The organism is Mesorhizobium sp. B2-6-2, assembly GCF_006440615.1.
Lineage (GTDB): Bacteria > Pseudomonadota > Alphaproteobacteria > Rhizobiales > Rhizobiaceae > Mesorhizobium.
Genome location: NZ_VFUG01000024.1, coordinates 1 through 55684, shown reverse-complemented (window position 1 = coordinate 55684; position 55684 = coordinate 1). Strand labels below are relative to the sequence as shown.

At 60.4% G+C, this 55684-nt stretch carries 59 protein-coding genes; 29 read left to right on the top strand and 30 right to left on the bottom strand.

Going from position 1 to position 55684, the window contains the following annotated elements; translation table 11 throughout:
• Nucleotides 1-180: 180 nt before the first annotated feature.
• Complete coding sequence (locus FJ419_RS28090; protein ID WP_140700516.1) at nt 181-372, top strand: hypothetical protein; 192 nt, start codon at nt 181-183, stop codon at nt 370-372.
• A gap of 204 nt (nt 373-576) precedes the next feature.
• Nucleotides 577-840 (top strand): hypothetical protein, encoded by a 264-nt coding sequence (locus FJ419_RS28080; protein ID WP_140700515.1) that lies wholly within the window; start codon nt 577-579, stop codon nt 838-840.
• An 89-nt stretch (nt 841-929) separates the two neighbouring features.
• On the opposite strand, the gene FJ419_RS28075 is transcribed toward FJ419_RS28080, so the two are convergent.
• The 5 genes from FJ419_RS28075 to FJ419_RS28055 all read right to left on the bottom strand — a co-directional run bounded on the left by FJ419_RS28075 (nt 930) and on the right by FJ419_RS28055 (nt 9029).
• On the bottom strand, nt 930-1490 hold the full coding sequence (locus tag FJ419_RS28075) for a hypothetical protein (protein WP_140700514.1): 561 nt from the start codon (nt 1488-1490) through the stop codon (nt 930-932).
• Between the two features lie 555 nt (nt 1491-2045).
• Entirely contained in the window at nt 2046-5267 is a 3222-nt protein-coding gene (locus FJ419_RS28070) for a type I restriction endonuclease subunit R (protein WP_140700513.1), read from the bottom strand.
• Entirely contained in the window at nt 5264-6259 is a 996-nt protein-coding gene (locus tag FJ419_RS28065; RefSeq protein ID WP_140700512.1) for a DUF4268 domain-containing protein, read from the bottom strand. Before FJ419_RS28065 ends, FJ419_RS28070 begins: the two co-directional genes overlap by 4 nt.
• Nucleotides 6256-7449, bottom strand: a complete 1194-nt coding sequence (locus tag FJ419_RS28060) for a restriction endonuclease subunit S (protein WP_140700511.1) — start codon at nt 7447-7449, stop codon at nt 6256-6258. Before FJ419_RS28060 ends, FJ419_RS28065 begins: the two co-directional genes overlap by 4 nt.
• Nucleotides 7446-9029, bottom strand: a complete 1584-nt coding sequence (locus FJ419_RS28055) for a class I SAM-dependent DNA methyltransferase (RefSeq protein ID WP_140700510.1) — start codon at nt 9027-9029, stop codon at nt 7446-7448. Before FJ419_RS28055 ends, FJ419_RS28060 begins: the two co-directional genes overlap by 4 nt.
• A 613-nt stretch (nt 9030-9642) precedes the next feature.
• On the opposite strand from FJ419_RS28055, the gene FJ419_RS28045 reads away from it, so the two are divergent.
• The 8 genes from FJ419_RS28045 to FJ419_RS28010 all read left to right on the top strand — a co-directional run bounded on the left by FJ419_RS28045 (nt 9643) and on the right by FJ419_RS28010 (nt 15184).
• Nucleotides 9643-10296 carry a recombinase family protein gene (locus FJ419_RS28045; RefSeq protein ID WP_348642833.1) on the top strand — a complete coding sequence of 218 codons (654 nt, stop codon included), beginning with the start codon at nt 9643-9645 and terminating at the stop codon, nt 10294-10296.
• Nucleotides 10297-10414: 118 nt separating this feature from the next.
• Nucleotides 10415-10969: a hypothetical protein gene (locus FJ419_RS28040; protein WP_140700508.1), complete on the top strand. Its 555-nt coding sequence runs from the start codon at nt 10415-10417 to the stop codon at nt 10967-10969.
• 624 nt (nt 10970-11593) lie between these two features.
• Nucleotides 11594-12109, top strand: coding sequence for a hypothetical protein (locus FJ419_RS28035; RefSeq protein WP_140700507.1), 516 nt, complete (start codon nt 11594-11596; stop codon nt 12107-12109).
• A 38-nt stretch (nt 12110-12147) separates the two neighbouring features.
• Nucleotides 12148-12612, top strand: coding sequence for a hypothetical protein (locus FJ419_RS28030; RefSeq protein WP_140700506.1), 465 nt, complete (start codon nt 12148-12150; stop codon nt 12610-12612).
• 127 nt (nt 12613-12739) lie between these two features.
• The gene (locus FJ419_RS28025; RefSeq protein ID WP_140700505.1) at nt 12740-13426 is read left to right on the top strand and encodes a hypothetical protein; all 687 of its coding nucleotides are present in this window, start codon (nt 12740-12742) and stop codon (nt 13424-13426) included.
• A 10-nt stretch (nt 13427-13436) separates the two neighbouring features.
• A complete protein-coding gene (locus tag FJ419_RS28020) occupies nt 13437-14081 on the top strand; it encodes a hypothetical protein (RefSeq protein WP_140700504.1) in 645 nt (214 codons plus the stop codon).
• A 223-nt stretch (nt 14082-14304) separates the two neighbouring features.
• The gene (gene rnhA, locus FJ419_RS28015; RefSeq protein WP_140700503.1) at nt 14305-14781 is read left to right on the top strand and encodes a ribonuclease HI; all 477 of its coding nucleotides are present in this window, start codon (nt 14305-14307) and stop codon (nt 14779-14781) included.
• A 106-nt stretch (nt 14782-14887) separates the two neighbouring features.
• Entirely contained in the window at nt 14888-15184 is a 297-nt protein-coding gene (locus FJ419_RS28010; RefSeq protein WP_140700502.1) for a hypothetical protein, read from the top strand.
• Nucleotides 15185-15673: 489 nt separating this feature from the next.
• Here FJ419_RS28010 and FJ419_RS28000 read toward each other — a convergent pair whose 3' ends face one another.
• On the bottom strand, nt 15674-16855 hold the full coding sequence (locus tag FJ419_RS28000; protein ID WP_140700500.1) for a hypothetical protein: 1182 nt from the start codon (nt 16853-16855) through the stop codon (nt 15674-15676).
• A 279-nt stretch (nt 16856-17134) separates the two neighbouring features.
• On the opposite strand from FJ419_RS28000, the gene FJ419_RS27995 reads away from it, so the two are divergent.
• The gene (locus tag FJ419_RS27995) at nt 17135-17671 is read left to right on the top strand and encodes a hypothetical protein (RefSeq protein WP_140700499.1); all 537 of its coding nucleotides are present in this window, start codon (nt 17135-17137) and stop codon (nt 17669-17671) included.
• Between the two features lie 174 nt (nt 17672-17845).
• On the opposite strand, the gene FJ419_RS27990 is transcribed toward FJ419_RS27995, so the two are convergent.
• The 5 genes from FJ419_RS27990 to FJ419_RS27970 form a co-directional block, all read right to left on the bottom strand.
• A complete protein-coding gene (locus FJ419_RS27990; protein ID WP_246679415.1) occupies nt 17846-18292 on the bottom strand; it encodes a DoxX family protein in 447 nt (148 codons plus the stop codon).
• Between the two features lie 26 nt (nt 18293-18318).
• Complete coding sequence (locus FJ419_RS27985) at nt 18319-19119, bottom strand: DNA-binding domain-containing protein (protein WP_140700497.1); 801 nt, start codon at nt 19117-19119, stop codon at nt 18319-18321.
• Nucleotides 19106-20140, bottom strand: a complete 1035-nt coding sequence (locus FJ419_RS27980; protein ID WP_140700496.1) for a DUF692 domain-containing protein — start codon at nt 20138-20140, stop codon at nt 19106-19108. The genes FJ419_RS27985 and FJ419_RS27980 overlap by 14 nt, the downstream gene beginning before the upstream one ends.
• Nucleotides 20141-20183: 43 nt before the next feature.
• Complete coding sequence (locus tag FJ419_RS27975) at nt 20184-20453, bottom strand: DUF2282 domain-containing protein (protein WP_140700495.1); 270 nt, start codon at nt 20451-20453, stop codon at nt 20184-20186.
• Nucleotides 20454-20685: 232 nt separating this feature from the next.
• Entirely contained in the window at nt 20686-21567 is an 882-nt protein-coding gene (locus tag FJ419_RS27970) for a hypothetical protein (RefSeq protein ID WP_140700494.1), read from the bottom strand.
• Between the two features lie 196 nt (nt 21568-21763).
• Here FJ419_RS27970 and FJ419_RS27965 point away from each other — a divergent pair, with 196 nt between their 5' ends.
• From FJ419_RS27965 to FJ419_RS27940, 6 genes are all read left to right on the top strand, one after another.
• On the top strand, nt 21764-22039 hold the full coding sequence (locus FJ419_RS27965; protein WP_140700493.1) for a hypothetical protein: 276 nt from the start codon (nt 21764-21766) through the stop codon (nt 22037-22039).
• 181 nt (nt 22040-22220) lie between these two features.
• Complete coding sequence (locus FJ419_RS27960) at nt 22221-22496, top strand: hypothetical protein (protein WP_140700492.1); 276 nt, start codon at nt 22221-22223, stop codon at nt 22494-22496.
• Between the two features lie 205 nt (nt 22497-22701).
• Nucleotides 22702-23616, top strand: coding sequence for a LysR family transcriptional regulator (locus FJ419_RS27955; RefSeq protein ID WP_140700491.1), 915 nt, complete (start codon nt 22702-22704; stop codon nt 23614-23616).
• Between the two features lie 191 nt (nt 23617-23807).
• A complete protein-coding gene (locus FJ419_RS27950) occupies nt 23808-24290 on the top strand; it encodes a cupin (RefSeq protein ID WP_140700490.1) in 483 nt (160 codons plus the stop codon).
• A gap of 89 nt (nt 24291-24379) precedes the next feature.
• Complete coding sequence (locus tag FJ419_RS27945) at nt 24380-25582, top strand: MFS transporter (protein WP_140700489.1); 1203 nt, start codon at nt 24380-24382, stop codon at nt 25580-25582.
• A gap of 42 nt (nt 25583-25624) precedes the next feature.
• The gene (locus tag FJ419_RS27940) at nt 25625-26089 is read left to right on the top strand and encodes a DUF302 domain-containing protein (RefSeq protein ID WP_140700488.1); all 465 of its coding nucleotides are present in this window, start codon (nt 25625-25627) and stop codon (nt 26087-26089) included.
• Nucleotides 26090-26142: 53 nt separating this feature from the next.
• Here FJ419_RS27940 and FJ419_RS27935 read toward each other — a convergent pair whose 3' ends face one another.
• Nucleotides 26143-27198, bottom strand: coding sequence for a LysR family transcriptional regulator (locus FJ419_RS27935; RefSeq protein WP_246679413.1), 1056 nt, complete (start codon nt 27196-27198; stop codon nt 26143-26145).
• A 105-nt stretch (nt 27199-27303) separates the two neighbouring features.
• Here FJ419_RS27935 and FJ419_RS27930 point away from each other — a divergent pair, with 105 nt between their 5' ends.
• The 5 genes from FJ419_RS27930 (at nt 27304) to FJ419_RS27910 (ending at nt 32899) form a co-directional block, all read left to right on the top strand.
• On the top strand, nt 27304-28086 hold the full coding sequence (locus FJ419_RS27930; protein ID WP_140700487.1) for a 3-hydroxybutyrate dehydrogenase: 783 nt from the start codon (nt 27304-27306) through the stop codon (nt 28084-28086).
• Nucleotides 28087-28108: 22 nt separating this feature from the next.
• Nucleotides 28109-29260, top strand: coding sequence for a patatin-like phospholipase family protein (locus tag FJ419_RS27925; protein WP_140700486.1), 1152 nt, complete (start codon nt 28109-28111; stop codon nt 29258-29260).
• Between the two features lie 33 nt (nt 29261-29293).
• Nucleotides 29294-30688 carry an NAD(P)/FAD-dependent oxidoreductase gene (locus FJ419_RS27920; RefSeq protein WP_140700485.1) on the top strand — a complete coding sequence of 465 codons (1395 nt, stop codon included), beginning with the start codon at nt 29294-29296 and terminating at the stop codon, nt 30686-30688.
• Between the two features lie 18 nt (nt 30689-30706).
• Nucleotides 30707-32053, top strand: a complete 1347-nt coding sequence (locus tag FJ419_RS27915) for an NAD(P)/FAD-dependent oxidoreductase (protein WP_140700484.1) — start codon at nt 30707-30709, stop codon at nt 32051-32053.
• Nucleotides 32054-32194: 141 nt separating this feature from the next.
• Nucleotides 32195-32899 carry a peroxiredoxin-like family protein gene (locus tag FJ419_RS27910; protein ID WP_140700483.1) on the top strand — a complete coding sequence of 235 codons (705 nt, stop codon included), beginning with the start codon at nt 32195-32197 and terminating at the stop codon, nt 32897-32899.
• On the opposite strand, the gene FJ419_RS27905 is transcribed toward FJ419_RS27910, so the two are convergent.
• The 3 genes from FJ419_RS27905 to FJ419_RS27895 all read right to left on the bottom strand — a co-directional run bounded on the left by FJ419_RS27905 (nt 32883) and on the right by FJ419_RS27895 (nt 35701).
• Nucleotides 32883-33788, bottom strand: a complete 906-nt coding sequence (locus FJ419_RS27905) for a LysR family transcriptional regulator (RefSeq protein ID WP_140700482.1) — start codon at nt 33786-33788, stop codon at nt 32883-32885. The genes FJ419_RS27910 and FJ419_RS27905 overlap by 17 nt on opposite strands.
• 270 nt (nt 33789-34058) lie before the next feature.
• Complete coding sequence (locus tag FJ419_RS27900; RefSeq protein ID WP_246679412.1) at nt 34059-34805, bottom strand: GGDEF domain-containing protein; 747 nt, start codon at nt 34803-34805, stop codon at nt 34059-34061.
• Between the two features lie 251 nt (nt 34806-35056).
• Nucleotides 35057-35701: a thermonuclease family protein gene (locus FJ419_RS27895; RefSeq protein WP_246679411.1), complete on the bottom strand. Its 645-nt coding sequence runs from the start codon at nt 35699-35701 to the stop codon at nt 35057-35059.
• A 368-nt stretch (nt 35702-36069) separates the two neighbouring features.
• Between FJ419_RS27895 and FJ419_RS27890 the strand changes: the two genes are divergently transcribed.
• A complete protein-coding gene (locus tag FJ419_RS27890) occupies nt 36070-36606 on the top strand; it encodes a hypothetical protein (protein WP_140700480.1) in 537 nt (178 codons plus the stop codon).
• A gap of 32 nt (nt 36607-36638) precedes the next feature.
• On the opposite strand, the gene FJ419_RS27885 is transcribed toward FJ419_RS27890, so the two are convergent.
• The 11 genes from FJ419_RS27885 to FJ419_RS27835 all read right to left on the bottom strand — a co-directional run bounded on the left by FJ419_RS27885 (nt 36639) and on the right by FJ419_RS27835 (nt 44967).
• The gene (locus FJ419_RS27885; protein WP_140700479.1) at nt 36639-37196 is read right to left on the bottom strand and encodes a hypothetical protein; all 558 of its coding nucleotides are present in this window, start codon (nt 37194-37196) and stop codon (nt 36639-36641) included.
• On the bottom strand, nt 37193-37768 hold the full coding sequence (locus FJ419_RS27880; RefSeq protein WP_140700478.1) for a L,D-transpeptidase: 576 nt from the start codon (nt 37766-37768) through the stop codon (nt 37193-37195). The genes FJ419_RS27885 and FJ419_RS27880 overlap by 4 nt, the downstream gene beginning before the upstream one ends.
• A complete protein-coding gene (locus FJ419_RS27875; RefSeq protein WP_140636265.1) occupies nt 37755-38918 on the bottom strand; it encodes an AAA family ATPase in 1164 nt (387 codons plus the stop codon). The genes FJ419_RS27880 and FJ419_RS27875 overlap by 14 nt, the downstream gene beginning before the upstream one ends.
• Nucleotides 38915-39550 carry a TadE/TadG family type IV pilus assembly protein gene (locus FJ419_RS27870; protein WP_140700477.1) on the bottom strand — a complete coding sequence of 212 codons (636 nt, stop codon included), beginning with the start codon at nt 39548-39550 and terminating at the stop codon, nt 38915-38917. Before FJ419_RS27870 ends, FJ419_RS27875 begins: the two co-directional genes overlap by 4 nt.
• Nucleotides 39544-40044 (bottom strand): TadE/TadG family type IV pilus assembly protein, encoded by a 501-nt coding sequence (locus FJ419_RS27865; RefSeq protein ID WP_140700476.1) that lies wholly within the window; start codon nt 40042-40044, stop codon nt 39544-39546. The genes FJ419_RS27870 and FJ419_RS27865 overlap by 7 nt, the downstream gene beginning before the upstream one ends.
• A 4-nt stretch (nt 40045-40048) precedes the next feature.
• Nucleotides 40049-41524, bottom strand: coding sequence for a pilus assembly protein TadG-related protein (locus tag FJ419_RS27860; RefSeq protein ID WP_181170830.1), 1476 nt, complete (start codon nt 41522-41524; stop codon nt 40049-40051).
• Between the two features lie 60 nt (nt 41525-41584).
• Nucleotides 41585-41887 carry a hypothetical protein gene (locus tag FJ419_RS27855; RefSeq protein WP_140700474.1) on the bottom strand — a complete coding sequence of 101 codons (303 nt, stop codon included), beginning with the start codon at nt 41885-41887 and terminating at the stop codon, nt 41585-41587.
• Complete coding sequence (locus FJ419_RS27850) at nt 41874-43319, bottom strand: type II and III secretion system protein family protein (protein ID WP_140700473.1); 1446 nt, start codon at nt 43317-43319, stop codon at nt 41874-41876. The genes FJ419_RS27855 and FJ419_RS27850 overlap by 14 nt, the downstream gene beginning before the upstream one ends.
• A gap of 53 nt (nt 43320-43372) precedes the next feature.
• Nucleotides 43373-44392, bottom strand: a complete 1020-nt coding sequence (cpaB, locus tag FJ419_RS27845; RefSeq protein WP_140700472.1) for a Flp pilus assembly protein CpaB — start codon at nt 44390-44392, stop codon at nt 43373-43375.
• Nucleotides 44393-44471: 79 nt separating this feature from the next.
• Nucleotides 44472-44678: a Flp family type IVb pilin gene (locus FJ419_RS27840; protein ID WP_140700471.1), complete on the bottom strand. Its 207-nt coding sequence runs from the start codon at nt 44676-44678 to the stop codon at nt 44472-44474.
• Between the two features lie 82 nt (nt 44679-44760).
• Nucleotides 44761-44967: a Flp family type IVb pilin gene (locus tag FJ419_RS27835; protein ID WP_140700470.1), complete on the bottom strand. Its 207-nt coding sequence runs from the start codon at nt 44965-44967 to the stop codon at nt 44761-44763.
• Between the two features lie 495 nt (nt 44968-45462).
• Here FJ419_RS27835 and FJ419_RS27830 point away from each other — a divergent pair, with 495 nt between their 5' ends.
• From FJ419_RS27830 to FJ419_RS27805, 6 genes are all read left to right on the top strand, one after another.
• Nucleotides 45463-46848, top strand: coding sequence for a CpaF family protein (locus tag FJ419_RS27830; protein ID WP_140700469.1), 1386 nt, complete (start codon nt 45463-45465; stop codon nt 46846-46848).
• Nucleotides 46848-47819, top strand: coding sequence for a type II secretion system F family protein (locus FJ419_RS27825; RefSeq protein ID WP_140700468.1), 972 nt, complete (start codon nt 46848-46850; stop codon nt 47817-47819). Before FJ419_RS27830 ends, FJ419_RS27825 begins: the two co-directional genes overlap by 1 nt.
• A 76-nt stretch (nt 47820-47895) precedes the next feature.
• Nucleotides 47896-48783, top strand: a complete 888-nt coding sequence (locus FJ419_RS27820) for a type II secretion system F family protein (protein WP_140700527.1) — start codon at nt 47896-47898, stop codon at nt 48781-48783.
• 52 nt (nt 48784-48835) lie between these two features.
• Nucleotides 48836-49381 (top strand): tetratricopeptide repeat protein, encoded by a 546-nt coding sequence (locus tag FJ419_RS27815; RefSeq protein WP_140700467.1) that lies wholly within the window; start codon nt 48836-48838, stop codon nt 49379-49381.
• On the top strand, nt 49378-49923 hold the full coding sequence (locus FJ419_RS27810; protein WP_140700466.1) for a prepilin peptidase: 546 nt from the start codon (nt 49378-49380) through the stop codon (nt 49921-49923). The genes FJ419_RS27815 and FJ419_RS27810 overlap by 4 nt, the downstream gene beginning before the upstream one ends.
• Before the next feature lie 80 nt (nt 49924-50003).
• Nucleotides 50004-50978 (top strand): phosphatase PAP2 family protein, encoded by a 975-nt coding sequence (locus tag FJ419_RS27805; RefSeq protein WP_140700465.1) that lies wholly within the window; start codon nt 50004-50006, stop codon nt 50976-50978.
• 71 nt (nt 50979-51049) lie between these two features.
• On the opposite strand, the gene FJ419_RS27800 is transcribed toward FJ419_RS27805, so the two are convergent.
• The 4 genes from FJ419_RS27800 to FJ419_RS27785 form a co-directional block, all read right to left on the bottom strand.
• Entirely contained in the window at nt 51050-52324 is a 1275-nt protein-coding gene (locus tag FJ419_RS27800) for a penicillin-binding protein activator (protein WP_140700464.1), read from the bottom strand.
• A 102-nt stretch (nt 52325-52426) separates the two neighbouring features.
• The gene (locus FJ419_RS27795; RefSeq protein WP_348642832.1) at nt 52427-53062 is read right to left on the bottom strand and encodes a lytic transglycosylase domain-containing protein; all 636 of its coding nucleotides are present in this window, start codon (nt 53060-53062) and stop codon (nt 52427-52429) included.
• Between the two features lie 278 nt (nt 53063-53340).
• Nucleotides 53341-53709, bottom strand: a complete 369-nt coding sequence (locus FJ419_RS27790; protein WP_140542092.1) for a hypothetical protein — start codon at nt 53707-53709, stop codon at nt 53341-53343.
• A gap of 248 nt (nt 53710-53957) precedes the next feature.
• A partial coding sequence (locus FJ419_RS27785) for a type I secretion C-terminal target domain-containing protein (protein ID WP_140700462.1) occupies nt 53958-55684 on the bottom strand: 1727 nt, incomplete at its 5' end.

Genomic DNA, 55684 nt, shown 5'->3' with positions numbered 1-55684 from the left:
GGATTAGCTGCCCGATGTCATGGGCACGGCTTAGCGTCTGGACGACACGTCGCGTTCTGCTGCTGGGCTCCGGCATGGGTCAACGGATAGGAACCAATTCCTCGAAGAGTCAATTCGGCCCTTGACAATTTTGTTCCCTTTTTGTTCACTGAAAGCATGGACCTGTTAGGAGTGACTGAAATGGACCGCATCGTCAGACTCGACAGCCGCCAAGAGGCCGTCCTCCAAGCCGTCGCAGACAAGTTCGTGGCCACCCACAAGGGCGACGTAATGAAAGCTCTCAAGGAGATGATCGTGCTGAACGGTCACCTCCAGGAGAAGCTCGATGCCGTCGCTGGGCCGTCCTCGCGGTCGCGCCGGCTGGTGGGGTGAGGAGCGAAAGCTATGGGCACCTACAATCTCGATCCCACCACCAGAGCCGAACTGCACTCAGAGGCTCAAAAGCTCATCGCCAAATACGCGAGCCCCATGGACGCCCTGCGAGCTTGAGACCCAGATACTTGCCATCGCCCACCGATATCCGGGGCTGGTCTCCATCAGCTTTGACGAAACGCATCCCACAGTTGCGTGAGCAATATGGCCGAGAGCATTCTCCCGGAGAGGCAGACCCCGAAGCTCATCGTGGTCACCGCATTCGACCGGGACGAGGAGGGCGATCTCCAGCCTGTCTACGGGCCGGCAGAGCAGCAGTCCGAGGAGCGAGCCATAAGGACCGCGAAGGCCCTGGCATCCAGGCATGCCGGTGCCATTGCGTGGTCCCGCGAGGCCAATCCGTCGCTGGGCGAGTATGGTGAGCCGAAGACGCTATTTGTGGGCGGCGACGTGCCGGACATGGAATAGGCAGGTCATCGCCGCTTCAGGGATGGCGCTTGCCACCCTGACAACGTTCAGGGGTGCGGGGCTCACCGACATGTCCCAACTCCACTACATTATGACCCGGCGGCTGCGGAGGGGGAAGGAGCGCTGTCCGTCTTTAGCGGATTTTTGAAATCAGTTGATCCGATCTCGTTCGCCCGTTCCACAAGAGCATCGTATTTTTCACTTGAGATGCCCTTATGCCCCTCTTCGCGAAGCCGTCTGATGATCTTGTGGGGATTCAAGACGACCGAATGCGCATACTTACCAGCGGAACCGCCCTTGATGCGGATAAAACCAAGCTCGGCAAGAAGCTCGATGCGGTCCTGCCACTGGCGAACGGCGCGTTGACCGGAGTATCCTGAGTGAGTAGCGAGTGATCCGGCGGCACCTAGAGAGACATACATTTCCGCCCGTGCGCGACACCACAGCTCGAAATAAGTGTTCCCTGCAGGCGTCCCCTTCGTAAGGTCGTCGATGATCTTGATGATGATAGGCATAGTGCGGGGCACGGGAGTGTAGCCTTCTTCACTGTGGGAATCCCACAGGAGCGCCTTATCTAGGTCAGGCCACAACGAGTCGCGGAGTTCTTCGGTCTTTCTCCCAGCTTTGGATTTCTTTCTGATAGACACCATTGAGGGTTCCTTTTCTTCCTGGTGATCGCAGGGGCGGCCGAGGTGTGGACCCCCGGCCTATGCCGATCGGCAGCGGGCGTAAGCTTGCATTCGCGCCCAAGTCCTCCGGAAGGCGGAGTAGTTGACCGAGGTGTGGACCCCCGATCGCTCCGCCCTCGTTCGGTAGCGCAGGCTTGCATCTGCGCCATAACTGCCAGCGATAGCGGCACACCCACAAGATAGGGAAAAAGTGCAGCAATTTCAAAGACTTAAATAGAAAATCCTGACCGCTGATTGCCTGATGCTGCCGCCGACCACTTTCGCTGAGTTGGATTATATGCGCCAGCACAGCTCCGGACTAGGATTATGGGCGACCTTTTTCGGTAGTAGTATCAAGAGAGTAAGTGGGTTTTCCCCGTGTCGGGTGATCCGGTAATCCCGCTGATCGGGTGATCGGGTGATCGCGTGGGCAAAAAAGGTCCCGGGGGCATGTTTCTGCTTGGCGGGGGCGCTCGATCGGTGGTGCGTCCGGTAAGGGCCCGCATGCGAGCTGCTAGGCCAATACGCAGCACCGTTCTACCGCACTGCGGGTTCGGTGGAAGTTCCCATCCGCTCGAACACGAACTGATAGGTACGCTGGACCTTCTCCTCGAACAGCTTGCGGTCGTAGACATCGGGCAGATGAGCGTCAAACTCTTCACCGATCGTCTGCCGGACGCCCGCCTTTGCTGTTTCCTTGGACCGCCAATCGAGAACGAGCTTCTCCTTCTTGAGCTTGGCGAGCAGTTCGCGCGCCAGCTTCTTGACCTCGATCTCCTGGGTCTTTGTCAGCTTCGGTTCGGGCTTGGTTAGAATGTCGAAGATCGCGAGTTCTTCCTCGCCCAAGCCCTCGCGAACATGGCGCTGCTCTTCCTCGTCGAGATCGCCGACAAAAGCCATCAGTTGCTGGAACAGTTCCTCGATATCCATGCTGCCGGTGTTGTATTCATCGATCAGCTTCTGCAGCCGCTCCAGAAGGCTGACACGAGCCGGGTTCCTTGCGACGAGGTCTTTCGCCCGCCTCTCGGCTGTGCCCCTCAGGACCTCCGTGGCGGTCTTCTTGGAACCTTGGGCGAACAGTGCGGCGAGCTTGTCGAAATCGATCGTCGACAGGTCGAGCAACTTCTTCAGATCGCCGCCCTGGAGGATCGGAGCGCGGATCGCGATGCCTGAAATCGCCTGATCGACCAGCCGTTCGATCTCCGCAAGCACGGTTTCAAGGTCTTTCGACGGCCCGGCTCTCGTGAGGCTGCGCAGCGTCTCCGCAATGACCTGAAGAACCACCATAGCGCCCCGATAGGGAAGCACGGCAGGGTCCGGCAGCACCGCCTTGAAGAGCTTCCACGCCGTGCCAACCAGCCCGAGAAACTGGCGCTTGTCCTCGTCGGTGCCGAGCAAGGCTTCGGCCGCCTGTCTGATCTTTGCAGCGCGCTCGAAGCCCTGTGCCGCGATGACTACATCAGGATCAACTCCTCGCTCGGCGGCAAAGGCCAGCGCCTTGTCCAGCGCCGCCTTCAACTCGACGAGAAGTTGCGTCTTCTCCTTGATCGGATCAGTCTCCGCGCCAGGGCGGGGCTTGGCATAGATCGCCAGCGCGTCCTTGAGGTTCCGGAACACGCCGACATAGTCGACGATGAGACCCGCCTGCTTGCCCGGCGCAACACGGTTCGCCCGCGCAATCGTCTGCATCAGCGTGTGATTCTTCATCGGCTTGTCGAGATAGATCGTGGAGCAGGTCGGCACGTCGAAGCCTGTGATCCACATGGCGCAGACGAAGACCAGCCTGAGCGGATCGTCCGCTGCCTTGAAGCGCTCGTCGAGTTCCTCCTTGACCATCCGTTGGCGGTGCGGCCTGATGTCGGCTCCGCGCTTTGCGATGACCTCGATTTCATTCTGCGATTGGCTGACGATGACCGCCATGTCGGTCGCCTCCAGCCACGCCAGTTGCTCCTCCAACGCCTTTCGCTCGACAGTATCGGTAATTGCTGCGATGCGGACCCGCTCCTGCTTCAGATACGCGGCCCAATGCACCCGCACTTTGTCGTACATCCGTACGGCGGTTGCCTTGTCGATCGCCACAAACATCGCCTTGCCGCGATAGCCGCGACCGGTGAAATGCCGGACCAGATCGGCCGCGACCTTGTCGAGCCGGTCGTCATTGGTGATGAGGTGGTATTGTTTGGCGAACCGCTTCGCCAACAGCTCTTCCGCTTCAGGATCGAGCCCTGCATCGTCGAGGACCTTGGCGATCTCCTCGTCGAGATCGGCGCCCTTGAGCTGCAACTCTGGCAACCGGCTCTCGTAATAGAGCGGCACTGTCGCGCCATCTGCGATCGACTGAGCGAAGTCGTAGACCGAGACATAGTCGCCGAAGACCTCGCGCGTGCGCTCCTCCTCACCCGCTATCAGCGGTGTGCCCGTGAAGCCCAGGAAAGCGGCGTTGGGGAGTGCTGCCCGCATGTTGGCGGCAAGCACGTCGTATTGGCTGCGATGCGCCTCGTCGGTGATCACGATGACATCGGAACGACCCGACAACTGCGGATAGACCTCGCCGCGCTCGGTGCCGAACTTCTGGATCAGCGTGAAGATGTAGCGTTCGTTTCCAGAAAGCAGCTCCTGGAGGTGTTTGCGTGACCCAGCTTGGACCATTTGTCGGTCCTTGGTGAGCGCACCGCAGGACGAGAAGGTGTCGGCGATCTGGTCATCGAGTTCGGTTCGGTCGGTGACGATAACGAAGGTCCAGTCGCCGGGCCGCTTGCGCAAGACCTTGCGGCTGAAGAACATCATGGAGAAGCTCTTGCCGGAACCTTGCGTATGCCAGAATACGCCGAGGCGCCCCTGGTTCTCCTTCAGCTTGCCGACGGCCTCGATCGCTCGATTGACGCCAAGATACTGATGGTTCTTGGCGAGAATCTTGATCAGGCCCTTCTCGCCCTCCTGGAAGGCAATGAAGTTCTCAACAATGTCGAGGAAGCGTTCGGGACGGCAAGTGCCCCGGATCAAGGTCTCCAGTGAGACGACCCCCCCTTCCTCCTCATCATCGATCTTCTTCCAGTCGGTGAAGAACTCGAATGGCGCCAGCGGCGCACCGAGTTTAGCGTCATGGCCATTGGAAAGGATCACGAAGGCGTTAGGGACGAAGACCTGCGGGATTGCTGTCCGGTAGTCCTTGAGGTTGCCGTCATAGGCGTCTGCGATCGAGCGATAGAGCGCCTTGAGTTCGATGAAGAGCAGCGGGATGCCGTTGACGAAACCAACCAGATCGGCACGGCGAGTGTAGAGATCGCCTGAGAACCAGACCTGATTGGCGAGCAGAAAGTCGTTCGCGCCGACGTTCGCCCAGTTGATGATGCGAATCGTTTCGTCGCGCAACGATCCGCCTGAAGACCGCACCTTAACCTTCACACCGTCGCGCAGCATTCCGTAGATATCAGCATTGGCGCGAACCGGCTCGAGCGCCGTCCTTTCGCTTGTGAGCAAGCCATAAGCGTCGTCCAGGGCGGACTGTGGCAGATTGGGGTTCAACTTCGAAAGCGCCGCCCGAAGGCGGTTTGGGAGAAATGCGTCTCGGCGCGTTTCGCGTCCCTCTGGGCTCGGTCGAGGCGTAGCCGGAGTGCCAAACTCGCCGTAGAGATTTGCGGTCTGCCAACCGAGGAGTTTGAAAAGATCTATGGTAGGTTGCTCGATAAGCTCATCTTCGGAGAAGCCGTGGTAACTCGGTGTTCTCTGTTCATAGTTGAGATCAGACCCTTTAGTCATGCGTCCTCTTCGGGCTCATCCTCCCCGTTGCCGACCGCACCAAGGTCGAGCAGGTTCACTCGCGGAGCAAATGCCAGCCGAAACCTCTGCATCTTGTCGAGCATCCAAGCGTGGAGGTCGGGATAGCCACTCGTATCGGAAGGGTCGACGCCTTTCTTGTAGAGCGCAATACGGCTCGCCTTCCTATTCGGCAATTCTTGCCATTCCAGAGGCTCGCCGATAGCGGCTTCGATCGCCGCGCGGTCGAGCTTCAACTCGCGGATGCCAACCTTGAGTGGGTCTTTGTATAAATAGAGCTCCACACCAACCCGCTGTTTGCTGGTGCTGATCGTGCAGATGATTGCGAACCCAGCGCGACCGATGCGAAATGGGATCCAGTTAGTTTTGTTCTGTCGATTAATCGCAAAAGAAGGGTCGTTCTTGCGCAGATAGTCAGCGAACGAGGCCCAATAAGCCAAGCGAACTTTGTGCCGCGCAGCTAATTCGCCCTCGCTCGACACCTTAGCGTCTACGGCCCGAGCCCAATTGTTCGGCTGGGCAACTACACGGAAGATCGGCGCCGGGTCGCTGTCACCAATCGTCACCGCCTCCACCTCGACCGCGAAGAAGTTGAAGCCCTCTTTGGTCGCACTGTTCAACCAATCGATCGCTGCGCGATGATCCTCCCGAATCGTCTCGGCGATCCAGATGGCGGTCGCATCGCTTCTCTGGCTGGCAATGTACGTGATTAATTGGCCGAGGTGGCGGTGATCCGTGTTTCCGAACTGGTTCTCGATGAGCACAGGATTGCCGCTCTCATCTTCGGCAAGGATATCGAGACGAAACTCGCCAGCCGGCAACTCAATAGCCTTCAACTCAAGCTCGCCGATTTGCAGCGCCTCGCCGAGTAAATCGAGGTTCTCAGCAAGCCACGGTGTGAAAGTCTGCGCCTCATGCAGCCAGACGGCCTTGGCGGAAATCGTCGTCAGCCGTCCTAGCTTGGGGAAGGTCATTCCGCCGCCTCAAGAAGTTCTTCCGGCTGCGAAACGTCGATTTCGCCGTAGATGAGCTTCGGCAGAAGAAGGTCGCGTTGCGCGCACAGATTTCGGTTCTGTTCAGCAAGACTGAAAATCAATTTATTGATCGGCCCTATCAGGGCAGCAAAATCCTGCATCAGTTCGACCGGTGGCAAGACAAATTCGATGGATAGCGCTTGATTGCGGTTCAAGCCGGGGACCGCTGCATCGCTGTTCAGGAAGCGCTGTTTCATGAGTAGTTGGAAAATGTAAGCGAGCGGTCGTTCGGTCGATACGTAGAATGCCGTGTCAATCGGAAAGAAAGATCGCTCTGACCAATGGACACTGCCAACATTTCCCTTGCGGCCAACCACAATACCCGGCCCTTCGACGAGTGGAACGATATGTGTGCCGACGACTCCACTCGATCCATAGACTGGATAGGGCCCAACCTCTCGGTGGTCCGCCTTCAAGGCTTTGCCGTACTTAAGATCTATCACCTCACCGAGTCTCGCGATCGCCCACCCCTCTGGGATCGGCCCAAGCGGGCTCTCCATGAGTGGCAAATCATCACCGCCGGGGGCGCGGAAATGTACGAACCATTCCTCGTAGATGCGCCGCGCCACCTCCTTCAGGATTTCGGTCCGCCTCGTGTTATTCTCGATCAGGTCGTCATAAGCGGAGAGAATCGAGGCGACGCGACGCTGCTCCCCAAGCGGTGGCAGTAACACTTCAATTTCACCAATTCGCGACGGGGAAGTGTGACGAACTTTGGTCCCGCTGGACGATGCTCTAATCTGTTGCCTTACCCTGCGGGTATTGAACAGATAGTAGATAAACTTTTCATCCGCACGTCGCGGAGAGAGCGCGTTGATCAGGCCAAGTCGCTGGTTGTGCAAGAAGACATTAGACTGTGGTATGATAGCGGTCGATCCAAGCAGTCCTTCTGCTTGTTCTGTCATAGCAACCAACAATGCACCCTTACTTAGCAAGTAGCCATGCGGAATAGGTCCGGCATATCCTTTCCTTTTTTCCTCTGAGAACTTGAAGCCGCCTTCATCGTGGAAATTTCCCGGCGTAGTTACTACGTATGGACCATCTGCGGCGAAATATTCGCTCTTGAATGCGTAGCCGTGCTTGATCGAGATTATGTCACCCAACCGGACCCGCTTCCAATGAGTGGTCATTTGACGATGTCCCAAGCACCCTGGACAATTCGAGCGCCATTGGAGGCGATAGTCGTCTCCCAATCCCGCGCTTCCGCCGTTAGCCTCTCGAACTCCTCCTGCAGGTTCTCTAGCCGTGATGCAAAATCAACATCCTCCACTTCCCCAGCCTTCACGCCAACATAGCGACCGGGATTGAGGCTCCAGCCTTGTGCTTCGATGTCGGATCGTTTGGCAACCTTGCACAGACCTGGCACGTCAGCATAACCATCGCTGAGCCCACTGGTGGCCAGCAACTCATCGCTGCCCCAGTTAGCCTCGATCTCTTCGCCACGCCACAAACGCACGATGTTAGCCAGGAACTCGACTTGCGCATCGGTGAAGTCGCGGTGTGCCCGGTCGATCTGCCGGAAGGTGTGACGGGCGTCGATGAATAGAACTTCATCCGCCCTATTTCCCGCGCGCTTACCCTTGTCCAGAAACCACAGTGTGCACGGCAGCGTCACCGTGTAGAAGAAGTTCGGGCCAACTGAGACAATGACGTCGACGCCGCCGCTCTCGATAAGCCTCTGCCTGACTTCAGCTTCCGAACCGCGAGCATCCGCCGCTGAATTGGCCATGACAAAGCCTGCACGGCCCGCCTCGTTCAGCGCGGACCAGAACAGCTCGATCCAAAGATAGTTCCCGTTGTCCGCCCTCGGCAGGCCGAAGGGGAAGCGATCGGCTCGCTTGGCAACGGATTCCTTGTCTTTGTCGACGCCAGTGACGTTGAAGGGCGGATTGGCCATGACGAAATCGAACTTGCCGACCACGCCATCGAGATCGGAGAACGGCTCGTCGTAATATGCATTGGCATCCTTGATTGTCCCGCCGAGGCCGTGAACCGCGAGGTTCATCTTCGCAAGCCGCAGCGTCTCGCTGACCTTCTCGATGCCGTAGATCGAAAGTTCTTTCTCCGGAGAGGCTTGGTGCGCGCGGACAAAATCCGCCGAATGCACGAACATGCCGCCCGAGCCGCAGGCAGGATCGAGGATGCGCCCGCGATAGGGCTCGATGATCTCGACGATCAGGCGGACGATGCTCGACGGCGTGTAGTACTCGCCACCTTTCTGCATCTCCTGCAGAGCGAATGAACCCATGAAATACTCATACACTTTGCCGAAAGCGTCCCCTTCGATTTCGACAGGAGCGAGCAGCTTGATCAACTCCCTCAGGATGCCGTCGCCCACCGCTCCATAGTTCTTCGGCAGTGCATCGGCCAAATCAGGATTGTGCTTCTCGATGTCCTCCATCGCGTGGTTGAGCGCCCGGCCGAGGTTTGACCCATCCGGCAACTGCAAGAGGTGCGAGAAGCGCGCCTCAGGCGACAGATAGATGACGTTGCGTGCCTTGTAGGCGTCAGGCCCAGGAGGCCCGAGACGACTGCCTTCGCGCGGCCGCAGTTCCTTCTCAACCGCTGCGAACCTGCTTTCTGCATAGCGGAGAAAAAGGAGACCCAGAACTGGTCGGGAATACTCTGACGGCTTGAGCCCGGAGTTGGCGCGAAGCTGGTCCGCTACGCTCCAAAGCCTCTTCTCGATCTCGGCAAGATCAATCGCCATCGGATGCTCCCCCATTCGCCAAGAAGCAATACCGCCCCTGGGTTAACAATGGCAACCCGGACGGCGGCCGGAATAATTTGAAAAAAATCTGCGAGCGGGCGATCACATAAGTCGAACGTGCCAGTTCCCCCCGTGGCGCCTGCCATCCCTGTGAAACGCGGTAACAAGCTGAACCCGATGAGTATTCCGCCCGCCGAACGTCCCCTCAAGTTCTGCAGCAAGTGTGGCATTATCACCCCTTGGAACACGCATGATCGCTGCCTGGTTTGCCAGCGTCGACGAAGCCGGGCGTACGCCGAGAGGAAGAAAGCAAGCGGCGGGGCTTTCTCTCAGGCTGTAAGAGATCGCCTCATTGCCGATAACCCAGAGCGCTGTCCGAAGTGTCTGACGCCGTGGTTTCAAGTCAAACGCCACGCACAGCATCCAAACACACCGTGGCACTTCGACCACCACGTCTCGCCTCAACGGGGCGGCACCAATGCCGATGAGAACGCGCGCATTCTGTGCTGGCCATGCAATCTGGAGAAGCTCAACTCTTGAGCTTAGTGCCGACGTCCGAATGGGCAGGGTCCAGCGGACGTTCCGCAGCGCCGCCTGGTTAGTGTCCAATAGAATGGGTATTGACTTCCGGACACGAATGACTCACAAGCCTAGATGCTATTGGACACTGGAGGCTTGGATGCAGATCGGGTACGCGAGAACGTCAACGGAAGAACAGGTGGCGGGGCTGGAGGCGCAGGTGCGCGACCTCCAGGCCGCCGGTTGCGAGGAAGTCTTCTCAGAGCAGGTTTCGGCTCTAGGCGACCGGCAGGAGCTGGACCACGCCCTCAAGTTCCTGCGCAAGGGTGACACACTGGTGATCACCAAGATCGACCGGTTGGCGCGCAACACGCGCACGCTCGGCGAGATCGTCGATGACCTGCATCGGCGCGGCATCGGTCTGAAGGTGCTGCAGTTCGGCAAGGAAACGCTCGATACGACCGGCGCCTATGGGCGCCTGATGCTGAACATGTTCGCGGCCTTCGCGGAGTTCGAGCGTGACCTTATGAGGGAGCGGCAGAAGGAAGGCATTGCCAAGGCCAAGGCGGAGCAGAAATACAAGGGACGGAAGCCGACAGCGCGGGCAAAGGCCAGTGAGGCAGTAGCCTTGTTCCGACAGGAGAAGACGGTGTCGGAGATCGCGAAGTCTCTGGGGATCGGACGAGGATCGGTCTATCGAGCGCTGGAGGCTGCCGGCCTCAAGGAGGCTGCTCCTCATTCGCAATGACCCTCGGCTGCCAACAGCAACAATGATCGTGTAACGCGAGAAGGCACTTGCGGTGCGGGCTGTGACGCGGCTGCGGGTACGGCCTGAGCCTCGATGCTACCTCCAACAGGAGCGAGATTTGATTTCCATTGAGGAAAGGCGACGCAGGGATGCCGAACGGTCGCGCCGATGGCGACGAGCCAACCCAGAGCGCCATCGGGAGCAGCGCCAAAGACAATTCTGGCGCGATCCAGAGAAGGCCCGTGCACGCGCCCGTTTAAAGTCACAAAAGTTTCGTCAAGCCAATCCCGAGAAGGCGCGCGAAGCCTATCGAAAATACCATGCGGCAAATCCAGCGGCGGCCACCGAACGCAAAAGACGATGGCGGGAAGCTAATCCTGACAAGGAACGCGAAGCGGCGAAACGGCATTACTGGGCCAATCCCGAGAAAGCGCGAGAGAAACAGAGGGCGGCAACAAAGAGATATCGCGAAACAAAAGTGATCCCCCTTGCCGTCAAGATCGTCCAAATGTTCGAGCTGTTGTCGGAGGAGGCACGCTTCGACTTTGCACGCGAACTAATCACCGAAATCGCAAACAGCCGTCTCACAAGGCTCGCGGTGAGAACGTGGAAAGTCAGGCCATGGGTGCAATGGTACGGCGCAAGGCCCGGCGAGGGGGAAGCTCTCGATTAGCATCTACGGCTGATCATCGAGACGCCTGTTCGCCGCAGTAGCAGCGCGAAAGGCCGGCCAGCACCTTGAGCAAGAGACGTTCTGGCGCGCCACGCCTATAATTTTTCTTTCTTATTCCTCAATGAGTTAGCTCGAATGGGGCTCCAGACACCGCATTTTCTTATCAAGTACGCTTGCGTATCAGTACGAGATCGTACATATATGGGCCACCGAACGGAAGCCGTTGGCAGAAGGGAGGCCCTCAGACCACCACTGAGGCGCAAGTAATGATCCTCTCGGGGAAGCTCGGGGCGGGGAACTGAAGAGCGAAACAAAGGCGCAGTTAGGCTTCGCGGACCGGCTTGAGACCGGACCGTACTGGCTGAGGTCCCGGGGAACATCCGCGCCGGAGCGACCTCAGGCGGGGAGAGGGCCGAAGCGGGGACTCCACCTGAAGCGTCCAAAAGGCGTTGCAAGGAAGCCCAACCGGCCCTGCCAAGTGAGTCCTAACACCACCGCTGAATGCAGTCCCCGAGCTTGAAAGGCGCGAGGGGAAACAAGAGCCGGGATATCATTTGACTGAAGAACCACCAGCTCAGCCTCGCTGAGTTCCAGCACCAACTTTCAACGGAAGGAGAACAGAGTTTGAGTCACGAAAATCTCAGCCTCGAACAACTCGGGGCTCAGGCCTATGCCCACTACAAGGCCGGCGAGAAGGCCAACCAGAAGGCCAATGACCACGCCAAGTCGAGCGGCCTGTACTTGGCCGAGGCCAAAGCCCGTGTCGCGAAGCGCAAGGACATGACGTGGCCTCAATTCTTGAAGGCTCACTGCGACATCGGTCGGTCGCGCGCCGATGAGCTGATCATGATCGCTGAGGGGCGCTCTGAGCCCACAGCCTCGGCTGACCGGGTTCGGGAGTGGCGGGCAACGCAAGCGGAGCTGCGCCGTACGTACGGCAAATCGTCCAAAATTCATCAACAAAAACAACAACAGGCTGGCCGAAGCGAAGTCGACAAGGAACGCGCCGAGGTTGAAATCAGCATCGCTGCCATGCTCAAGCGGCTCACCACGAAGCAGCTCAAGGAATTTGAGATGCATCTTCGGAACGTCTCTCTCGCCAGGAACTCTTTGGCGGTTTGGACAGCGGCAGCGGCTTAGAAATGACCCGTCCGAAGACAGCAATAGGGAATGGACCCGTGAAGCAACCATCGAAGCAACAGAACGGGGCGAAACGCCGCCCAGATAAGCCCCGCCTCACAGAGCGTGATCGCTACGAGGCGACAGTACGCGCCATCATGGTCATTGAGGAGTTCATCAAGCTCGCCCCGGACATGCCTGTTCGACAGATGCGCCTGTTTCTCCTCATCGCTCTCCACCCCGACCGACCCATGGCCGAATACGCCCGGCTGATCGACCTCGCTCCCGGCGGCCCCTCAGCCCGTCATTTCGCTGCCTTGAGGTCCGTCGATGAGACTGAGGGATACAGTACCAAGAAGCTACGTCACACCGGTCTTGGCCTGATCGAGACCTACCCGGACCCCAACGACAGGCGCAATCAGTTGGTCCGCCTGTCCAGAAGGGGTGAAGCGGTCCTCAACTCAATCGTTCATTTCATTGAGGAAGATCAGACCCTCGGGCAGCGGTACCGTGTCCGCGAATGAGAGGCGTCCGTGTCTCTCGCTCTAGGGCCAGAAACCACGTGCGGATCAATATACGGGGTCAATTTGCCAGGGTCGCCTCGTTTGCCCCGAAGTCACTAGACCAAATCGAGAGAAAGGAAATCGAAGCATGTGCCGTGTCGACGGCTGCTATCGAGCACCAACGAAGTTTAGCCACCTCTGCGAGTACCACAGGAACGTCGACCGAGTTCACGGCGACCCGAGGCAGAGAGGCGTCACAAAGGCCGAACTCAAGCCGTACCAGAACGTCATTCGCGACTACCTCGCTAGACGCTCAGGACCGAGAGCCGAAGCCGTCATCGGAAGGGACTGGGGTTGCGTCTCAAGGCGAGCCGAGGAGTTCCTTGAAGCAGCGAATCGCGGCCGACCCCAGAACGTTCATGAACGCCGCGCTGCACAGATCATCGTCAGCGTTAGCAAGGAATACAATGCGATGGAGATTGCGATCCTTTGCATGGCCCTCGGGTACTTCTACGCCGACCAGCCGAGACGCTGGGCGAGCGACCGGGGTTTCCAATATCAGGCCGCTCGCATGTTGCGGCGGCTCGCTCAAGGCGAGACAGACTTCAAGTGGAGACCAGATGGCACGATGGTTCGCAGTTCGGCAAAGCGCTGCGCCCCGTCGGTTACCCGAGCGCTGTGGTCGTCTATCGAGGCGACCAACTTCGTTGGGTACGGCATCCAAATCAGACGAGAGATTGAGAAAGGGCGAGAGCTGAAACGGAAGGACCACATTGCGGACCTTAGGGAAATTCTGGGACCCGGCGCATTCGCCGTCAAAGGCGAAGCAGCGTGACCCGGAGTGAATGCAGTACACGACAGAAGTTCTCGACCGCACCTCTGGCGATCTCAAGCTCGTCTCTCTTGGCGACTGGATCACGGTAACTGAATACGGAGAAAGGAAAGGAGTCGGACCGCGCCAGGTCAGGGCCGTTCTTGCGCACATCGGACTACTTCGGGAGGAGACTGAAGCTCCGATCTCTGGCAAAGCCAAGGTCGTCCGAAGGCGTCTCACACATGAGGCCGTCGAACAGGGCCTCGGCAAGCGTATCTATCCTGCCAAGAAGGGGAGCTACCCGTTCGATGTCCTCTCCCCTGCAGGGCAGGCATGGGTTGATGCTCGGTGGAATGACGGGGTGGCCACCATCTCGTCGGCAGTCGCTTCAAATCCATTGGCCGATGAAGCGAAAGCCTGCCTGGAGAAATTCCGGGCAATGCGACGCTCAGAGCTGACATCGCAAATGGTGGTCTGCTTCTTGCTCGACCATTTCCCTGATCTGCTTCAGGTCGACATAAGCAGGATCACCGGTGTGTCGGAACGCATGGTCTCCCGCTATGTCGCGATACGGGTGGATCAGATCAGGAAGTGGACGGCGTTCAAGAGCAAGGTCCTCCCCAATCGACCCAAGACAGCCTTCAAACCTGAACTGATAGACCCTCATCCGGAATAAGCTTTAGGTATCTCACGGGAGCAGACTCCTGTGGGTGTCTTCCGACTGGATACTTACATTACAGAAGGAGTTACATCGTTAAAAATGCCGACGGTCCAGTCCCGCAGAGTGGTCGTCGGCCCAGCCCCCGGAAGACCAACATCCCTCCTGACAGTCGCGCCACGCACCGCTCGGCACCGCTGTCTTCATCAACATGCAACCCTTCAACATCGAGAACCCAAGAATGAACGATACGAAGGCCCATCGTTCGGGCCAGCACATTATCATCCACACCGACGGCGCATGCATCGGCAATCCCGGCCCGGGTGGCTGGGCGGCAATCGTCCAATTGCTGGAAGGATCGAAGGAACTGAGGCGTAAGGAACTGACTGGATCAGCCCACAAGACGACGAACAACCAAATGGAACTGACGGCAGCGATTGAGGCGCTCAAACTGGTGAAGAGCGGCAAGCCCGTGGTTTTGCGCAGCGACAGCGAATATGTCGTGAAAGGCATGACAGAGCGGTTGCCCGACTGGATTGCCAAGGGCTGGCGGACTGCCAGCAAGACGCCGGTGAAGAACCGGGAACTTTGGGAAGAACTGAAGGCCGTTGCAGAAGCGCGCTCTGTGGCTTGGGAGTGGGTGCGCGGGCATAACGGCGATCCGCTCAACGAGGAAGCCGACAGGCTCGCCAACGAGGCCGCTCGGATGGCTTGCTAGGTCAAAGCAACGCATTACCAACCAACACAGACGCGCCCTACCATCCCCCTCGATGGCGCTCGGCGATCTGCTGGCGCCTAACGGATCACACGAAGGAGAACATCGAATGGCAGTCAATGACAGTGCAGCAAGGCTCTTCGACATCAGCGCGAATGATGTCTTGAGCCCGGAGTATCGGGAGCATGCTATCGACGGCAAGGCTGAAGCTGTGACGAACGCCGATGGCGTGATCGAGATGATACGGTCCTCCGACTCCCCGCATGCCCGCGAACTCTGGAGGAAATATCGGAAGGCCTTGGTAGAGCTTAGGAAGACCAAAGAGCGGCTCCTTCCCGAGAAGCTGCGTTCGGCAGCTTTGATACGGGCAATGCAGCAGAGTGGCGTTGAAATCCAAGCGATATGATGCTGGAGCCTTGCCAATAAGACACGGGGCTGGTACACAGCTCCTCATCTAGGCGATAAAAAGACAAATAAAAACAGATAGTTATGGTGCTGCTGGTCGAGTTCAATCCTCTCTCGCAGCACCAGCCTATCCCATTGAATTTGCTGAAGACCTTGACACACAAGGCTTCGTGTCCATTCTGACGTTACAAAAACCGTAACAAACCGGATGGGTCAGATGGCAGGCCGCGTTCGAAATCTTCTAAATCGGAACGGCCGCTATTTTGCCAGGCTTGTCATCCCGAAGGAGCTTCGTCCCTATATGGACGGAAGGACCGAGCTGCGAACAGCTCTCGGGCCCGACTACCGGACGGCCTTGAAGGCGCTGCCCGGTGATTCCCGATCTCCGTTCCGGGTGACAAGTGCAGGGATGGGCAGGTGAAAAAAGGACTGATCGGGTCGATGTCTACGTCTTCCCAGGTCTCAATTCCTGAGGCAAAGCGGCAGCGCACTATCCTCCGAGGCCGCAAGAATGTGGGACATTGACGGGGATCGATCCTAGGCGTTTGCCGTCGTAGCCTTGCGCCACGGTGGCTATCACTGCCGGGTTCCAGCCGTAACCACAGTGGGCGGTATCCGGGCGCTCCAGCAGCCCGAGGTAGGTCTGATCGTTTGAGACGATGACGTTGGTAATCTTCATGTCCGCCGGCAGATATGCTTTTGGGAACAGTCGGTAGCTCAATAGATCATTCGGATCTGTGAATGCGACAAAGCGGATGGAGCCGGACGGCTCGGCGACAAACGCCTTGTTCTTTCGAGATCGTGCGCTAGCGAACACGTCGAGGAGCGATCCGCTGGCTCGATCCGCCGATTTGTCGGCTGCAATCCTGGCTGCGCCTGGAGAATAGGTTGCGGCGTTCAGCAAAGGTATCTGGTTTGCCAGCAGGAAAACCATTTGGACATCGCCAAGGCGCTGGGCAATCCGCGACTGTTCCGATGCTGGCGCGGTTTGCCATATCGCGACGATCGCATCGGAGAGTATTTTGCTGCCCAGGCTTTCGGCGACCAGGACAGTCTTCCGCCGCGGCTCACTGTTGTCGATAACACAGCGGCCCGCGGCTGAAATATTGCCACCCAAAGCGTCACAAACTTCAGACCGCATCCAGGATCTGATGGGATCGCCAGCGGCGCCTGTGTAAATCACAGCGTCGGAGAAACAGTCGTCGATCAGCCCGTTTTTGAGATCCCTGTTCAGGCTTGCACGCTTAAGTTCATCATTGTGATCAAGCCCAATTGCGATTTTTGCATCGGCGGCGAGGGGTGACCAGACGAGAAAACGGAGTTCGAGTGAATGTCCGTTCACACTATGGTTGAATGTGACTCGCGCGGTGCGCCTTGGGCCATACACAGTGTTTCGGCTCGACGATCCAATTGGGATTGCTTGTTGGAGAAGGGCATGGCGATTGTCCGCCCAGTCTTCTTTGTGAGTGCACATCCCATGCACCCAGACGACCCGCAGGTCTTCTTGCTCAGCAAAGCTCATAATGCCGCCAAAACTGGATGCTTTGGTCAGGCCAGGCTCTTCAACCTTTGGGGGGACGTAAGGGGTAGCGCACCCCGAAATCAACAGTGCGGCGCCAAAGATGAATGCAAAAAATAGCCCGCACAACGGGTGCCTTAATATTGATGCCATCTCTCTTTCCCCCCCACTCGCTCTTCAGTGAAGCTGAGAACGGGATAAAAAGCGAGTCGATTCAACAGAAATCTATCTCATGTAAAAGATGTGCAGTTGGCATCCGGTTGTCGGAGCCGATGTGCCAGCCCGAGATTCGATCCGTTGCATCCCCCGATTTGCTGCTGTTGACTGTCCCTTTCTATGAAAAACGAATGGGGAACATACTAGGAGCAATTGAGTGCGAAGGGCATAGGTTTGGCCGCCGACCGAACTGCCTTGCGCAACCTCGGGAGCGTCATGACATACGACGAGATAGTGCAAAGACGCCGAAATCTGCATATCGACGGCTACTGCACTCTTGCTGAAGTCGGCATGGAAGGCGCCTGGGTCAGCCCGTATCAAATTTCGGCCCGATCTGTAACTGGTCCCGTGCTGCTCGCCTATCATTGGCTGGACGCGCCATCCGCAAGATTGAACCTGCCGGTCTTGAAGGCGCTTGGCTACCTTCCCGAAATGCCCTTCAACAAAGTCTTTGAGATCGTTCTCGCCAAGTTGCGGTTAAGGAGATCCGATCTTTATGTGACGCAGGCATTTCATTTGTTGCCGGCGAGCCGCTCGGGCAGCATCCGAGCATCTGACTTGGATGTCTGTTTTGACGCAGTGACGAAACATGAACTGGCCGGGCGGCGAGTGATTGCTCTCGGCGGAGCTGCCGCAAATGCGTGCCGGCGGCATGGCTACAAGCCCGTTGAGACTTGTCATCCAAGCGCCCGAGGCAGGACATATGAAGACAAGGCCAACGAAATTTCGGCCGCTATCAAAAGTTTCCTATAAGAGGCCCGATACTCGTCGCCCGTTGGCCTCTCGCAGCACCAGCCTTTTCTGTTGAATTTGCTGAAGCGCTTGAGGGCCAAAGGTCTGCGTCCGTCTTTCGCGCCGATTTCAAAGCATGGCTAGCGTCAAAGTCCGCGAGCACAGGGTAAGCGACTGTCCCACCCGTCGGGACGTTCAGTCGGGGGACGCCGAAAGGTTTCGCTCCGCGACATGGTCGAGCGAGAAAATGCCGGCGCCGCGCGTCAGCACGAGAAGCAGCAACGAGGCCCACAACAGGTGCTCGGCCCAGTTCTCCGGATAGACGAAGATCTGGATGACGGAGACGACGCCGAGCAGCATCAGGGCCGCCAGGCGCGAGAACAGTCCAAAAAAGATCAAGACCGAGCCTGTGATTTCGGCCGTTGTCGCCAATGGCGCCGCGATCGATGGATCGATGAACGGCAGGTTGTATTCATTTGCGAACAACTGCAGCGTCACTGGCCACGAGGCGAGCTTGCTTTGGGCCGATTGCCAGAAGACATGCGCCACCGCCACGCGCGCAGCGAGTTGGACCAGCGAAAATGGAATGTGTTCGGGCAGCTTGATGACGCGCCTGTAGAGGCCGACAAGGCCGGCCGGCATGGACGAGGAATGTTCTGATGCTGCGGTCATGACTGTCTCCATGTGCTTGAGAGGGAATTCGCGGCGACGCGCATGTTGGTGACAAGACCGTCGCCGAACAGACGCATAAGGGCGGAAACCAGATCGAAGGCAGGGTCGAGGGCCAACGCACGGCCGGTGGCATGCTCAAGGCCGAGACCGTGCTTCAGCGAATGCCAGAAGGCGAGGCTCGCACGGTCGAGCAGAGCAAGTCGCACGTTATCCCCCGACCGCCACAACGCCACGCGTTCGGGGCGCTTTGTGCAGGCGCTGTTCTGGTCGACGGGTCCTTCCTGCTGATGCGCAGTCCATATCGAGAGGATCGACCAGTGCGAAATGATCAGCCGCAACGAAGCCTGCAACACGATATCCGGCGACGGGCCGAGCTCGGTGTTGTCGTATTCGGCGAGGCTGCGGGGCTGCGACGAAGGTGCATCGAGCGCCTCGGCGATGGCCCATTCGAGCCGCGCCGTTTCGGCAACGATCGGCATGTCGGACAGCGTGTCGGTCGATTTGAGGAAGCGCGGGAAGCCGGCGCCATAGCGCGCCAGCCGCGATTCCGTTGGCGGATGGCGTCGAATGAACTCGCTCGCCGCATAGCGGAAGAAACGTTCGTCGACCAGGCGAACCGTGACCGGAAAGACCGCCATCAGCACCGCTGTCAGCGAGCTGCGGGTGTTGTTCTGGTAGATGCGCAGGCGGGCCAGCGGATCGGCCTTGCCCGCGGTCAGCAATCTCGCGGGCATCGTTGTATCCATGGCCAGCACCGAGCGCGCCATCGTGGTCTGCAGGTGCTCAAGCGGCAGCATGGTATTCCTCCTCGAGCGGAGGCAGCGCCAGGGAGATGGATGGTCTGGCGGTCCTGGCAGCCGCGAACGCCGCAAGGACGGGCATGCTGGTCGTCGTTTCGCCTTCGATCGGCAGGCGGATCGGCGTCGCGCGAGTTTCTGTCAATTGCTCGCGCCGCGCCGCCTGCTTGCGGCTGAACATGATCGATGCGGTCAGCATGTCGGCCCACATCGCTTCGCCCAGCAGCACGTCGAGAACGGGAACGTCGGTGTCCCACTCTATCAATGTCGGGCGCGGCCCAAACCGGTCCACGGCATGCTGGTAGAGCGCCCAGACGACCGGCGGCACGCGCGAGCCATGATCGTCGATCAGCACGGTGTCGGTTCCGACCTGGTTGGTCGCATGGCCGGCGAGATGGATCTCGCCGATGGCCTCTTCCGGCAGGGCGTCGATGAAGGCCTTGGCATCATATTGCAGGTTGTGCGCGGAGACCTGGACATTGTTGACGTCGAGCAGCAGGCCGCAGCCGGTCCGCGCCACGAGCGCCGCCAGGAACTCGGCCTCGTTCATCGAGGAGTCCGCGAATGCCAGATAGGCCGACAGGTTCTCGATCAGCACGCGTCGCTTCAGCGAGTCCTGAACCGTCTCGACGTTGCGGGCAACGATGGCCAGCGCCTCTTCGTCATAGCGCAACGGCAGGAGATCGTTGAGGTAGGCCCCGTCGGCGACGCTCCAGGCGAGGTGCTCGGAAACCAGATCGGGCTCAAAGCGCTCGCAGACCTTGCGCAGCCTTTCCAGATGATCGCGATCCAGGCCTTGCGCGCTGCCCAGCGATAGACCGACGCCATGCACTGAAAGCGGGTAGATCTGGCGCAGTCTTTCCAGCGCCTGGACGCCCGCGCCGTCGCCCATGTAGTTCTCGGCGTGGACCTCGAGCCAGCCTGCGGACGGACGCCGCGTCAGCATCTCCGCGATGTGGGGCGAGCGAAGACCGATGCCCGCCGATGCGGGGATTGCGAGTGGCGAAAACATATTGGACATCGGTCTCCTCCTTCTGATCTGATTGCTCGAGGTGGAAAGTCGGCTAGGCCTTGGGCTTGTCGCTGCCCCCGGAAATTTTCGCGCAGCTGCCGGCCGGCACGTAGAGCCAGGAGTCGGGCTGGTTGTCGGCGGTGGAAGTGCCGGCGCATGAATGCGTCGCAGTCTGGCAGTCGTTCTGGCCTGCCTTGACGACGCCGTAGCACTTCTCGAAGGCGAAGCCGGGCTTGGCGGCGGGGCCGCTATATGCCGCCGTGGCGGCGAGCGAGGTGGCGGCCGCGAGGGCCGAGCCGATAAGGGTCTTGGTGTTGATCACAGGCTTGTCTCCTGGTTGGCGTTTCGACGGAAAGACCGGCCCTGAGGCCCGTCTGCAGATCAGTTTCCATGATCGCCATGCCGAGCTGAAATGCTGTCTCGGCATGGAATTGATAAGCGGGCCACGATGTGCCGAGGGCGGCGCGAAAAGGCCCTCCGGCCGGGAACCGGAGGGCCTGGCGCCTGCATTCGGGAGTATGCGAAGCAGGCGCGGCTAGGCGGGAGGAAAGCGCCTAGGTGTATTGGCTTCTGCAGTCTTTAGCCGGGCGCTCGTCGGTGCTGGAAAGATCAGCAGCAAGCCAGTCTTCGGCACATTGCCGTCCCCTGTCGCGAATGTCAGTCAGCTCGCCCCAGTCGATCCAGGGCCTCACAAGCAGCGGAGCTCCAGCTCGATAGTGGCTGTCGAAGATGCTGTGAACCGGGGCGCATCCGGTCACGCATTGGGTGGCGCCGAAGCTGCGATCCGGACAGCGCGCCATGAATATCGACGGCTTGCCGCTGACCACAACACGATGGCAGGCTCCAATCGATGCCGCAGGCGGCAGTTGCGAGATGTCGCCGTCGCCCCAATAGAGATCGCCATCGATCTCAATGGCCGGCGAAAGGAACGGAACAGCGGCTGCCGCCACGATCACGTTTATCGACAACTGTTCGTCCGAGAATATCTTCACCGCATCTGCGCGGGCGTTGACGGCCACGACGCGCAGCTTCACTGGGCAGTTTTCGTCGCGGATAGTCTGAAGCTCGATCGACTGTTCCAGCATCGATCGAAGCAGGCTCGTTCTGTCGATGTCGAACATCGAGGCATGGCTGACGCGCCGCCAGAAATTGGCGAGTGCCGTCCGCGCGCCGCTCCTTCCGCCGACGCTCAGCCCGTAAGCAAAGACCGCCGCCTGTATCGCTGCAAAGCCCGACGCGGTAACGCCGCTCACGCTGCAGTTCGGCTCGTCCAGCAGCCGATCGAGCACACCCCAGACGAAAGCGGCATGCGCGTCGTTTGCCAGCACGATGTCGATCGTCCGGGCGGCCTCGGCATTAAGATCCGTCGCTGACGTGATAAGATCCGTCGCTGACGTGATCGATTGGACTGTGCTCACTGCGGACTGGGCAAGCATGGCCTGGTCTCCATCCCTAGGTCGCCAGCAAGGGCGATTGGAGAGAGACTGCCGCATCTTCTTGTTCTGCCGAAATGCCAAGGTGGCATGAAGTCCATAGGCAGATTGCATTGGCTGCCGGCCCTCGCGCGCGGCAATCTTCATCCCGATCAGGCTGGCACCGTTGCCGGAGCCGCGCCTGGAAGGGAGATGAATGATGAGAAGACAACTTGCCAGTGTGGCTCTGCTTGCCGTTTGTTTTGGTGCGGGCCCGGCGTCCGCCGACCCGTTCAGCGACCTCGCTGCATTCCCGACCTTCTATGCGGACGCCACGATGAAGACGATGAAACCGATGGCCGGGTTCAGGAAGGCCTGGTTCGCTCTGTCAAAGCATGACCGGGTCAGGATGACGAAGGCGTGCAACGACCCGGCGATGCGCAAACCCCACGCACAATTCTGCGCCAACGTGCTTGTTTTGGGCGGAGCCAATTAGCGGCGCACGCTCGGAATGCAGAACCGGCATAAACTCCATTCGCAGATGGCATTGGCCAATTGAGCGCCGGATGAAGCAAGGTCCACCTCGGCAAGCGGGAACAATAGAGTTCCAAAATGCTGCCGGTCATCAACGCAGTCGTCAAAGGGGCGATTGCACAACTCCGGAGAAGGATCCCACCATGAATATCAAAGCCATCTGCATCGGCGCATTTGCACTTTCCATGCTCGGCGGCGTTGCGTTCGCCGGCGCGCTCGACGAACCGTCCAACATGCAGCCCTTCTTCACCGACGCCAGCATGAAGACGATGAAGCCCAAGGCTGAATTCAAGGCCGCCTGGGACGCGATGTCGAAGGACAAGCAGGGCGCGATGATGAAGGAGTGCCAGGATGCAGCGATGAGCAAGCCGCACGCCGAATTCTGCGCCAACCTCCAGGCGCTCGGCGGCGCCAACTGAGCGCTCGACAACCGTTTCGGGCGACATCGGACGGCGGCATGATGGCGAGCAGCTTGCTCGCCATCATCCTTTTGAGAAAGCGAGAGCATTCGCCGGAAGCTCATCATGACCGATTGCTATCGACTTTATACCCCCCGTGCATTGGCGTGATGGAATGCATTGCGGCAGGGTTCGAGCCTGCAGATGCAGTTGAGGGACGACCCGCATGGACATTCATCACATCCGCTATTTCCTGGCCGTCTGCGAGACCCGGAATTTCACGCGCGCAGGCGAGAAGTGCAACGTTACCCAGCCGGCGCTCTCGCGCGCCATCCAGCAGCTCGAGGATGAGGTCGGCGGACTGTTGTTTCGCCGCGAACGCAATCTGACGCACCTCACCGATTTGGGCGCCTTGCTCCGCCCCCGGTTCCAGCAGATTCTCGACGAGGTGACGGGCGTGCGCCAGGAAGCGTCGAGGTTCCTCTGCCTGGAGAATGCGAATCTCAAGGTTGGCGTGATGTGCACGATCGGTCCGCGGCGATTTACCGGCCTGCTGACGGACTTCAACCGACGCCAGCAGGGCATCCAGCTGCAGCTTGTCGAGGGGGTGCCGGCATCCCTGTCGCAACTGCTGGAAGCGGGTGAGATCGATGTCGCCATCATGGCGTCGAGCAACAGTTTTCCGGAAAGATTCGAGGTTACGCCCCTCTATCGCGAGCGGTTCGTGCTCGCGTTTCCCAATGGGCACCGGCTGGCCCGAAACGACAATGTCGCCATCTCGGAGCTCGACGGCGAGAACTATCTCAGGCGCCTGAACTGCGAGTATCGCGACTATCTTGCGGGCCTTTGCAATGAACGTGGCGTGAAGCTCAGGATCTCCTACGCCAGCGAGCGCGAAGACTGGATTCAAAACATGGTCTCCGGCGGGCTGGGCATCTGCTTCATCCCGGAATTCAGCGCCGTCATCCCGGGATTGCAGATCAGGCCCGTCATAGATCCGGAGGTTTGGCGAGAGGTATCGCTTGTCGTCGTGGCCGGGCGCCGGTTCTCGCCAGCCACATCGACCTTCGTCAACAGTGTCAAGGCGCATAGCTGGCCGGAAAGCGGCATCGATCTATCGGTTAGAAAAACGGCTGCATAGCAAGTCGAAGAAAGAACCGACGCCATGATCTCTGTCGTGGCGCGCATTGCTGCGCCGGTATGATGATCCACGATAGTTTTCGGGTATCGATTTAAGAGCCAGTCAGCATTTCTCTTTCGAGGAGCCTCCGGTCACTCTCCTGGTCATGCCCCGCCTCCCGCGATTGGGCACCGACAAAGGAGAAATACGAGATGGCTACCAAGAAACTCAACCTTGCCTTCGCGCTGGGCATGCTGTCCGCGACCGCTGCATTTTCCGCGGCCCCGGCTTTCGCAGGCGACTGCCCTGCCGGCCAGGCCGCCACGACTGATATTCAGGAGCATCCCAGCAAGCCGGTCGGCGTGACCGACACGGTGCTTTCCGCAATCGATCTGAGCAGCAAGGGCGAGGCCTGGAAAGGCAACATGCTGCGCCTTCGCAAGCTCGTCGTTCAGCCCGGCGGCGTCGTGCCGTGGCATGAGCACAATGTCCGCCCTGCCAACATTATCGTCGTCGAAGGCTCGATCACTGAATACGCCAGCACCTGCAAGGTCGGCATCGAGCATCCGGCCGGCGACGCGACCGCCGAGTTCGGCCAGCTCGCCCACTGGTGGAAGAACAACGGCAAGGTTCCGGCCGTCCTCTATTCCGCCGACGTCCTGCCGCCGGCGATGCATGAAGACCACATGATGTAAGCCGCTCGTCGCGGTGAAGATATCCCGGCATCAGAAACCAAAAACCCGTCCTCGGGCGATTGCCTGAGGACGTGGCAACGGAGCCCGTCATGACGACCAGTGAGCATTCCGAACCGACGCGGCTCCGCATGGCGGCCGCGGATAGCTGGCGCTTCGGCCTGATCGCGCTGATTGCATTCCTGACGCTTGTCGATCTGTTCGCCACTCAAGCCATCCTGCCGTCGCTGGTGGTGAAATTCGGCGTCAGCCGCGCCACCATGGGCTTTGCCGTCAACGCCAGCACCTTCGGCATGGCAGTGGCCGGGATTGCCGTCGCTCTCTTTGGGCGCGGCATCGACCGCCGCAACGGCATCTGGATCAGCCTGGCCATCCTGGCGATCCCGACGACACTGCTGTCGCAGACAGACAATATTGTGGTCTTCGCACTGCTGCGCGTGGTGCAAGGCCTTTGCATGTCGACTGCGTTCACGCTCACCATGGCCTACCTGGCGGAGCATTTTTCGGCGCGGCAGACGACGAGCGCGCTTGCGGCCTATGTGACGGGGAATGTTGCCAGCAACTTTTTCGGCCGGTTGATGTCGGCGGCCGTCGCCGACACGTTCGGCATCTCCACCAACTTTCTGACCTTCGCCGCGCTTAATCTGCTCGGCGCCGCCCTTGTCTGGTTCACGTTGCAAAGGACCTCGGCAATGATGCGCGCCGACGCCGAAGGTCAGCCCATCCGCGCCGCCTGGAAAGCCCCGTTGCGGAACGTCGAGTTGCGTGCCTGCTTTGCGATCGGTTTTTTGATCCTGTTCGTCTTTATCGGCACGTTCACCTATGTGAATTTTCAGCTTGTCGCGGTGCCGCTTTCGCTGACCCCCATGGCACTTGGCGCAGTCTATTTCGTCTTTTTGCCATCAATGCTGACCACGCCGCTCGCCGGGCGCGTGGCCTCAGGCCTTGGCCCGAGAATGGGGGTGGGCGCGACGCTTGGGCTGGCGATCATCGGTTTGCTTCTGCTGCTCGCTCCCAGCCTTCCGGTAGTCCTCGCCGGGATGGCGCTGGTTGCCGTCGGCACCTTCCTAGCTCAGGCGATAGCCACAGGACATGTCAGCCGGACCGCGTCGCGCGATCGCGCCGCCGCGAGCGGCATCTATCTCGCGTCCTACTACGCGGGCGGGCTCGCCGGCAGCTTCCTCATCGGACAGATCTACGACCGCGTCGACTGGACCGCATGCGTGATCGTACTGGCCGCGGTTCTTGCCAGTGCGATCGCGATCGCACGCGTGCTGCAAACGCCGAAGGCCTGAGACCTAAAATCGAAACTTAGTTGTCCAACCAAGGAGACCGACATGACCAACCATCTCAAAGCTCTGTTTGCAGGCGCAGCCATGCTGATGTCTGCTGCCCTCCCGGCTGCGGCTTCGGACGGCGTCGTCACAGTCAAGAGCGACTATTCCGTCGCTGAAACCGTCGCCCGCATCAAGAAGGACGTGCTCAAGAAAGGCATCAAGTTCTTCGGCGTCATCGACCAGGCACAGCTTGGCAAGAATGCGGGCAACGACGTCAGGCCGTCGCGGCTCGTCATGTTCGGCAATCCGGCGCTCGGCACCACCTTCATCACCTCCAATCCCGAAGCCGGGCTCGACTGGCCTGTGAGAGTGTTGGTTTACCAGAGCGCCGACGGCTCGGTTTACGCCGCCTACAGCGATTTCGACTGGATCGCCAGGCGGCACGGCATCACCGACCGCACCGCGCAGTTCAAGATGGCGACGGAGGTCATCCAGTCGGTGACCTCAACCGTCAAGAAGAACTGAATGCGCAGAAGCATTGCTCGGACATGCAAAGCACGCTGCCTTGCCCGGCGACCCTATTCGGCGGCGGACAACGCTTTAACCCGCTCGCCGAACCATTTCTTCTGCGTGGCCTCTCGCACCAATGCGCCGACCGCGGGCGAATGCCTGCGGCCGCGCACCGTGACGAGATTGACCTCCCGCCAGAATTCCGGCTCCGTGATCGGCAGAGGCACCACGCCAGGATGTCTGGCGGTATGCTCGGGCATGAAGCCGAAGCCAAGCCCGGCAGCGATCATCGCCAATGTCCAGTCGTCACGATCGCTCCAGTAGACCGGACTGACCGTGACGCCTTGCTCGGCAAGGATGGCATCCGCGTAGCCCGCGAACTCGCAATTATTGCGGTGGATGTAGCTTTCGTTGCTCATATCCTTCACCCGCACCGCGCGCTGATTGGCAAGGCGATGGGTCAGGTGAACAGCCATCACCATCTGCTCCTGGAAAAGCGGCAGGGCGTGCACTTCTTCGTCGGGGGCGTCTGAAGGCAATGCATAGATGGCAGCCTCGAGCTCACCCTCGATCAGCCTTCTCCTGAGGCTCACCGCGTCCGCATCGCAAAGATGCAGCTCGACGCCCGGGTGGTGCGCGCGCACGGCCGCGATGAGTTCGATGATCTCGTCCGGAGCGATCGTGCTCATGATGCCGACCTTGAGCGGCATCTTCTTCAGGCTCACATATTGCTCGGCAATCTGCTTTGCCTGGCGAGAGTTCTCGAAGACTCCCTCGAGATAGGTCTCAACCATGCGGCCGAGCTCGGTGAGGTGAGTGAAACGGCGCTCACGGTGGAAAAGCGGCCCGCCGAATTCATCTTCCAGGAGTTTGATGGCGCGCGACAGCGCCGGCTGCGTGACATTGCACTGCTCGGCCGCCCTGGTGAAATTCAGTTCCTTGGCGACGGCCAAGAAGTATCGGACCTGGCTGATCTCCACTGCACGCTCCCTCACTGGACGTGCATACGGCACGGCCCGGGTGCCACGCAATCTTACTAGCTGCCCTTGCGTCAAACAACCCGACCGGTCGATCGACCTCCACGGCTTGAAGCCAACGATCTGACCGTCAGCTATCGAATCCATGTCTCAACGGCATTTCCGCAGCTTGCGGCGGTTCACCATACTCATCGTCAGATCCACAGACGGCCCGCACCCCGTCGCTCGTAGCGCAATCGGAAGGACAAGACGATGCTCAAAGGCAAGACAGCGCTCATCACTGGTTCGACCAGCGGCATCGGGCAAGGCATTGCCGAAGCCTTCGCGGCCAAGGGCTGCAACATCGTTCTGAACGGCTTTGGCGACGCCGCCGAGATCGAACGCCTGCGGGCCAAGCTTGCGGCCGATCATCAGGTCGCCGTTCGATACGACAATGCCGACATGAGCAAGGGCGACGCCATCACGACGATGATGGACAAGGCCATCGCCGAGTTCGGCGCCGTGGACATACTGGTCAACAACGCCGGCATTCAACATGTCGCGCCGATCGACGACTTCCCGATCGAGAAATGGGAAGCGGTGGTGGCGATCGATCTCATGTCTTCGTTCTATACGATCCGGCGCGCCTTGCAGCCGATGAAGGCGCGCAAATGGGGCCGCATCATCAACGTGGCCTCGGCGCACGCGCTCGTCGCATCGCCCTATAAGTCCGCCTATGTCGCTGCCAAGCACGGTGTCGCCGGCCTGACCAAGGCCGTCGCGCTGGAGGTTGCCGAACAGGGCATCACAGTCAACGCCGTTTGCCCCGGCTACGTGCTCACGCCGCTGGTCGAGAAGCAGATACCGGATACGGCCAAGGCCCGCGGCATCACCGAGCAGCAGGTGATCAAGGATGTTCTGTTGGCAGCGCAGCCCACCAAGCAGTTCGTCACGGTCGAACAGGTTGCCGCGCTCTGCCTGTTCCTGGCGTCGGACGACGCGGCCTCGATCACCGGCGCCGTCATGCCGATCGAAGGCGGTTGGACCGCTCACTAGACCCGCACGAGGAGCGAAGACGATGAACAAGATCACGCGAAATCTGTCCGCTCCGGAAGCAGGACCGGCGCTTGGCCATCAGGGCGAAGTCAAGCGTCAGACCGTTCTTGTCCTTCAAGGCGGCGGCGCGCTCGGCGCTTACCAGGCCGGCGTCTACCAGGCGCTGGTCGAGGGCGGCATCGAGCCGGACTGGGTCATCGGCACGTCCATCGGCGCCATCAACGCCGCGCTGATTGCTGGAAACGAGCCCGGCGAGCGTCTGGCCAGGCTTCAGGAATTCTGGGACGGCGTCAGCCGCAGCAGCCCATTCGACGAGTTTTTCCGGATGATGGTTCCGAGCAACGTCTTTGCCAATATGGGCACGGTGATGCGCGGCATCCCGGGGTTCTTCGAGCCGAACCCAAGCGCCATGTTCGGAGTCAACCGCGAGGTCGGTGTCGAGAACGCATCCTATTACACCACGGATCCGCTCAAGAGGACGTTAAGCAATCTGATCGACTTCGACTATCTCAACGGGCGCCACACGCGGCTGACGGTCGGCGCGGTCAACGTCAACACCAGCGAGCTCAGATATTTCGACACGCGCGAGATGATCCTGTCGGCGGCGCATGTCATGGCGTCGGGTGCCTTGCCGCCGGCGTTTCCAGCCGTCTGCATCGACGGCGAGCCCTATTGGGACGGCGGCATCTATTCGAACACGCCCATCGAGGTCGTACTGGACGAGCGCCCTCGGCGCGACGCGCTGATCTTTGCCGTCAACATGTGGCAGCCCCGCGCCAACGAGCCGAAATCGATCTGGCAGGTCATGGGGCGACAGAAGGACCTTCAATATGCCAGCCGCGGCCGGAGCCACGTTGCACGGCAGGAGCAACTGCATCGGTTGCGGCATGTCGTGCGCGAAATGGGAAGGCTCGTGCCAGAGGAGCGTCGCGAGGATCCGATGTTCAAGGAGCTCGCCTCCTATGGCTGCCCGTCGGTCATGCATCTCGTGCGCCTGCTTTCGCCGCGACTGGACGGCGAGGACCACACCAAGGACATCGACTTCACCCGCTCGGGCATACGCACGCGCTGGCAGGCAGGATACGAGCATGGGCAGCGCGTCCTCGCCGACAAGCCCTGGGAATGCGAGGTCGACATGCTGCAAGGCATCGTGATCCACGAATCGCAAGAGTGACGTGCCGCGCCGAGCAAGATACGGAGACCACCGATGCAGATCGTCACCCCCGGCATGCGGTTGATCCCGGAAGCCGTGCTCGCCAACAATGCTGCGCTGTTCCGCACGATCCCGGAGACTCCCTCACACGCGGACAAGTCATTGCACCGCTTGATCATTGTAGGCGGTGGCGCGGGCGGCCTGGAACTGGCGACGCGCCTCGGCCGCAAGTTCGGCAACCGGCGGCTTTCCGTCACGCTTCTCGACCGAAACCGCACCCATATCTGGAAGCCGCTGTTGCATGAGGTGGCATCCGGCGCCTTGAGCGCATCACACGATGCGGTCGAATACATCGCCCATGCCAGCCGCCACGGCTACCGATACCGCATTGGCGAGGTCGTCGGCATCGATCGTGCCAAACGCCAGGTTTTCGTTGCGCCTAGCTTCGACGATGACGGTCGCCAGGTCATCCCGCCGCGCGTTCTGGGCTACGACACGCTGGTCATGGCCGTTGGCAGCGTGACCAATGACTTCGGCACGCCGGGCGCCGCGCGCCATGCCATCTCGCTGGACACCGCGGAGCAGGCCGCCCGCTTCAACAAGCGCATGATCGACGCCTGTCTGCGCGCCAATGCGCAGTATGAGCAGCTTTCACCCGGTCAGCTTCATTGCGTCATCGTCGGCGCCGGCGCCACCGGCGTCGAGCTGGCAGCGGAACTTCACAAGTCGATGCGCGAGATTGCGTCGCGTAATCTCGACAACATCGATTTCGAAAGTCTGATCCGCATCACCATCGTCGAAGCCGGACCGCGGATCCTGCCAGCGCTGCCTGAGCAGATGGCGCGCGCCACGGCACGCTTGCTGATCAAGTTGGGCGTCGAGATACGCTGCGGGATCAAGGTCACCGAAGTGAGCGAAGACGGTATACGGCTCGGCGACAAGCTCTTTGTGCCTGCCGAACTGGTCGTCTGGGCGGCCGGTATCAAGGCGCCGGATTTCCTGAAGAGCCTCGATGGTCTCGAAACCGACCGCATCAACCGCCTGATCGTCGATGAAACCTTGCGGACGGTCGCGGACGAGAATGTGTTCGCTATTGGCGACTGCGCGAACTGCATGCTGCCGGGCGAAGAAAACGCCTTGCCGCCGCGCGCCCAGACAGCCCATCAACAGGCTCACCACATGGCCAAGGTGATTGCGGCGCGTCTCGCGGGACGGGTCCCGCCGGCATATCGCTACCGCGACTATGGTTCCCTCGTCTCACTCGCCGACTACGGTGCGTTCGGCAGCCTGATCGGGGGACTGAAGATCGAAGGTCTCGTTGCAAGGCTCGTCTATCGCGCGCTGCACAAGATGCATCTCAAGGCGGTGCACGGCCTGGCGCAGACAACGCTGACTTCGATCGGCGAGATGATCGTCCGGCGCGCCAGACCGCGCATCAAGCTTCATTAGAGCGGCGGAGGCGATGCGATGGAAAAGTATGATGTCGTGATCCTGGGCGGCGGCAATGCTGGAATGGGCGTGACGGTTGCGACACGCGCCGCCGGACTTTCCGTCGCCATGATAGAGGCTCGCGATCTTGGCGGCACCTGTCCAAATCGCGGCTGCACGCCGAAGAAGGTGCTGGTCGCGGCAGCCCACGCGCTCGACGAGATCGCAAGGGCCGGCGATCATGCAATAAGGATCGAACCGCCGCGGCTCGATTGGCGAGGCTTGATCGAGCGGGAAAAGCACATCATCAGAGACATCCCCTCCCGGTTGTCCGGTTTGATGGCCAAGCGAGGCGTCGATGTCATCTACGGCGAGGCCGCATTTGTCGCCAGCAACGCCATCCGCGTCGGCAGTCGAGAATTCGAGGCCAGGAACATTGTCATCGCCACCGGCTCGAAGCCGCGCCCAATGCCGATCCCGGGCTCGGAATTCCTGACGACATCCGACGATGTGCTGAGCGATCCGACGCTGCCTCGCGCCGTGGTGTTCATTGGCGGAGGCGTTATCGCTTTCGAGCTGGGTCACGTCTATGCGCGCGCCGGCGTCGAAGTCACCATCCTCGAGGCGCTGCCGCGGCTTCTGGGAAGCTTCGACGTGGATGCCGTTGCTCAGCTCCTTGTGGAGAGTGAGCGCCTGGGCATCAGCATCCATACCAAGGCCTGGGTCAAGAAGATCGAGGAGGTCGACGGGCGACTGCGGGTGAGCTTCGCGAAGGATGGCGCCGAATACCGGGTGGACGCAGATCGGGCCGTCAATTGCGCCGGGCGCGTTGCCAATGTCGAGGGCCTCGATCTCGGCGCCGGCGTCATCGTGCATCGCGAAGGCCGCATCGAGATCGACGATCATCTGAGGTCCCGTTCCAACCCGGACGTCTATGTCTGCGGCGACGCGGTCTGGAATTCTCCGCAGCTTTCGCCGATAGCGACCTACGAGGGCGGCATCGTCGGTCGCAATATCGTCGACGGCCCGAAACATCGGCCCGACTACAATCACATACCTGCCTCGCTCTACAGCATTCCGGCCGTGGCAATCGTCGGGTTGACCGAGGCCAAGGCGAGGGAACGCGGCTTCACCATCAACGTCCACTCGAACGACATGCAAGGCTGGCTTTCGGCCAGGACTTACGCCGAGGCGGTAGCGTGGTCGAAGATCATCGTCGAGGAAACGACAGACAGGATCCTTGGGGCTCACCTGGTCGGCCATGCCGGCGAAGAGCTGATCCACATATTTGCGCTCGCGATGAAGCACGGCATCACGGCACGAGAGCTGTCTGAGATGGTCTGCGCTTTCCCGACCTTCACCGCGGATATCAGGAACATGATGTAACGCGTCGCCTCGGGTCAGCGAAGAAGGACACAGATCTGGCACATGTCGATGCAGGTGGGGCATCAAATCCATGCAGGAAAAACATGGCAACTGCCGAGGGGTTACGGTGATAGGCTGTGTGCGACGTATGAAAGTGCAGACATGGCCGCCGACGACCAGGCAATGACATTCGAGCAGTCCGTCCAGGCAGCCATCGAACTTGATGCGCCTCTCAATGAACGGCTGGCGGTGGTTGCCGCGGCGGTCCGCCGCCTAAACTCGGAGTTCGCGGACGCTGTAGATCGGCTGGTGGAACGCCTGGAGAAACAGGGTGCCGGAGCGGCGGCGCCAAAGCCCGGCGATGTCATGCCGCCATTCCTGCTGCCTGACGACGAAGGCAGGCTGGTTGGTCTGGCCGACATCCTGCTCCAAGGGCCCGCTGTGATCACCTTCCAGCGCGGGCATTGGTGCCCTTACTGCCGTTTGAACGCGATCGGCATCGTCGAAGCGCAGCAGGAGATCGCGGCATTGGCCGGGCAAATCGTGGCGATCATGCCCGAGCGAGGCAAATTCGCCAGGGCGATGAAGGCCGCGGTTGGCGCAAGCTTCCCCTTCCTGACCGATATGGACAATGGCTACGCCCTGTCTCTCAACCTGGCAATATGGATCGGAACCGAGATGGAGCGGTTGATGGGCGTTGCCTACGACCTCCCAAGCTACCAGGGCAACTCCAGTTGGTTCCTGCCGATCCCGGCCACATTCGTCGTCGGAACCGACGGGATCATCACCGATCGCTTCGTCGATCCGGACTACCGCCGTCGCATGGACATCGACGACCTGATCGCGGCGCTCAGGCGGGCTCGCTGACGCCGAAGGATGACCAGTCGGCCGCTCTCAAGAGATTGAGCAGCGTCGTCGCGACAGGTGCGCGCTGCCTGCCGGCGACCGCATAAACCGAAACGATCCGCGAGACGTCCAGATCGCGAAGCTTGAGTCGGCGGATGTTCGAGGATCGCGGTGCAGTAAGCGAGACAAAGCCAACTCCGGCATTGGCCTCGAGCAGCGCAAGGAGATCCTGGTCGGTCTCGACTTCATGCGCGGTCCGGGGTGTATACCCTTTGGCGGAAAGACAACGCGCCAGTTCCTCGCTCGTCTCCCAATCGATCCGGCTGAGCACAGGTTCGGCGGCGAGCTGAGCCAGCGCGACATCAGCCTCATTTCGCCGGGCCAGCGGGTGATCTGAATTTACCGCGAGTTCGATCCCTTCCTGGAACAGAGGCCACACGTCCAGGCGGTCCCAAGCCTCTCCAAGGGGGCCGGCAATCGCCAGCTCTACTTCACCGCCCTTTAGCGCCTCGATTACAGCCGCCGGCGAGCCACGGTGGATTTTGAGATGCACACCGGGATAGGCCCGAAAGAGCTCGGTGAACGGCGAAACCAGCAGCGCAATGTTGATACTGTTCGAAATGGTCACATTGAGCGGCGCGACGTCACTGCTTTGCACAGCCTTGGCCAATGACTTGGCGGAAGTGGCCGCGTCATAGCATTGCTGCAGCAAGGGCAGCATCCGCCGTCCAAGTTCCGTCAGGTGCGAGTGCTGACGCTCTCGCCGGAGGAGCTCGCCACCTAGTTCCTCTTCAAGCGTCTTGATTGCGCGCGTAAGCGCCGGCTGAGTGACGTTGCATTCCTCGGCCGCTCTGGTGAAGTTCAACGTGTTGGACAGGGCCAAGAAATAGCGGACCTGCTGCATCTCCATGAATTTTCGCCCCCTCAGCGAAATTCGGTTTCTTCAGGAACAGCTAATTCGCGGCTATGCTAACGCAAGCGGAAATCCAAGCAAGGTCGAGGGGTGATTTGCTGGGGTTTGCCCGCAAGACAATTGTCCACCAGGTCATCTTGTCGGTCGTCGCAATGTTAGAAAGCATACTGTAAATTATTGTTTTTATTGAATTAGCTGAAGTTCAATCCTCTCGCAGCCCCAGCTTTCCGAAACATCCTGGTCGGCGTGTCGGGCGATCACGCCGGCTCAGTTGGTGACATGCGACAGCCGCAGGCCGGCTTCGTCCGGGGTCTCGACCATGCCTTCCTCCGCGAAGCGGAACATGTCCTCGAAATCCAGCTCGCGCTCGAAAATGACGCCGCCGACTTTGATCGCGAGCACGTCCTTGTCGCCTTTCGGCGCGAAATAGATCTCGCCGACCGTACCGCGAATGCGCTCACCGACGTCCTTGGCGTCCTCTTCGCTCGCGCCCGGCAGGAAGACGCCGAACATCGAGGTTCCGATCCGGCCGATCAGATCGTCCTTGCGCACCGCGGATCGGATGGCCGATGCGATCAGCCGCAAGGCCTCGTCGCCCCATTCGAGACCGAAGCGCAGGTTGATCGATGCCAGATGTTCCGGATGGATGACCAGAAAAGCGCCGGAGCGCGGGCCGGCTGGTTTCGCCGCCCTCCTGTCGACCATCGAGGTGAACACCTTGCCGTTCAGGCAGCCGGTCAGCTGATCGTAGGTGCCGGACTTCGTGAGTTCCTGCCGGTAGCGGCGGATCTCCACCTGTTGCCAGCCGAGCAGGGCAAACAACGGCAGACCGATGACGATCGGCACGATGATTGCCGTAATGGCCCCGCGGCCAAAGGGCGTGAGGCTGTCGCTGAAAAGCAGCAGGTAGTTCAACCCGAGCGAAAGCGCGACGCAGGCGGTGGTGCCAGGCACGGCCAGCCAGATAAGGTGCTGCCACGTGTGAACCGGCGCGGTCGGTGTTCTCGTGGTCAAGGGCCAATCTCCTGTTCGACGCATGGCTTACAGGAGGTCCGTTACGATTTCGGTGTCAGGGAAGCGTACAATTTGATGCAAGTCGCCATGTTCTCCACGCCAAGGTCCGGCACACCGGCGGCCGCGGTCCACGGCTGACGACCTGCAGGTCGTCGGCCCAGTCCAGGTTTTAGAAGTGCTGAACCGCTCTGACCATTCTGCTTTCGCGCAAGTGCGCGAGGGAACCGGCCGCCGGCTTTCGCGCAGCAGCGCTATTGCGGTGGGCCGAAAATGCCCATCCGGGCGGTCCTCGCCACCACCTCCGCCTTGCCGTAAATGCCGCTGGTAGCGGCCATCGCCCAGCCGTTGGAAACCAGCCAGGCGCCGACATCCTGCGTGCCGAGCGCGCAAGGCGCGGCGAGGGCAAAACGGTCGACGTCCGGCGGCAGGAGGCATTTCAGCGCCCGCCCGCGCAGCCAGGCGTTGAAGGCGGCCCGCGCCCGCTGGCCGCAGGGCCAGGCGGTGTCGTCGAACATGCAGATCCTGTCGGGGCCTATGTCGACCGTCCCGCTGATGGCGACGGTGCGTCCCATGGCTTCGACAACCGCCGAGGAGGTCGCGACGGGACGGAAAAGCAGCGTCTCGCGCCAATCCTGCGGCATCGGCGTCTGCGGCCGCGGCGCAAGTCCGAGTTCGCCAAGCGGAGGACGCGGTTCGATGCGCTCGATCCCGGATGGGTCGAGCGGCGGCGGCGCAATGAGGTCCTCGGCGATCTTGCGCGCCGGCCGGCCTGGCCGCGCGTCGTGGATCGGGCCATGGAAGGCCGGCTTCAGGTCGCCGGCGTCCTGAGCCGGTGCGATCGAAGCGGGCGGCAGCAGGCGGCCACCCTCGACGATCAGCACCATGCCTGCGAGCAAACCGAGACCGCCTAGAGCAATTCCAGGAAAAGTGTGAGCGGTTTTCCGTCCGGAATTGCATAGAAAATAAAGAGATAGGGCGTTTCGCCGTTTCCGTGAAACGGTGAAACGCGCTAGCGCGGACGCCAGCAGCGGGCGGCCGGACGGGCTCATCTCATTCACGCGCGGGCCTCCGCGGGGCCGTGCCGATAGCCGGCAGTGCAGCCCGAGCCCGACCCGTTAGCTCCTGTCGACATGGCGCCACCCCCGACCGCTGAACCGGACCATACATTAGATGTGAGCGACATTCCTTGAAAAGCAAGGTGTTGCGTTAAGTCTCGCGCAACCAATGCGGCCTAGAATCGGCCATCGGATGTCGAGGGGATGACATGATGCGCAAGCCGATACTGCTTTTTGCCTTTCCGGCCCTGGTGCTTATTCTGCTGGCGGCGGAGCGAGCGGCGGCGCTGCTTCTCGGCTTCTATCCGGCGAGCCCCGCTGCGTGGCACGCCTGGCTCGAGCTGCGGCCGTTCTCGACCATGTTCTGGCAGCAGGTGCACGCCTATCTCGGCGGATCGATGGCGCTCGATGCGGCCATTATCGTCTTCGCGGCGGGCGCTTGCTGGATGGCCAGCCGCTCAAAATGGTCCGCCGGCTTCTTCCTCGCCAATCACGCCGCGCTGATCTTTGCCGGCAAGATGATGGCGCTGAGCAGCAATGCGGAAACGGCGAGCACCATTGCCGCCTTCACCATACCGAACGGCTTGCGCTTCTCACTTATGCTTGATTTCAGCGCCGAGAATTGCCTCGTGCTGTGCCTCGGTCTCGCGGCATGCGCCTATTGCCACGTCGCGTTTCTGCGCGAGGCAAAGCTGCGCGCCGAAGCCCGCGCTGTCCGCATGCTTGCGCTGCAGCGCGATCTGTAATCTGCCGGTCCGGGCGGCGAAAACCCGCCTGCTCAGTTGATCTTCTTGTAATAGACCTTGCCGTCGGGCTGCTGGATGCGCTGGTAGGATGGGTTGGGTCCCGGAGGCGCGACCTTGCGCTTGAACGCGGGCTGCCCGTCTCCGGCGCCAGCGCCCTCATCGGCCGCTGACGCATCCGCCACCGTGGTGTTGTCGAGCAGGGCCGGCTCGGCCGCGCCGGGCGCCGGATCGCTGGCGGCGACGGGCTGGCCTTGCTCAAGCTTGGCGATACTGCCGTTGATCCGGCCGAAATTCGTTTGCAATTGATGGTCCAGCGTCTCGAACCGGCTCTGGAAACCGTTGTTGACGGTGTCGATGCGCGCGCCGATCCGCTGCTCGAACTGGCCGAGCTGCTCCAGCCGCGCCTCCATCGTCTTGAGGTCGTTCACGCCGCGATAGAGATAGATCGCGGCCGTCACGTTGACGGCGGTGACGAGCAACGCACCCACCGCCACGACTCCGATCAGCCTGGCCCGGCTGGGCTTTCCCGGAGCGGCTTCCCTGTGACCGAGTTCGATTGCCGGAACGTCCGGCTCGCTGATCATCGTCATTCAACCACCACCTTTGCGCCCACCGCGACGCGTTTGAAGAGATCGATCACATCGGTGTTCGTCAGCCGGAAGCATCCGGACGTGCCGTCGAATCCGACGCCCTTGGGATCGTTGGTGCCATGGATGCGATAGAGCGTGTCGCGCCCGTCGCGCGACAGATAAAGCGCCCTGGCGCCGAGCGGATTGTAGGGACCGGCCGGCACCATCGCCGGCAGTTCCGGCCGGCGCGCGCGCATTTCCCTGGGCGGGCGCCATTCCGGCCATTCGGTCTTGGAAGCGATCTTGACCGTTCCGGTCCAGCCGAAGCCGTCGCGGCCGACGCTGATCTGGTAGCGCAGCGCCTGGCCCTGGCCCGTCACCAGATAGAGCGCCTTCTCGTTTTTGCGGATGACGATCGTTCCGGGCTGCTCGCCGGTCTCGAAGGCGACCGCCTTGCGCAGGCTGGGGCCCATTGCCGGCAGCGGCGGCAGTCCCGATCCGGCTTGCGCCAAACCGCAGGCCGACACCAGCACCATGCCCGCCATAAAGGCGCTGGCCAGAAGCGCGGCAGTGAATCGGCTAGCGCTGGGCATTGTCCAGCCGCTCCTTGAACATGCGTTTCAAGTCCTTGTTGAAGCGCGCGCGTCCGTCCACCTCGGAAGGCAGGATGGCGCGGTTCAGCGCGTCGGCCAGAAGCGCGTTGTCCAGCGCCAGCGACTTGATGTGCGGCGCCTTGAAGATCTTCTCCAGCTCGCTGCGCGAGAAGTGGTTGCCGAACCATTTGCGCTTGTGTTTGTTGGCCACCAGCGTGATGCTGACCTTGTTGCCGCGCAATTCGCGGATCTTCTTGTAGAGCCGCTTGCCTTGCCTCAGCGAAGCGACGTTGAGCTCGAAGACGATGAAGATCTCGTCGCTCGTGCGCAGCACCGAATCGTGCCACGGCGTCTCGATGTTGGGCAGGTCGATGACGATGTCGTCGAAGCGGTAGGCGACGAGATCGAGCAGCCGGAAGACGAAATCGGAGCCGCGCGGCTCGAACGGCAGTTGCGGCCGCTCGAAGGAATAGAGCGTCAGGCCGGAAGGCCGCGACAATTTGATGACGTCCATCAGCTCGACGTCGAGCCGGTCCGGCTGGCCGATGATGCCGGAGAGGTCGAACTGGTTGAACTGGTTGAGATAGGCGCCGCAATTGGCGCTCTGGAAATCGAGGTCGACGAGGCAGGTCGAGGCCGCCCGCTCGGCCGATTTCGAGGCCAGATACTCGGCCGCCGAGATCGCCAGCGTGGTCGCGCCGGCGCCGCCGCTGGCGGCAATGAAGGTGATGATGCGGCTCTTGGTGCCCTGGCTGCCGGTGTCGTGGAAGGTGACGGCGTTGAGCAGCTCCTTGGCGTCGAGCGGCTTGTGCAGCCAGTCGGACGCGTTCATGCGCACCAGGACGCGCGTCTGTTCGGAGGTGAGCTCGTCGGAAATCGCGATCAGCGGCACCGACGCCCAGGCCGCGCGCGCCTCGACGATTGCCGGATTGCCGAGCAGCTCGCCATTGGCGAGATCGAGGATGATGATGCCGGGCCGGCTGTCGACAGGCGGTCCCTTCAGGAACTCCGCCGCGTCCGAGACCTTGACGTCATAGATCGCCAGCGCGTCGAGCCGCGTGGTGACGTCGCGCTTGAAATTCGCATCGCCGGAAAACAGCGCCACCTGCTTGCGTTTTGTGGGGAGGACTCTGGTGTCGATGGCGTTCATGGGAACGTACTCTTCATGTCTTCGCCCGTGACCGTGCTCAACATCGAGGGCATGGTGATGTTGGAAAATCCGAGCAATCCGCTCAGGAAAAAGAACTGGAATTGATGATTGACGATGCTGACCGTGATGGTCGGGACGGGACCGTTGGGGCGGGTCCAGTACCCCAAGCCGGAAGCCTGATACTGAATCTGCACCTCGGACTTAACCAGCAACGGCAGGAATGTCTGCATTCCAGGTTGGCTGCTGTTGCCACTGAAAATAAAGTCGAAGGCGGCCTGACTCGCGGTGAGGTCCTGGCACGTAGCCCCGGTTCCGCAGGTGCACGAGGCCGTCCCCGCCGCGCTGGCGGTGCAGACATAGTTGTACGTGTTGGCTGGAACTGACTTGCCGACGTCCAGCGAGTCGCTGGGCGTTTTTGCCTCCAGTGAAAGTCCGCTGGCGACCGGGCTGGAAATCTGCGCGAGCCTTGCGCCGGCTTGCACCGCCTTGTTGGCGGCATTCCATTGGTAGAAGGCATAGCCGAAGTCGACGAAGCCGAGCAGGAGTGCCAACAGCAACGGCATGGCGATGGCCATCTCGACCATCGTTGAGCCGGATTCGCTTGCCCAAAATCCAGGTCGCAGCCTCACCATCCGAAGACGCGCTCCTGATGGGAAACCGTGAGGGCGAGCTGACCACTGAAACCAAGATACGACCAGAATCCGAGATCGGGGTATGGATACGACGTGCTGACCTGCACGACAACGACGTTGGCGGTGCTGCTAAGGTAAAGTTCGGCACCGGTAGTGGGATCGATCGCTGGAGTGGATACTGCCGGGGTGATGGAGATCTGGCCTGTCGTCCATCCCGTGACCCTTGCGCTGCCGCCGGTGATGGCTCCATTTACCGCAAGGTTTGCCGCATAACCTGAACAAGTGTTCCAATCAGTGCTGCAGCGCGCCATATAGCGAGCCGCATCCTTGACGCCGGCGTCGAGGAGCATGCGTGTGTTCAGGATGTTCCCGAACTCAAAGACGCCCGCCGACAGCAGCAGCACGAAGGGCGTCACGATGGCTATCTCGACCAAGGCGGCCCCATCGTCGTCGCGCTTGAAATGCCGGATGATATGTCTGAGCGCGACCAGCATGGCTCTACCGATAAAGCTGCGCTTCGTTGCGCTGAAGTTTCTTCAACGTGCCTTGGCCGACCGTCGTGCTGATATCCTGGATTTCGCCATAGATGTCCGCATTCGGTGGACCACCGGCCGTTTCAGTCACGAATACACTTGCAAAAGCCTGCACTGGCAGAGTCTGGCCGCCGCCCTGGACATTATTGGCCACGCAGTCGACTATAGCGACGTAAAGCAAACGCCTATCCGCGATCTGCGTTGTGGTGTTGCACTGCGGCGGAGTTTTCTCTTGTCCGCTCTTCAAGGTGGGATTGTCGATTTCATATTTGTAGACACAATACCGGCTGGGACTTGCGCCGCACGCGGTCAGCACCCCAGCGGTGCTGGCGTTGCCATGGTTGATGCTCCAGTAACCTGCAAAGTCCCATGCGCCATTGCCAAGCACGCCTGCTTGCGTACAGGTACCTGAATAGAAGCAATTGTCCCTTGGCAGTGCCTCGTAATTATTTGCCTGTCCGCTGTTTGGTAGATCGTAGCTGCAACTGCCGCCATTATTCTTGACGACCATGCCCTTCCGAACATTGGGTGCAGGGGGCGCGCTTGAAGGGACCAGCTTCCCGCTGTTGCCATTCGGATAGATATCAAAGCGCGTGTTGATGCCGTCGTTGACCGGAGTGACATTTCCGGGGCGGGTCTTCACACCGTTCTGGCTGTAGCAAGCGGGCGGGCTCGTCACCGCGAACATTTCGGTGAGCTTCTGGGCGGATTTGTCGCCTTCTGGAGAAGACAGGAATCCGTAGTTGCCAGGCCCATACTGCGCGTTATTGCCGCCGGTCTGCTCCTTTAGCCAGATCATCGGCTTGCTAGTTCCCGAAACAGCCGTCTGAAGCGCGCCGAGGGAGGTGTAAGGATTGCAGATGAACATCGGCGTGAATTGGCACAATGCGTTGGTGAAGCCCGCGACGGCTTCAGCTCCGACATTGAAGCTGTTGGCCGAGCTTCCTGAAAGGTAAGAGACCGGGAACATGGCGGTGAAGCTCTCCGGTTGAGCCGTCACCTGGATAAGCTTGGTTGTGCCAGGCGATGCTGCATAGTTGGCCGAAGTGATCGGGTCGGCGTCGTTTGTGGGAATGCTCGCAAGGAAGCACCACGAGATCTGGCCTCTTGACCGGCATGCGGAGTACGTCGGATTGACCGTGGTGCTGCCGGTGCTTGGCAACGTCACGACACCTGCATCGGCGAATATGGTTTCGTTGGAAACCAGGTGAACAAGGGCGCTCTCAGCTCGCGTCCAGGCGTCCGAATTGCCATCAAGCTCTGCCGCGCCGGCAAGCGCCAGCGCATCGACACCTTTTTGCAGATCGCTGTGCAATCCGTTGGCGCGGCTCATGTCGAGAGCCAGCACTGCAAAGCCGACGAGCGCCGGCAGCATGATGGCGACAAGGATCATCGCTATGCCGCGCTGATCGCGCCAGAATTCACGAATGGTCCCCAACATGACCCTACTCTCCATTCGTGCCGGGTGTCCTCGCTCGCCCGACGCGCTTCATCCTTCTCTTTAGTTCGTCCCGATAGGCGCGCCCGACGGGCCGACATTGACCGTCATGTTGGTTGCCGGCGCGGACCCACTTGGCGGAAGCTTGTATTTCTGCACCACGGCGACTGACCGCGCGCCGTTGCCCTCGATCTTCGTGTTGTTGGAAGCCGGGTTATAGGGATCGACCGTCTGCAGCAGCTGATTGGCTTTCTGTGAGTCGCCGGAAGCCAGCGTCATCGTGTCGTAATTGTGCAGATAGTCGGCCGCGCAGCCGGCGAGCAGGCTGGTGCCGAAAAGGACGAGCAGGAGCTTATTTCTTGACATAGACCAGCTTGTCCTTCGATTTCACATCCAGCATGTGGCCGTAGGGGCCGGTGACGCCTTCGCCATGCTCGTACATGCGGATCATGTCCTTGCTGACTTCGAGCTGGCCGAGCAGCATGAGCTCCGGGTCGTTGGCCGGTTTCGTCTTGTCGAAAGGCGTCGCCAGTTGCTCGCCGGGCCTCACCGGCCGCACCAGATGCGGCGTGACGATGACGACCAGCTCGGTTTCTTCCTTTTGCGTGCTCGAATTGTGGAACAGCGCGCCGACGATCGGCACTTGGCCGAGCCAGGGCACCTGATCTTGCTGTATGGTGTTCTTGCTCGAAAGCAGGCCGCCGACCGCGAAGCTCTGGCCGTCGCGCAGGTCGACCACAGTCGACAGCTTGCGGTTGGTGAAGATCGGATCGCCTGCGGCGGTGAAGCCGGTCAGGTCGCTCACCTCGGGCGCCAGCTTGATGTGGATCTTGCCGTCGTCCAGCACCACCGGGGTGAAGTTCAAATTGACGCCGAACTGCTTGAACACGATCTCGACTTCGCCTTGCGCATTGACGCTGCGCACCGGCACCTCGCCGCCGGCGTTGAAGCTGGCCGTCTCGCCGGAGACAGTGGTCAGGTTCGGCTCGGCCAGCGTGCGAACGACGCCCTTGGCCTCGAGCGCCTCGATGATCAGGTCGACCTTGATATTGCTGTCGATGATGCGGGTGATCAGCGCCGCGAACGGATTTGTTTTCGACAAAAGCCCGCTGACCAGGTCGCCGGTTCCGAGCACGGTCCCGTCCTTGTCGACCGTAGCATCGCCGGTTCCCCAAACAGTTTTGCCGCTGCGGTTGGCGCCTCTGAACGAGACACCGAGATCGCGGCCGGCGTTGCGCTTCGCCTCGAGGATGCGCACCGACAGATTGACCTGCTCGCTGTCGTCGATCGTCACGGCATTGATGATGGAGTCGGGACCGTATTGCTGCGTGACTTCCACGATGGATGCCAGCGTCGCGGCGTCCTTGACGTGACCGCTCAGGCGAACCTTGCCGTTGATCGAGCCGATCTCGATCCGCGCCTTCGGCGCCACCTGGCGAATGGCCACCGCCATGTCGCTGACATCCTGGCCGACCTCGATCTGGATGGCGCCCAGCGAGCGCTTGTCCTCGGAAAAGAGATTGACGGTGGTGGTGCCGACAGCTTTGCCTATGATGTAGAGCGTCTTGTCGGTCATCGGCTGCGCATCGGCGATCTTCTCGTCGCCAACGACGATGTCGCCCAGGGTAGCGTTCACCTGGATGGTGGCGGATTGGGAAACCGGCACGAACACGCGATGCAGCGACGGGTTCGACACGTCGATGAAGCGGTCGGCCGCCGCAACCGGATAGCCGGAAATCGCCGATACGCCCAACACGGATAGCGCGGCCGCCGCTATCCTGACCCAAAACCCCTTCATTCCCCGTCTCCCCACTTGCTGCCCCGGGGCAGCCTCCGCCGCGCCGACCCTCGTCAGTCTTGTCGCGGCACTTCGTATGATTCCAGCTTGACGCCCCGGAACACCCCGACCGTCGCCAGCTTGGGCGGCTCCGGCTGCACGTATTTAACGACTTCCTTCACCGGTTGCGGCGCCGTGGCGACTGCCGGAGCAGGCTTTGCCTTGCTCAACTGGTCGAGTTGACTGCCGACCCGTTCCACCGCCTTGGCGAGGCCGTCAATCCTTTGGTCGGCCTGTTTGCGCGCCGCTTGCTCCGCAGCCTGCCTGTCCAGCTCGGCCTGGCGCTTGGCGACATCCTCAGGCGTGTCGGCGGTTAGATCCGCCAGCGTAACTCTTTCATTCGCCTCACCCTTGCTGCCGGCAGCCTGGCGAAGCGCCAGCGACAACTGGCCGGCGCCCGCCGCGAGCGTCAGCTTCTGCGCGTCCTTGGTGCTGACTTCGACCGTGACGGCTTTCACGACCTGCGGGGCATCCTTGCTTTCGTCGGCAACCTGGTCGACGGCGAGCACCTTCACGCTCTGCAGCAGCACGTCGACGAAACTCTTGTCGACGCCGTCGTCGCCGCGAACGTTCCGGGTCAGCAACACGTCCACCCTGTCGCCAGGAAAGACAAAGCCCGCAACGCCGAGCACGTCGTTGACGCGGATGGAGACCGCCTTCATGCCCTCGGCAAGCACTGCTGATAGCGTGGCGCGCTGGCCCGGGCCCGTGATCTTGGCGGCGAGAATAGGTTCATTGGCGCTGATCGATTGCAGCGCCTGGCGCGCGCCGCTGCCGGCCATCGCTTCTTTGACAGTTCCGAAGGCTCCCGCCGGCACGGCTCCCGCGGGCCACGCAATTTCGCGTAACTTGTCGGCGCTCAGCGCGTCGCCGAATTTCAGCGGCACCGCCGCGACCACGACCGTGCTTGCCTGGACGCCATTGGATTGCGCCATGGCGTTGCGCTGGCCCGCAAGCCAGATGTTGACAAGCACAACCGCCAGCACACCGAATATGCCGGCGAGAACGATCATGATCAACGTGTTGGCGCGCATGAGCGAAGGCCCCCTACAACGGAATGGTGTAGCCGATCCGAGGCCCGTTTCTACGCGGGCCTCGGATCCAATTTAACGGTCAGCAGGTAACCGTGTATCCAGTCGGCGAGTGGTTGCTGAGTATCGTGCACAAGTTTGTGAACTGGCCGGTCACAAACACGCCAATCCCAAGAACCGCGGTAATGGCAGCCGCTGCGATGATACCGATCAGGATGGAATATTCGACCATAGCAGCGCCGTTATCATCGTCGCGGAACCGCTCGGCTATCGTCATTAACTGTTTCATGCCAATTTCTCCTGTGAGACGTTTAAACCCGACGAGACGGAACTACCTAGCGCTTCCCGGTCGGGTTCATCCTTGGTCGCCCTTAGCAGGTGACCGTGTAGCCAGCCGGCGAGTGCCCGCTCAGCGTCGCGCAGAGGTTATGGAACTGGCCAGTCACAAATACGCCAATTCCGAGAACCGCGGTGATCGCCGCCGCCGCAATGATGCCGATCAGAATCGAATACTCGACCATAGCAGCGCCGTTATCGTCGTCGCGGAACTGCCGGGTCATCGTCATGAGTTTCTTCATGCCAATTTCTCCCTTTGGAGGTTTGAACCCGACGAGACAGAGCCAAGGATGAACCCCATACCCAAGCATCCCCCGTCACGTTCAATCCTAGGTCGCGCAAAAAAGCAGTGTCAAACGGATTAACGGAAGCTTAACCTTTCAATACTCGATTTGAAATCGTTTCAATTACGACAAGCGCTTGATTCGCCTCATTTTTCAAGTCATTTTAACCATTCATTCACAATTCCGCCACGGCGGCATCCCATTGTCGACGTATTAGAAATCTGACATAATTCATTATATCTAATGCCTTAGCAGACTTAAGTGCATTAGTCGCGGCAAAGGTCTTAGGACTTTGGTCTGTGTAGATGGGGCGAGTTAGACGCAGTTATACGGGGTTTGATCGCATTCTTAACTATGCCGCAAGTAATACATGGACTTTGGTTGGCGGGCGGCTTGTGCCCCTCGTGGTTAACGCTTAGTTTCCAGTTGGGGAAATAAAAAGGGGCGGGCGGCATGTTGGGTCGCTTCATCAAAGGGCCAAACGAGCAGCGGGCATCGCAGATGGCGCCCGCGGTTGCGGTCGTGAACGGAACAACTGCAGCCATTGCGGCGGAGGCCGAACTGCAAGATCTCGACTTCCTGACCTTGAAGGTCGAGCTGCATCGCCATCTCATCGATCGTTTCAACCTGACTGCGCTGGAAAGCGCGTCTAAGGATGAAATCCTGAATGAGATTCGGCCGATCGTGCGCGAGTTCGTGCGCAGCCGAAACGTGCCTTTGAATGCCCGCGAGCTCGATCAACTGACCAGCGACACCGCCGACGAGATGCTGGGCCTCGGCCCGATCGAACCGCTGCTCAAGGATGAATCGATCACCGACATCATGATCAACACGCATGAGCGGGTCTTCATCGAACGTCGCGGTATGATCGAGCAAACCGCGATTCGCTTTCGCGATGAGGCGCATCTGCTGCGCATCATTAACAAGATTGTTTCGGCCATAGGCCGCCGCGTCGATGAATCAGCGCCGATGGCGGATGCGCGCCTGGCGGACGGCTCGCGCGTCAACATCGCCGTGCGACCCGTTTCGGTCGACGGCCCGCTGGTCTCGATCCGCAAATTCTCAAAGAACCCGTATTCGCTGGAACGCCTGATGGCGTTGAATTCGATCCGCCAGCCGATGATCGATATGCTCAGGATCGCGGTGCAGGCGCGCAAGTCGATCCTGGTCTCAGGCGGCACCGGCAGTGGCAAGACCACGCTGCTCAACGCATTGTCGAGCTATATTCCGGTGAAGGAGCGCCTGGTCACCATCGAGGATGCTGCGGAGCTGCAACTGCAGCAGCCCCATGTCGGCCGGTTGGAAACGCGTCCGCCCAATGTCGAGGGCAAGGGCGAGATCCGCCAGCGCGAGCTGGTGAAGAATGCGCTGCGCATGCGGCCCGACCGCATCATCGTCGGCGAGGTGCGCGGCGAGGAAGCCTTCGACATGCTGCAGGCCATGAACACCGGCCATGAAGGCTCGATGACCACCATTCACGCCAACACGCCGCGCGACGCCATCTCGCGCCTGGAGCAGATGGTCGGCATGGCCGGGTTGCCGATGACGCATGAATCCATCCGGGCGCAGATCGCGTCGGCCATCGACATCATCGTGCAGACGCAACGCCTTGCCGATGGCGGACGGCGCGTTGTGTCCATCTCGGAGATCACCGGCATGGAGGGCAACATCGTGCAACTGCAGGAAATCTACCACTATGTAAGGCGCGATGTTGCCGCCGATGGAGCAATCATCGGCGATTTCCGCGCCACCGGCGTGCGCCCGCGCTTCGCTCCCGAGGCCGCCACGCTCGGCCTTCATTTCGCCAAGGATGCGTTCAACCCGCAGGTAGCGTTGTAATGCTCACGGGTCAGGCGCTTCTTTATTTCATCTATGTAGTTGCGGCCGCCTCGGTCATTCTTGCCGGCGAAGCTTTCTACCTGTCGCTGGCTGGCCGGCGTTCGCGCCGGCTCGCGGTCAATCACCGGGTACGCCGGCTCGCAGATGACGCTCCCGCGGAACACACATTGCGCAGCCTGCTGCGCGAGCGCGGCTTGACCGATTCCGGGGACTTCGTTTCTGGTATTGTTTGGTTGAATCGGCTCTATACCCAGTCTGGCGTGACAGGAAGCCCACTGACCTTCGCGGCGTCGTTTCTTCTGGCCGGACTGGCAATAGGGTTGCTGCTCTGGTTCTTTTTCGGCCTCGCCAAGCCGACCATTTTTATCATCTTTCTCTTGATAGGCTTCATCCTCCCGATCCTCGTGCTGCGACGTGCGCGCAGGAAGAGGGTGCAGATGTTTGCCAAGCAACTGCCGGACGCCCTCGACATGATCGTTCGTTCATTGCGGGCCGGCCACCCGGCAACGGTTGCGATTGGCCTTGTTGCGCGGGAGATGCCGGATCCGCTTGGGTCGGAATTCGGCATCGTCGCTGACGAGATCACCTTCGGGCTTAGCATGGAGCAGGCAGTACGAAAATTATCGGAACGGGTGGGCTTCGAGGGACTCCATCTGCTTTCGATTTCGCTGTCGATCCAGGCCAAGACGGGTGGCAATCTCACAGAAATCCTTTCCAATCTTTCGTCCGTTTTGCGCGAAAGGCAGAAGCTCAGATTGAAGATCAGGGCACTCTCGGCCGAGGGGCGCGCGTCTGCGTGGATCATCTCGCTCTTTCCACTCGCGATGTTCTTGATACTTCAACTTATCGCGCCGGCTTACTACGGGAAGGTTTGGGGAAATCCAATGATATGGCCTGTCTTCTTGACCTTCGGCCTCTGGGCACTTCTGGGTGACTTTATTATGTATCGGATGGTAACTTTTGATTTCTGATGGAGCGATAAAACTGATTTACAACAGCGATACTTTGGCTTTCTTGGTCTCGGTTGCCGTGTTCGGGGCGGCCGTTATGCTGTTTCTTTTTGCGGCGCTCGTGTTTTTGCCCGCAATGCAAACGCGGAAGCTGGTAGTTGATAATCTGGTTGGCGACGGGACCATAGATCGGCGCTCGATACTGGGACAGGACCAGCGGGCCAGGATCGAGGCGCAGAAGCCTGTTGAAGCCTATTTCAAGTCGATCGAGAAGGAGCGCAATGAGCCGAACGCCCTTGAGGCCAAGCTCTTCCGCGCCGGCTTCTATCGGGCAAGCGCACCTCTCATATACATGCTTTGCCGGCTGGGCGCCGTCGCCGTCGGCTTCCTGGTCATGTACACACTCTTGTCGAGGATTCTGCCGCCGCAAATACCCGGCTTCTTTGCTTTCGCTGCCGCGAGCCTAATCGGTCTCGGTTGCATCGTCATCCCCAGCATCATGCTTGATCGCTTCGAGAATAAGCAGAAGCAAGTCTATCGTCGCGCTTTCCCTGATTTCATGGACATGATGATTACCTGCGCCGATGCGGGCATGAGCCTCGAAGCGGCAGTCGAGCGCGTGAGTCAGGAGCTGGCCGGCACGCACAAATGGTTGGGCATCCAACTGTCGATCATGAATCTGCAGTTGCGGGCTGGTAAGCCGTTGCGCGAGGCCTTGCGCGAGCTTGCCGACCGCATCGGCCTCGACGAAGCAAAGGCATTGGCGGTGCTGTTCCGACAATCGGAAGAACTCGGCACCAGCCTCACCGATGCCCTGCGCGTCTACAGCGCCGAAATGCGTGGTCAGCGTATCCTTCGGGCCGAAGAGCGCGCCAATGCCTTGCCGGTCAAGATGATGATCCCGCTCGGACTCTGCATTTTCCCGGTGGTCATGATGGTCGTCATGTTGCCGGTGATCATCCGCATGAAAGGCATTTTCTTCTAGTGCATCATATGATTAGCTTCTAAAATAGAGTCGGGGACTCGTGGGACACACAATGACAAAGCGCCTCGCTGTCGCGGCCAGCCTGCTGCTAATCTTCCTGGCCGGTTGCCAGACGAGCGACTCCACGGGCGGCGTCGTGCGCACCAACGAGCCCGCCAAGGGCGACTATACCGCTTTCGGCGACGCCTTCGACGGGCTGAAGACGGTCAGCGACGTCGACTACTACGCCTCGGATCAGGCGGTCACCGAGGCCAAGACGCAGTTCCGTTCCGAAAATTACGGCAATGCCGGTGCGTTGTTCTACAAGGCCACAAGGCTGGCCCCCAATGACGGCGTCGCCTGGCTTGGCCTCGCCGCCTCCTGCGATCGCATCCGCCGTTTCGACCTTGCCGACATGGCCTATGGCCGAGCCTACCGGCTGCTGGGCGCGACACCGGAATATTACAACAATCTCGGCTACTCCTATCTGCTGCGCGGCAAGCTGCAGGACGCCCGCAGCAATTTCCTCAAGGCCTATGAATTGGCGCCCAACGATCCGACGGTTGCCAACAATCTGAAGCTGCTGTCGTCCAGCGTGCGGAACATCGAGCGGTCATGAGCCTTTTGCCGACCGCTTCGATCGTATTCCAGGGGCTGGCAATCCTGCTGCTCGGCCGTATCGCCTGGATCGATTTTTCCACGCAGCGAATACCAAACCGCGACGTGCTGCTGTTGCTTTGCCTAGGCCTCGGTGCTTTGCAATTCCAGGCACTTCAAATTCACTCCTGGCTGGGCATGGGCCTGAGTGCGTTCGGTGGTCTTGCTCTGTTCCTTGCGCTCTTTCCGTTCTGGCTCCTGCGCAAGATTGGCGCCGGCGACGTCAAACTGATGAGCGTCACACCATTTCTGATTGGTGGTGGCAATCTCGCCGTTTTTTCCATATTGCTGCTGACTTTCGCAGTGGCCACGACGGTTGTGATCAAGAATCCCTTCCTGCTGCCGGCGGGGATGTTTCGCCACTACGTGCAGCATATGGACCGTAAAGGAGTCGTACCCTTCGGTGTGCCGATTTCACTGGCCGCGATCTGTGCGCTGGCAATGCAGATGTATCATGCCTTGCTAGTGGCAACCAGTTCCGGGATTTTGGAGCAACTTAATTAGACGCCGACCAGACGTAAGTGTCAAAATCAAAAGCGCGTCGGTTGCCCCACGTTTCTCTGCTTATAAACCCGGGGAGCGGAATGAACCAGTCAATATCCCGACATCACGTTGCGATGGTAATTACCGTGACGTTAATATATGTGGTAGCAGATCTCGTGATGCTTCCGCAATCGCATGTGGTATTTAGCTATTCAAACGCAGTGTACCTGTTGAAGGCGGCGATAATAGTGGCCGCTTTCTTCCTGGTGGCGCGGACTTTAGCGGCATTGTGGCCTAAACTTCCACGAAGAATGCAAGGTTTCGTTGCCGGAACCGTCGAAGCTGTGGATAGCATCGGTGTTTTGATAGCGTTATTCGTCCCGCTCTCAATGGCGAGTCTCCTTTTCATGTATCTTGCGGCGAGCACGACGCGTCCGCTAATGGACGCCTACCTGGCTTCGTTCGATAAAGCACTTGGATTCGACTGGCTCCGAGCAGTCGAATTCGCCAACAAGTTTCCTTCAGCAGCGACGATAATGGTCTGCGCTTACGCAGCACTGTCCTTTCAGGTTCCAATGGTCCCGTTCTTTCATGCGGTCAGAAGGCGACGAGAACGGATGCTGGAGTTCATGGCCTTAATCGCGCTCTCAGGCCTTCTGACGGGCTTCCTCATGCTAACCATGCCCGTTGCAGGCGCCTACTCTTTCCACATGCCAAATGGCGGCGGTTTAAGTCACTTCACCACAGTCGGTTTTTCTCATCTTCCAACTCTGGCGCTGCTGCGGACCTCGGCTCCATTTACTTTTTTGATTACCAACACAATCGGAATTACGACTTTCCCATCTTTTCACACCGCACTTGGCATCATCATCACTTACAACTTGCGGCACACTGTCCTGTTTTTGTCGGCGGTTGCGGTTAACTCGGTCATGATCGTCGCTACGATCCCGGAAGGCGGTCACTATTTTGCAGACGTGCTGGCCGGGATCGCCGTCGCGCTGGTTTCAATAGCCGCAGTGCGCGCTGTAAGCGTCAGGCCGGTAGCCGAAATCAGACAACCCGCTGTGTCGAGCTAGTCTCAACACACAATGGGCGAGACACAATGGGCGAGGCGGTGTGATGAGGATGGCGGGGTTTGCCGCCCCGCTCAAAACCCCGACGTCGACTTCTCCACCAGCTTCAACCGCCCCTTCTCCACCCTGAAGAACGGCATCGACCTTTGGCTCGAGCCGTCGGCGCGGAAGCGGAACAGGCCGGTCGAGCCGCGGAAGCCGCTGGTGTTTTCCAGCACCTGCTTGCTGAAGCCGTCGGGGCCGGCGGAGCTCGCGATGCCCGCGCTCAGCGCCACCACGTCGTAGGCATAGGCGACGTTGACGTCCGGCTGGTAGTTGTAGGTGGCCTTGAAGCGGTCGGCGATCGGGCCGGTCTCGCTCTGGTCGAGCGTCGCGATATAGGCGCCTTCGTAGAGCGGATCCATCGGGCGCTCGAGCCAGCGGTCGGTGCCGATCAGCGTCACCGCCTTGCCCGGAATGCCTTTGGCCTTTAGCGCCGCGAGCACGGCGACAGGGCTGCCGTCGCCGCAGGCCACGACCACGGCGTCGGGCGCCTCGACCAGCGAGCCCATGTCGGACACCACCTTGGCGCCGCCGTCGCTCGCCGAATAGGGCAGCGTCACCGCAAGCGTGGCGCCATAGATGCTGAGCGCGTTGGCCACCCGGGATTCGATCGGGCCAGAGTCCGCGCCCGAAGGCACCAGCAGCACGAATTTCCTGGCGCCCTTGGCAGCGACCGCCGCCGCGCCCGCCGCGGCGCTATCGGCTTCGCCGAGCCGCACGGAATAGACGCCGGGGCCGCCGGCGAAATTGTCGGCCAGCGCCAGCACCGGCGGCCGCTTGGAGCCGGAGAGCTTGGCAAGGTGCTGCGCGGCCGCAAGCTCGGACGGCCCGATGACGACCTTGACCGGGCCGGACGTGATCGCCTTCACCGCGAGGTCCTTGGCGTAGCCGCTGTCGCCGCGCGTATCCTCGATCGTCAGCGTCAGAAGCTTGTCGCCGAGATCGGCCATCGCCAGCCGCGCGCCGTCATACATTTTCCGGCCGTTCTCGCCCGTCCTCCCGGGCGCCGAAAGCGGCAGCAGCATGGCCACCTTGGTCGGCCCCGTGCCGAGCGTCAGCTGGGCCTTGGCGGCGGCGGCCGAGGCCGGGCCGGCCGAGGTCGCGCTGGCCAAGGCCGGACTACCCAAAGTCTGGCCGCTTGCCTGCAGGGCGGGCGCCGCGGCAGTGCCCGCCTGGCCGGCGGGTGCCGCTATCGCCGACGGATCGAGCACGTCCGACGCGCCGCTCTTGGACTGGCAACCGCACAGCGTCGCGACGAGCCCGAGAGCGAGAGCCAACAGACGCGGATCGTGCCGCTCACATTTCATTTGATGCTTCCATCCCATCTGCCGCCAGTATTCGCCCCGGTCTGCCTTCACTTCTCTTAACGTTTGCCTGCCCGGTCGTCCCGTGATTCTTGCGTCATGGCTTTAGCCGTCGAAGAGCCGCGCTCTCAGCGCCTGTATCGTCCTCGCCTGCGCCGGGCTGCGATAGTCGGCGCATTTCATGTAGCGCGGCCCGGGCACGAACGATCGTCGCACGCAGACGCGTTTCTCCTGGCCGGCGGCGGACAAGCCGACCGTCGGGGCGTCGGAGAATCCGATCGTCGAGATGTCGGAGAATCCGATCGTCGCCACCGGCAGCGGCCCGGCCACATCGAGCCCTTCCCGCGCCAGGATCGCGCGTGCGCGCCGGCAGTAGTCGACAGAGCGGACCGAGAAGCGGGTTTCGCCGTGCCCGGCGCGGTATTTCATCACGGTGGTGCAAAGATCGCCCGCGGCGAGCCTGTTTGCCTGCGCCAGATATCTGACGCCGAGCGCGATGTTGGTGGCCGGCTCGCCAAGTTCGTCGAGCGAGCCGCGAAAGCCGAGCATCCGCGCCGTTGCCGGCATGACCTGCATCAGCCCGACCTCGCCGTCGGCGCCGCGCACGCCGGGATCGAAGCCGCTTTCGATCTCCATCACCGCATGCGCCAGCACCGGCTCGAGGCCGTAGAGCGACGCCTGGCAGGTGGCGAATGCCTTGAATGTCGCGCGCGTCCGCTCGGGCGCCGGGTCGCAGCGCACGGGCTGCGTCCCCGGTGGCTGCGGCCGCTCCAGCCAGTTGGCGTGGGCAGGTGTTTGCCCCAGGCCGAGCAAGGCGACCGCCAGGGCAACTCCAGGAAAACTGCGTAGCGGTTGGGCTCGGCGACTTCGCCGTAGCCTTCCGCTCGCAATCGCGTCAAGACATAGAGATGGACCGTTTCGCCGTTTCGGTGAAACGGCGGACCGGTCCAGCGCGATCGCCTTCGCCGATTCTCCGTCGGCCACCATCGCAGCCAGCCGGCGTCCGCTTGCCCGTCAGCTCAGTGCATATACTCGACCATGCGGTCGTGGAAGCACTCGCATTTGTTGAGCGTGTCTTCGTCCTTGTAGTTCGTCTTGAGGTAGCCATAGGCCATGCCGCAGGCGACCTTGGCTTCCGAGGCCCAGACGAAGGCGGGACGCGACGAGTTGATCCATTCCGGGCTGTTGGCGACGGCGACCGATTCGTCCATCAGCTTCACCACATGGTCCTTGAGCTCGACCATGTTGTCGGTCAGCACCAGGTCCGAGGTACCCACAGTGCGGCAATAATTCACCGCCGGCTCGCCAATGATATCGGCGGCGAACCCCGTCGACCCGGCCACCAGCAGCGCCGCGACTGATGCCAGCAATCTTACGGAATGTCTCATGTAAGCCCCTCTCCGAATTGCGAATTCATGCTTTGCTGATGTTTAGCATGGAAGCAGGCTTGCGTACTGTGCCACTTGCGCCACAGTCATCATCGTGAAGGGCTGTGCTCTTACTGGCTGGCTCGCCTGTCCGTCGCGTGCTTCAGCAAAACGTCTGAGAAATCGAAAGATAGGTTTAGGCCCGTAAACCAAGCTCCACTGAGGGGATATTCATAGCCCCTCGGCGGAGCCGGTTGTGCGTGCCGGCTTTATGGCGTTACGGGCACACTCGCTGCGTGGTGCGCGTCGTCGTAAACGATGTTGATTGTGCTTGATATACCCGACAACGTTGCTACCTCATAGGTTGTGTTGTTATGCGTAACGCTGATGTGGGTTTCTGTCCCATCGCTGGTCGCTTTGATGCTGTCGAGCGCATCCGAGCTGGTTTGGCCACCGCCGAAAGCGGCATCCAGGACTTTGCTCAGATCGATACTATCGCTCTCATTCGAGTGATAGTCGGTGATCAGGTCCTGAATGGCGCCGTGGCTGTTCCACGTAGCGGCGTTGATGACGAACGTGTCCGCGCCGACACCGCCGGTCATTGTGGTCTGGCCGCTGCCGGCGATCAAGGTATTGGCGTTGGCGTCGCCAACCAGAACGTCGCCATCATGCGAGGAGCCGATCAGGTTCTCTATTCCGGTCAACGTGTCGCCACTCGCTGCCCCGCTGTTACTGTGCGAGCCATCAAGATAGACCTGGACGGAACCTGACGCGTTCGAGAAGTCGACCGTGTTGTTGGTTCCGGTCGCCGTAAAAATGTCGTGCCCGTTCGCGCTTGCTGCAAAAACGTCGTCCGTCCCCGACAACTGATATCCACTGCCTGTGTGCATGCCGACCAGAGACACTGAGAGGTCCGTCGAACTCGTTGCCTTGTCGCCGTCAGCATCTGTGATGGTGGGAGTAAAGGTGAGCGTCGTGCTGTTGACCACTGCGGTCTCGTTGAAACTGACCCCGGTAATGTTGATCTTCGGATCATCACCGGCCGCGTTGGCCACATTGGCCACATCAACTTCGTAGAATGGCGCGAAGTTCCCGGTCACGACCGATCCCGCAGGCTGTCCCCAATGCGCGGCATCCACGATTAGCGCTTGGCCGTCGGGCAACGTTATGTTCTCGGTTGCTATGACGGTGCCTGAAGCATCCTTGAGCGTCACGAGAAAGTGCTCGGTCGTGGCATTATTGGCCTTGCCGATCCCGAAGCTCACCCCAGTCTGGGCGGCCGCGAACTTAAACATCAGGGTGCTGCCGGTATCGAGATTACCGTTCCCAAGCCCGATGCCATTGGCGTTGACATGCACCGTGTTTTGCGCGGCGTTTGGATCCGTCTTGCTCGTTGTGAAGCCGTCGATCAGCAGATCGTATCCGGAACTGGGATCGTTGCCGTTGCCGAATGTGGGGGCTGAGCCCACAAACTTCAGCCAATCGCCCGTACCCGACTTAAGTTTAGTGAAGTCGAAGGTCTCCGTCGATTGCAGGCTGTTGGACACCAGGTGGAAGTCATAGGTGCCACTGGCATTCATCGATAGCGTGAAGAACTCGTTCTGGCCGCTGGCATTTTGAGCGTCGGTTTGATTGGCGTAGGCGAACATCTCTGCTGTCTGGGCCGACGCATCGTAGTGCACATATTCGTAGAACATATAAGGCGTTGCGCCGCCGTTGACGGTGACTGAGTAGATCTCATCGCCCGACTGGGTGTGAGTGCTTGTGTCAGTTACGGTGTAGGTTACGCCGGCCGGCGCAGTCCCCATAGCGATGCCGATTGCCGAGGTCGAACTTGGCCCGTCCGCCCCGAAGACCGGCTGCCATGTGCCGTGGACGTCAGTATTGTTAACGTTCGGCATAATTGCGTCCTGGATGTTGCTGATCGCGGGACCGTCGTCGTGGATGGTGATCTGCGGTCCGAGATCGATCGAGGCCTTGGCGGTGTCGCCGTCAT

Bases quoted from the DNA above. Each gene is read 5' to 3' on its own strand.
- FJ419_RS28065 (WP_140700512.1), bottom strand. From the start codon at position 6,259: ATGACCTTCCCCAAGCTAGGACGGCTGACGACGATTTCCGCCAAGGCC.
- FJ419_RS28075 (WP_140700514.1), bottom strand. From the start codon at position 1,490: ATGGTGTCTATCAGAAAGAAATCCAAAGCTGGGAGAAAGACCGAAGAA.
- FJ419_RS28045 (WP_348642833.1), top strand. From the start codon at position 9,643: ATGGGTATTGACTTCCGGACACGAATGACTCACAAGCCTAGATGCTAT.
- FJ419_RS27905 (WP_140700482.1), bottom strand. From the start codon at position 33,788: ATGGAGATGCAGCAGGTCCGCTATTTCTTGGCCCTGTCCAACACGTTG.
- rnhA (WP_140700503.1), top strand. From the start codon at position 14,305: ATGAACGATACGAAGGCCCATCGTTCGGGCCAGCACATTATCATCCAC.
- cpaB (WP_140700472.1), bottom strand. From the start codon at position 44,392: ATGCGCGCCAACACGTTGATCATGATCGTTCTCGCCGGCATATTCGGT.
- FJ419_RS27815 (WP_140700467.1), top strand. From the start codon at position 48,836: ATGACAAAGCGCCTCGCTGTCGCGGCCAGCCTGCTGCTAATCTTCCTG.
- FJ419_RS28070 (WP_140700513.1), bottom strand. From the start codon at position 5,267: ATGACTAAAGGGTCTGATCTCAACTATGAACAGAGAACACCGAGTTAC.
- FJ419_RS27935 (WP_246679413.1), bottom strand. From the start codon at position 27,198: ATGGATTCGATAGCTGACGGTCAGATCGTTGGCTTCAAGCCGTGGAGG.
- FJ419_RS27920 (WP_140700485.1), top strand. From the start codon at position 29,294: ATGCAGATCGTCACCCCCGGCATGCGGTTGATCCCGGAAGCCGTGCTC.
- FJ419_RS27945 (WP_140700489.1), top strand. From the start codon at position 24,380: ATGACGACCAGTGAGCATTCCGAACCGACGCGGCTCCGCATGGCGGCC.
- FJ419_RS27965 (WP_140700493.1), top strand. From the start codon at position 21,764: ATGAGAAGACAACTTGCCAGTGTGGCTCTGCTTGCCGTTTGTTTTGGT.
- FJ419_RS28060 (WP_140700511.1), bottom strand. From the start codon at position 7,449: ATGACCACTCATTGGAAGCGGGTCCGGTTGGGTGACATAATCTCGATC.
- FJ419_RS27825 (WP_140700468.1), top strand. From the start codon at position 46,848: ATGCTCACGGGTCAGGCGCTTCTTTATTTCATCTATGTAGTTGCGGCC.
- FJ419_RS27890 (WP_140700480.1), top strand. From the start codon at position 36,070: ATGATGCGCAAGCCGATACTGCTTTTTGCCTTTCCGGCCCTGGTGCTT.
- FJ419_RS27820 (WP_140700527.1), top strand. From the start codon at position 47,896: ATGCTGTTTCTTTTTGCGGCGCTCGTGTTTTTGCCCGCAATGCAAACG.
- FJ419_RS27960 (WP_140700492.1), top strand. From the start codon at position 22,221: ATGAATATCAAAGCCATCTGCATCGGCGCATTTGCACTTTCCATGCTC.
- FJ419_RS28000 (WP_140700500.1), bottom strand. From the start codon at position 16,855: ATGGCATCAATATTAAGGCACCCGTTGTGCGGGCTATTTTTTGCATTC.
- FJ419_RS27990 (WP_246679415.1), bottom strand. From the start codon at position 18,292: ATGCCGGCCGGCCTTGTCGGCCTCTACAGGCGCGTCATCAAGCTGCCC.
- FJ419_RS27980 (WP_140700496.1), bottom strand. From the start codon at position 20,140: ATGTCCAATATGTTTTCGCCACTCGCAATCCCCGCATCGGCGGGCATC.
- FJ419_RS27790 (WP_140542092.1), bottom strand. From the start codon at position 53,709: ATGAGACATTCCGTAAGATTGCTGGCATCAGTCGCGGCGCTGCTGGTG.
- FJ419_RS27805 (WP_140700465.1), top strand. From the start codon at position 50,004: ATGAACCAGTCAATATCCCGACATCACGTTGCGATGGTAATTACCGTG.
- FJ419_RS27835 (WP_140700470.1), bottom strand. From the start codon at position 44,967: ATGAAGAAACTCATGACGATGACCCGGCAGTTCCGCGACGACGATAAC.
- FJ419_RS27930 (WP_140700487.1), top strand. From the start codon at position 27,304: ATGCTCAAAGGCAAGACAGCGCTCATCACTGGTTCGACCAGCGGCATC.
- FJ419_RS27855 (WP_140700474.1), bottom strand. From the start codon at position 41,887: ATGTCAAGAAATAAGCTCCTGCTCGTCCTTTTCGGCACCAGCCTGCTC.
- FJ419_RS28080 (WP_140700515.1), top strand. From the start codon at position 577: ATGGCCGAGAGCATTCTCCCGGAGAGGCAGACCCCGAAGCTCATCGTG.
- FJ419_RS28025 (WP_140700505.1), top strand. From the start codon at position 12,740: ATGTGCCGTGTCGACGGCTGCTATCGAGCACCAACGAAGTTTAGCCAC.
- FJ419_RS27970 (WP_140700494.1), bottom strand. From the start codon at position 21,567: ATGCTTGCCCAGTCCGCAGTGAGCACAGTCCAATCGATCACGTCAGCG.
- FJ419_RS28090 (WP_140700516.1), top strand. From the start codon at position 181: ATGGACCGCATCGTCAGACTCGACAGCCGCCAAGAGGCCGTCCTCCAA.
- FJ419_RS27875 (WP_140636265.1), bottom strand. From the start codon at position 38,918: ATGAACGCCATCGACACCAGAGTCCTCCCCACAAAACGCAAGCAGGTG.
- FJ419_RS27985 (WP_140700497.1), bottom strand. From the start codon at position 19,119: ATGCTGCCGCTTGAGCACCTGCAGACCACGATGGCGCGCTCGGTGCTG.
- FJ419_RS27950 (WP_140700490.1), top strand. From the start codon at position 23,808: ATGGCTACCAAGAAACTCAACCTTGCCTTCGCGCTGGGCATGCTGTCC.
- FJ419_RS27800 (WP_140700464.1), bottom strand. From the start codon at position 52,324: ATGAAATGTGAGCGGCACGATCCGCGTCTGTTGGCTCTCGCTCTCGGG.
- FJ419_RS27870 (WP_140700477.1), bottom strand. From the start codon at position 39,550: ATGGTGAGGCTGCGACCTGGATTTTGGGCAAGCGAATCCGGCTCAACG.
- FJ419_RS27915 (WP_140700484.1), top strand. From the start codon at position 30,707: ATGGAAAAGTATGATGTCGTGATCCTGGGCGGCGGCAATGCTGGAATG.
- FJ419_RS27830 (WP_140700469.1), top strand. From the start codon at position 45,463: ATGTTGGGTCGCTTCATCAAAGGGCCAAACGAGCAGCGGGCATCGCAG.
- FJ419_RS27840 (WP_140700471.1), bottom strand. From the start codon at position 44,678: ATGAAACAGTTAATGACGATAGCCGAGCGGTTCCGCGACGATGATAAC.
- FJ419_RS27865 (WP_140700476.1), bottom strand. From the start codon at position 40,044: ATGCTGGTCGCGCTCAGACATATCATCCGGCATTTCAAGCGCGACGAC.
- FJ419_RS27925 (WP_140700486.1), top strand. From the start codon at position 28,109: ATGAACAAGATCACGCGAAATCTGTCCGCTCCGGAAGCAGGACCGGCG.
- FJ419_RS27850 (WP_140700473.1), bottom strand. From the start codon at position 43,319: ATGAAGGGGTTTTGGGTCAGGATAGCGGCGGCCGCGCTATCCGTGTTG.
- FJ419_RS27810 (WP_140700466.1), top strand. From the start codon at position 49,378: ATGAGCCTTTTGCCGACCGCTTCGATCGTATTCCAGGGGCTGGCAATC.
- FJ419_RS27910 (WP_140700483.1), top strand. From the start codon at position 32,195: ATGGCCGCCGACGACCAGGCAATGACATTCGAGCAGTCCGTCCAGGCA.
- FJ419_RS28055 (WP_140700510.1), bottom strand. From the start codon at position 9,029: ATGGCGATTGATCTTGCCGAGATCGAGAAGAGGCTTTGGAGCGTAGCG.
- FJ419_RS28010 (WP_140700502.1), top strand. From the start codon at position 14,888: ATGGCAGTCAATGACAGTGCAGCAAGGCTCTTCGACATCAGCGCGAAT.
- FJ419_RS27885 (WP_140700479.1), bottom strand. From the start codon at position 37,196: ATGACGATGATCAGCGAGCCGGACGTTCCGGCAATCGAACTCGGTCAC.
- FJ419_RS27940 (WP_140700488.1), top strand. From the start codon at position 25,625: ATGACCAACCATCTCAAAGCTCTGTTTGCAGGCGCAGCCATGCTGATG.
- FJ419_RS27880 (WP_140700478.1), bottom strand. From the start codon at position 37,768: ATGCCCAGCGCTAGCCGATTCACTGCCGCGCTTCTGGCCAGCGCCTTT.
- FJ419_RS27995 (WP_140700499.1), top strand. From the start codon at position 17,135: ATGACATACGACGAGATAGTGCAAAGACGCCGAAATCTGCATATCGAC.
- FJ419_RS27860 (WP_181170830.1), bottom strand. From the start codon at position 41,524: ATGTTGGGGACCATTCGTGAATTCTGGCGCGATCAGCGCGGCATAGCG.
- FJ419_RS28020 (WP_140700504.1), top strand. From the start codon at position 13,437: ATGCAGTACACGACAGAAGTTCTCGACCGCACCTCTGGCGATCTCAAG.
- FJ419_RS27955 (WP_140700491.1), top strand. From the start codon at position 22,702: ATGGACATTCATCACATCCGCTATTTCCTGGCCGTCTGCGAGACCCGG.